This window comes from Desulforhopalus sp. (genome assembly GCA_030247675.1).
GTDB lineage: Bacteria > Desulfobacterota > Desulfobulbia > Desulfobulbales > Desulfocapsaceae > Desulforhopalus_A.
The window spans coordinates 1-57,671 of the sequence record JAOTRX010000012.1 but is presented as its reverse complement, the minus strand read 5'-3'; the positions used below and the strand labels follow the sequence as shown (position 1 = coordinate 57,671).

41 protein-coding genes (1 of these 41 running past the window's edge) are annotated in these 57,671 nt (G+C 53.1%); 19 read left to right on the top strand and 22 right to left on the bottom strand.

Going from position 1 to position 57,671, the window contains the following annotated elements; all coding sequences use genetic code 11:
- The 7 genes from OEL83_20290 to OEL83_20260 all read left to right on the top strand — a co-directional run.
- Positions 1-1,116 carry the 3' portion of a Na(+)/H(+) antiporter subunit D gene (locus OEL83_20290; protein MDK9709385.1) on the top strand. 702 nt of this gene lie to the left of the window's left edge, so the window shows 1,116 of its 1,818 coding nt (coding positions 703-1,818); its start codon lies off the left edge, out of view; the stop codon is at positions 1,114-1,116.
- Positions 1,117-1,144: 28 nt separating this feature from the next.
- Positions 1,145-2,689 carry an NADH-quinone oxidoreductase subunit M gene (locus tag OEL83_20285; protein ID MDK9709384.1) on the top strand — a complete coding sequence of 515 codons (1,545 nt, stop codon included), beginning with the start codon at positions 1,145-1,147 and terminating at the stop codon, positions 2,687-2,689.
- A gap of 36 nt (positions 2,690-2,725) precedes the next feature.
- On the top strand, positions 2,726-4,138 hold the full coding sequence (locus tag OEL83_20280; protein MDK9709383.1) for an NADH-quinone oxidoreductase subunit N: 1,413 nt from the start codon (positions 2,726-2,728) through the stop codon (positions 4,136-4,138).
- Positions 4,139-4,322: 184 nt separating this feature from the next.
- Positions 4,323-4,913 (top strand): TetR/AcrR family transcriptional regulator, encoded by a 591-nt coding sequence (locus OEL83_20275; GenBank protein ID MDK9709382.1) that lies wholly within the window; start codon positions 4,323-4,325, stop codon positions 4,911-4,913.
- A gap of 85 nt (positions 4,914-4,998) precedes the next feature.
- Complete coding sequence (locus OEL83_20270) at positions 4,999-6,174, top strand: efflux RND transporter periplasmic adaptor subunit (GenBank protein MDK9709381.1); 1,176 nt, start codon at positions 4,999-5,001, stop codon at positions 6,172-6,174.
- Between the two features lie 3 nt (positions 6,175-6,177).
- Positions 6,178-9,315, top strand: coding sequence for an efflux RND transporter permease subunit (locus OEL83_20265; protein ID MDK9709380.1), 3,138 nt, complete (start codon positions 6,178-6,180; stop codon positions 9,313-9,315).
- Positions 9,316-9,417: 102 nt separating this feature from the next.
- Positions 9,418-10,047, top strand: a complete 630-nt coding sequence (locus OEL83_20260) for a YrbL family protein (GenBank protein ID MDK9709379.1) — start codon at positions 9,418-9,420, stop codon at positions 10,045-10,047.
- Here the strand turns inward: OEL83_20260 and OEL83_20255 are convergent.
- From OEL83_20255 to OEL83_20220, 8 genes are all read right to left on the bottom strand, one after another.
- The gene (locus OEL83_20255) at positions 10,044-11,732 is read right to left on the bottom strand and encodes a methyl-accepting chemotaxis protein (GenBank protein MDK9709378.1); all 1,689 of its coding nucleotides are present in this window, start codon (positions 11,730-11,732) and stop codon (positions 10,044-10,046) included. The two genes, OEL83_20260 and OEL83_20255, sit on opposite strands and share 4 nt — an antisense overlap.
- 184 nt (positions 11,733-11,916) lie before the next feature.
- Positions 11,917-12,819, bottom strand: coding sequence for a metallophosphoesterase (locus OEL83_20250; protein ID MDK9709377.1), 903 nt, complete (start codon positions 12,817-12,819; stop codon positions 11,917-11,919).
- Between the two features lie 111 nt (positions 12,820-12,930).
- Positions 12,931-13,497: an HDIG domain-containing protein gene (locus tag OEL83_20245; protein ID MDK9709376.1), complete on the bottom strand. Its 567-nt coding sequence runs from the start codon at positions 13,495-13,497 to the stop codon at positions 12,931-12,933.
- A 14-nt stretch (positions 13,498-13,511) separates the two neighbouring features.
- On the bottom strand, positions 13,512-14,477 hold the full coding sequence (gene trpS / locus OEL83_20240) for a tryptophan--tRNA ligase (protein ID MDK9709375.1): 966 nt from the start codon (positions 14,475-14,477) through the stop codon (positions 13,512-13,514).
- Positions 14,478-14,625: 148 nt separating this feature from the next.
- Positions 14,626-16,536 carry a molecular chaperone DnaK gene (dnaK, locus tag OEL83_20235; protein ID MDK9709374.1) on the bottom strand — a complete coding sequence of 637 codons (1,911 nt, stop codon included), beginning with the start codon at positions 16,534-16,536 and terminating at the stop codon, positions 14,626-14,628.
- A gap of 169 nt (positions 16,537-16,705) precedes the next feature.
- Positions 16,706-17,296 carry a nucleotide exchange factor GrpE gene (locus OEL83_20230; GenBank protein MDK9709373.1) on the bottom strand — a complete coding sequence of 197 codons (591 nt, stop codon included), beginning with the start codon at positions 17,294-17,296 and terminating at the stop codon, positions 16,706-16,708.
- Positions 17,297-17,521: 225 nt separating this feature from the next.
- Positions 17,522-18,892 carry a sigma-54 dependent transcriptional regulator gene (locus OEL83_20225; protein ID MDK9709372.1) on the bottom strand — a complete coding sequence of 457 codons (1,371 nt, stop codon included), beginning with the start codon at positions 18,890-18,892 and terminating at the stop codon, positions 17,522-17,524.
- 162 nt (positions 18,893-19,054) lie between these two features.
- A complete protein-coding gene (locus tag OEL83_20220; protein MDK9709371.1) occupies positions 19,055-19,630 on the bottom strand; it encodes a flavodoxin family protein in 576 nt (191 codons plus the stop codon).
- Between the two features lie 270 nt (positions 19,631-19,900).
- Here OEL83_20220 and OEL83_20215 point away from each other — a divergent pair, with 270 nt between their 5' ends.
- On the top strand, positions 19,901-20,392 hold the full coding sequence (locus tag OEL83_20215) for an asparaginase domain-containing protein (protein ID MDK9709370.1): 492 nt from the start codon (positions 19,901-19,903) through the stop codon (positions 20,390-20,392).
- 14 nt (positions 20,393-20,406) lie between these two features.
- Here OEL83_20215 and OEL83_20210 read toward each other — a convergent pair whose 3' ends face one another.
- The 3 genes from OEL83_20210 to OEL83_20200 form a co-directional block, all read right to left on the bottom strand.
- A complete protein-coding gene (locus tag OEL83_20210) occupies positions 20,407-20,775 on the bottom strand; it encodes a PilZ domain-containing protein (protein MDK9709369.1) in 369 nt (122 codons plus the stop codon).
- Positions 20,776-21,012: 237 nt separating this feature from the next.
- Positions 21,013-24,807 carry a translocation/assembly module TamB domain-containing protein gene (locus OEL83_20205; GenBank protein MDK9709368.1) on the bottom strand — a complete coding sequence of 1,265 codons (3,795 nt, stop codon included), beginning with the start codon at positions 24,805-24,807 and terminating at the stop codon, positions 21,013-21,015.
- On the bottom strand, positions 24,807-26,498 hold the full coding sequence (locus tag OEL83_20200; GenBank protein MDK9709367.1) for an autotransporter assembly complex protein TamA: 1,692 nt from the start codon (positions 26,496-26,498) through the stop codon (positions 24,807-24,809). Before OEL83_20200 ends, OEL83_20205 begins: the two co-directional genes overlap by 1 nt.
- 315 nt (positions 26,499-26,813) lie before the next feature.
- Between OEL83_20200 and rlmD the strand changes: the two genes are divergently transcribed.
- Both rlmD and OEL83_20190 read left to right on the top strand, forming a co-directional pair.
- Positions 26,814-28,145, top strand: a complete 1,332-nt coding sequence (rlmD, locus tag OEL83_20195; GenBank protein ID MDK9709366.1) for a 23S rRNA (uracil(1939)-C(5))-methyltransferase RlmD — start codon at positions 26,814-26,816, stop codon at positions 28,143-28,145.
- A gap of 130 nt (positions 28,146-28,275) precedes the next feature.
- Positions 28,276-28,557: a hydrogenase maturation nickel metallochaperone HypA gene (locus tag OEL83_20190; protein MDK9709365.1), complete on the top strand. Its 282-nt coding sequence runs from the start codon at positions 28,276-28,278 to the stop codon at positions 28,555-28,557.
- 132 nt (positions 28,558-28,689) lie between these two features.
- On the opposite strand, the gene OEL83_20185 is transcribed toward OEL83_20190, so the two are convergent.
- The 8 genes from OEL83_20185 to OEL83_20150 all read right to left on the bottom strand — a co-directional run bounded on the left by OEL83_20185 (position 28,690) and on the right by OEL83_20150 (position 36,734).
- Positions 28,690-29,778 (bottom strand): Coenzyme F420 hydrogenase/dehydrogenase, beta subunit C-terminal domain, encoded by a 1,089-nt coding sequence (locus OEL83_20185; protein ID MDK9709364.1) that lies wholly within the window; start codon positions 29,776-29,778, stop codon positions 28,690-28,692.
- A gap of 12 nt (positions 29,779-29,790) precedes the next feature.
- Positions 29,791-30,267, bottom strand: coding sequence for a hydrogenase maturation protease (locus tag OEL83_20180; GenBank protein MDK9709363.1), 477 nt, complete (start codon positions 30,265-30,267; stop codon positions 29,791-29,793).
- Positions 30,268-30,324: 57 nt separating this feature from the next.
- Positions 30,325-31,788 carry a Ni/Fe hydrogenase subunit alpha gene (locus tag OEL83_20175; protein ID MDK9709362.1) on the bottom strand — a complete coding sequence of 488 codons (1,464 nt, stop codon included), beginning with the start codon at positions 31,786-31,788 and terminating at the stop codon, positions 30,325-30,327.
- A gap of 90 nt (positions 31,789-31,878) precedes the next feature.
- Entirely contained in the window at positions 31,879-32,853 is a 975-nt protein-coding gene (locus OEL83_20170; protein MDK9709361.1) for a F420-nonreducing hydrogenase, read from the bottom strand.
- On the bottom strand, positions 32,853-33,266 hold the full coding sequence (locus OEL83_20165) for a hydrogenase iron-sulfur subunit (GenBank protein ID MDK9709360.1): 414 nt from the start codon (positions 33,264-33,266) through the stop codon (positions 32,853-32,855). The genes OEL83_20170 and OEL83_20165 overlap by 1 nt, the downstream gene beginning before the upstream one ends.
- Before the next feature lie 11 nt (positions 33,267-33,277).
- A complete protein-coding gene (locus tag OEL83_20160; protein ID MDK9709359.1) occupies positions 33,278-34,186 on the bottom strand; it encodes a CoB--CoM heterodisulfide reductase iron-sulfur subunit B family protein in 909 nt (302 codons plus the stop codon).
- Between the two features lie 12 nt (positions 34,187-34,198).
- A complete protein-coding gene (locus OEL83_20155; GenBank protein ID MDK9709358.1) occupies positions 34,199-34,711 on the bottom strand; it encodes a 4Fe-4S dicluster domain-containing protein in 513 nt (170 codons plus the stop codon).
- 1 nt (position 34,712) lies between these two features.
- On the bottom strand, positions 34,713-36,734 hold the full coding sequence (locus OEL83_20150; protein ID MDK9709357.1) for a CoB--CoM heterodisulfide reductase iron-sulfur subunit A family protein: 2,022 nt from the start codon (positions 36,732-36,734) through the stop codon (positions 34,713-34,715).
- Positions 36,735-37,424: 690 nt separating this feature from the next.
- Between OEL83_20150 and OEL83_20145 the strand changes: the two genes are divergently transcribed.
- Positions 37,425-37,565 (top strand): hypothetical protein, encoded by a 141-nt coding sequence (locus OEL83_20145; GenBank protein ID MDK9709356.1) that lies wholly within the window; start codon positions 37,425-37,427, stop codon positions 37,563-37,565.
- A 27-nt stretch (positions 37,566-37,592) separates the two neighbouring features.
- Here the strand turns inward: OEL83_20145 and OEL83_20140 are convergent, their stop codons facing one another.
- Entirely contained in the window at positions 37,593-39,866 is a 2,274-nt protein-coding gene (locus OEL83_20140; GenBank protein MDK9709355.1) for a heavy metal translocating P-type ATPase, read from the bottom strand.
- A gap of 382 nt (positions 39,867-40,248) precedes the next feature.
- On the opposite strand from OEL83_20140, the gene OEL83_20135 reads away from it, so the two are divergent.
- A complete protein-coding gene (locus tag OEL83_20135; protein MDK9709354.1) occupies positions 40,249-40,899 on the top strand; it encodes a methyltransferase domain-containing protein in 651 nt (216 codons plus the stop codon).
- 261 nt (positions 40,900-41,160) lie between these two features.
- The gene (locus OEL83_20130) at positions 41,161-41,358 is read left to right on the top strand and encodes a heavy-metal-associated domain-containing protein (protein ID MDK9709353.1); all 198 of its coding nucleotides are present in this window, start codon (positions 41,161-41,163) and stop codon (positions 41,356-41,358) included.
- A 142-nt stretch (positions 41,359-41,500) separates the two neighbouring features.
- Here the strand turns inward: OEL83_20130 and OEL83_20125 are convergent, their stop codons facing one another.
- Positions 41,501-41,989: a sel1 repeat family protein gene (locus OEL83_20125; GenBank protein MDK9709352.1), complete on the bottom strand. Its 489-nt coding sequence runs from the start codon at positions 41,987-41,989 to the stop codon at positions 41,501-41,503.
- Positions 41,990-42,718: 729 nt separating this feature from the next.
- On the opposite strand from OEL83_20125, the gene OEL83_20120 reads away from it, so the two are divergent.
- From OEL83_20120 to OEL83_20095, 6 genes are all read left to right on the top strand, one after another.
- A complete protein-coding gene (locus OEL83_20120) occupies positions 42,719-44,119 on the top strand; it encodes a TolC family outer membrane protein (GenBank protein ID MDK9709351.1) in 1,401 nt (466 codons plus the stop codon).
- Between the two features lie 82 nt (positions 44,120-44,201).
- A complete protein-coding gene (locus tag OEL83_20115; GenBank protein MDK9709350.1) occupies positions 44,202-45,056 on the top strand; it encodes a transglutaminase-like cysteine peptidase in 855 nt (284 codons plus the stop codon).
- Positions 45,057-45,071: 15 nt separating this feature from the next.
- Positions 45,072-47,036 (top strand): EAL domain-containing protein, encoded by a 1,965-nt coding sequence (locus tag OEL83_20110; protein ID MDK9709349.1) that lies wholly within the window; start codon positions 45,072-45,074, stop codon positions 47,034-47,036.
- A gap of 185 nt (positions 47,037-47,221) precedes the next feature.
- Positions 47,222-49,399, top strand: coding sequence for a type I secretion system permease/ATPase (locus OEL83_20105; GenBank protein ID MDK9709348.1), 2,178 nt, complete (start codon positions 47,222-47,224; stop codon positions 49,397-49,399).
- A 45-nt stretch (positions 49,400-49,444) separates the two neighbouring features.
- Positions 49,445-50,908, top strand: coding sequence for an HlyD family type I secretion periplasmic adaptor subunit (locus tag OEL83_20100; protein MDK9709347.1), 1,464 nt, complete (start codon positions 49,445-49,447; stop codon positions 50,906-50,908).
- A 5-nt stretch (positions 50,909-50,913) separates the two neighbouring features.
- Positions 50,914-51,549 (top strand): response regulator transcription factor, encoded by a 636-nt coding sequence (locus OEL83_20095; GenBank protein MDK9709346.1) that lies wholly within the window; start codon positions 50,914-50,916, stop codon positions 51,547-51,549.
- Between the two features lie 150 nt (positions 51,550-51,699).
- Here the strand turns inward: OEL83_20095 and OEL83_20090 are convergent, their stop codons facing one another.
- The gene (locus OEL83_20090; GenBank protein ID MDK9709345.1) at positions 51,700-57,645 is read right to left on the bottom strand and encodes a DUF5801 domain-containing protein; all 5,946 of its coding nucleotides are present in this window, start codon (positions 57,643-57,645) and stop codon (positions 51,700-51,702) included.
- Between the last annotated feature and the right edge of the window lie 26 nt (positions 57,646-57,671).

Sequence of the window (57,671 nt, the reverse complement as noted above, 5' to 3'; positions counted from 1 at the left end):
TGTGCTTTCACTACCAAAACCGCAGTCTACACCCTTGCCCGGGCATTTGCCGGTTTTGATGTACTTATTGTTCTTGGCGTTGTCATGGCAATATACGGGATTATTTATGCAATGCTGGAAAATGATATCCGCAAATTGCTTGGCTGGGAAATTGTTAGTCAAGTTGGCTACATGGTTGCTGGTGTCGGAATTGGAACAGCACTGGCTATCAATGGTACCTGTGCGCACGCTTTCGCCCATATCCTTTACAAGGGGCTCCTTTTCATGGCCGCTGGCGCGATTATTCACAGTACCGGAAAAAGCAAATTTACTGAACTAGGCGGACTTTATAGAAGAATGCCCAACACCTTATTTTTTATGGTGATTGGGGGGATTTCAGTCTCCGCCTTCCCATTCTTTTCGGGCTTTGTTTCGAAGTCGATGATTATTTCGGCAAGTTTTGAGTCCCACCTTTATGTTGCTGGTTTCTTACTGACCCTCGTCTCAATCGGTACCTTCCTCGTTGCCGGACTCCGACTGCCCTATTTGATATTCTTTGGCGAAGATCGTTGCTCCGTCGAGACACGAGAAAAGGCTTCGGATCCACCTTGGAATATGCACATGGCCATGGCCATGGCTGCCTTTTTGTGTTTGCTTGTCGGATCCTACCTGCCGTTCCTTTATAACATGCTCCCCAACACCGAGGTAGCCTACCACCCCTACGGATCATATCATCTCAGCGAAACTTTGCAGATCCTCGCGTTTACCGCGATTGCTTTCATTTTTCTTAAAGATAAACTTGGTGCCAAGGCGACCATCAGTTTGGATCTGGATTGGTTCTATCGTTTTGCCGGCCGGGGCTTTCTCTGGCTCGCTCAGAACCCCATCCAATGGGTGGACAATGCATGGGGATGCGCATACCGAGTTGTCGGTCTTTATTCGTTAATGGTTACCGCAAAATTCTGGTCATGGTTTGACTGGCATGGAATCGATGGTGTCGTTGACGGCACTGCCCACTGTGTACAGGCTTTTGGGCGCAGAATTTCCGGTGTTTTGCAGAAAGGGCATATCCAGCAGACAATCTTTTATTCGATAACCTTTGCTGCTATTCTACTCGTTTCCTATGTCTGCCTCTAAACCCTATTGAACTCAAGGATTACTGGTAATGGATCAACTATTGATTAACTCCGGCTTCCCTATTCTAAGTGTGCTGATATTTCTGCCACTGGCAGGAACCCTGCTGCTTCTGTTTATTAAACAGGAAGAAGTGTGCCGCTATTATACGCTTGCTATCACCAGTTTTGTCGCTCTGCTGTCATTACGATTAGTTTTTGATTTTGACAAAACTACCAGCAAATTCCAATTTGCGGAGAAACATGCTTGGATCGACTCATTTAACATTAACTATATCGTTGGTGTTGATGGCATTTCCATCCTCCTGATTCTTCTGACTACTCTTATCATGCCATTTTGTGTCCTGGCATCCTGGTCCTATATCAAGACCCGCGTACAAACCTTTATGGCCTGTCTTCTGATTATGGAAACGGCGATGATCGGCGTCTTTGTGGCCCTTGATTTTGTTCTCTTTTACATACTCTGGGAAGCGATGCTGATCCCCATGTATATGCTTATTGGGATTTGGGGCGGTCCAAGGAAGATTTATGCCTCCATAAAATTTTTCCTATATACCCTTGCCGGATCAATTCTCCTTCTGGTTGGAATTATCTGGCTCTATTCAGCCAATAATTTCAGCTTCTTTATCCCGGACATGATGTGGAAGGATTATCCCATTACAGCCCAACTCTATCTGTTCCTTGCCTTCTTTCTTGCTTTTGCCATCAAGGTACCGATGTTTCCCTTCCATACCTGGTTACCCGCTGCCCATGTCGAGGCACCGACCGCCGGCTCAGTAATTCTTGCAAGCATTTTGCTGAAGATGGGTACCTACGGTTTTCTCCGGTTTGCCTTGCCCATAACCCCGGAGGCAACCATAATTCTCATGCCCTACGTCCTCTGGCTGTCAATCGCCGGAATCATTTACGGTGGTTTCACGGCACTCGCCCAAAGTGACATGAAAAAGCTGATCGCCTACTCTTCGGTCGGTCACATGGGTTTTGTTACATTGGGTATTTTTGTTTTAAATGTTCAGGGAATAGAGGGCGCTATCCTGCAGATGGTCAACCATGGTATAACCACCGGTGCGCTGTTTCTCTGTGTTGGCATGATCTATGAGAGAACCCACAGTAGAGAGCTTCGTTCAGCGACCGGTGTCGGCAAATACATGCCGATATATATCACCTTTCTGGCCTTTTTCTCACTGTCGTCATTTGGTTTTCCAGGAACGAATAGCTTCGTTGGCGAGTTCATGATAATCGCCGGTGCCTTCTCATTTGACACCGCTCTGCAGCAATTTCCCTATTTAGCCCTCGCCTCGATCCCCGGAGCGGTTCTGGCTGCTGCGTATATGCTGCGCATGCTCCAGAAAATTATTTGGGGCGGCACAAATAACCCTGATCAATCCTGGATTACTGATCTGAATAGCCGTGAAATAGTAGTACTTGCACCGTTTCTCTTCTTTGTTTTCTGGATCGGCCTTGGACCGCAGCCCTTCATCGACTTGATCCATACAAGCGTAACCCAGCTTCTTCAACAGTTTGATGCACATCAAGCACAATCAGCAGTTGCAGCCGCCGGATCGATTTTTCAATAAGAGTATAACCAACAACGACCGCGTAAGGGTAATACAATGCTATTTCTCCCCGAATTGACATTATTAGGAGTCAGCCTGGTTTTTTTCTGTCTTAGTTTGAGTAAACCAAACAGTACTAAGATTAAAAACGTGGCTATTACTTTATCCGCCCTTGTTGTACTCGTCACCCTGGCTTGTCTGCAAAGTGAAGGAGAACTCTTTTACCAGGCTTATAGAGTCGATTTCTTTTCTCAACTCTTTAAATTTATTATCGCACTTACAACCCTAATAGTTCTTGTTTTTAGCGATCGGCTCGCTGGTGTTGCCGAGAAAGTACAGTCTGAATATTATCTTTTTATGTTTGTGGCGGTATTAGGACTGATGATGCTTGTGTCCAGTGTTGAGCTTCTCGCAATCTTCGTGTCATTGGAGCTTTCTTCTTTTTCAGTCTATATCATGGTACCGATGCGTAAAAATGCATCCGCTTCGGGTGCCCAGGCGGAAGCAGGTATTAAATATTTGCTCTTTGGGGTTATGGCCACCGGATTTATGCTCTTTGGTATGAGCTATCTCTTTGGTATTACCGGATCAACACATCTTTCCGTAATAATTGAAAAGCTCAGCCTTGCTTACACCCAGCCTGCTGCCTTGGTCGCCATTGCTCTTGTTCTTTCGGGTTTTTTCTACAAGCTGGCACTCTTTCCCTTTCACTTTTGGGTTCCGGATGTCTATGAAGGCGCGGCCAATGAAACAACCTCCTTTATTGCAGCTGTCCCGAAGTTGGCTGCTGTGGCCCTCTTAGTCCGCACCATGACCCTCATCAGCGCCGAACGGGAAGTGATTGTTAATATCCTGGTTCTTTGCGCCCTACTCTCCATGTTTTACGGTAACCTCTCCGCCCTCGTGCAAAAGGATGCCAAGCGCCTTCTTGGATTCTCAGGTATTGCCCACGCCGGCTTCGTACTGGTTGGTTTGCTCACCCTTGATGACACCGGATATGCCACTGCGATTTATTACATTATTGGATACGCCTTTATGAATCTTGCCTGTTTTCTGGTGATTTGTAGCGTTTCTAAACAGGGAGGTAATGTCGCAATAGAGGATCTTACAGGCTTACACAAACGTAACCCTCTGCTTGCCATCACCCTGACTATTGGGCTTTTTGCCTTGGCCGGCATCCCACCATTCGTTGGTTTTTCTGGTAAATTTCTCCTACTTCTGGGTGCATTCAAACAAGGCCATCTCCTCTTGGTTGTTCTTGCCGCTTTGAACACCGCAATCGCTATCTATTATTACTTATCCATAGTAAGGGTCACTTTTTGTACGGACAGTGAGGACAGAGGGCAGGTTGCCTCTAGCCGGGTGAATACTCTGCTATCTGTTTTCCTTATCGTGGTAATTATTGCCATGGGTGTTATGCCAAATAAATTTCTTGAAATTACTACGATAGCAGTTCAAGCGGTTATGTGATTGTCCACCGGTTTTTCACATAATTCCCCGGCAATACTGATGCAACCGTAAATATTTGTCGGACTCCTCGCTATTTAGTACCGCAAGCCTTCATGAATAGCTCTTGACATGGTTTTTTTTCTGCGGTATAGGCATGGACTGAACATTCACTCCCCTTCCTCTGGTCATCAAATCGGTAGTACTTATGAGTAACTCGAATATTGACAAGCGTACAGCTATTCTCAAAGCCGCCATGGATCTAATCGCTGAGAATGGCTTTCATGGCTCTCCGACAGCAATGATCGCCACGAAAGCAGGTGTCGGTACTGGGACTATTTACCGGTATTTCGCTGATAAAGACCAGCTGATCAAGGAGGTCTTCCATGATATCGAAACACGGTTAAATAAGGTCCTAATGGAGGACTACCCGACCGATCAATCGATTCGCCAGCGTCTCGACCATTATTACACGAGCCTCATCAGTTTTTTTATTTCTAATCCCTTGGAATTTAAATTTCTTGGCCAATTTTATGATTCACCTTACGGCGTTGCTCTCCGTCGCGACAAAATCTTTGCGCGAACCGATCACGATAATGGCAACGAAACGATTAAAGACCTTTTTGAACAAGGTATTGCCGCAGGAGTAATCAAAGACCTGCCTATTGTCCTTTTGTTTGCCTTTTTTATCGGCAGCCTCATTTCAGTTACTCGCGACCATATATTCGGATTTATAGAACTTGACGAACCTATGATGCAGCGGATGTCTGATGCCTGTTGGGATGCGATAAAACAATAACCTTTCATCCATTTTGGCCGTCTTGGTCTTGTACTTTTAAGGATGTGTACCTATGGAAACTCATACAAATAAATTCTTGTCATCGGTGCTTGCCGTTACAGTGGGGCTTTTCCTCTTTTCTTGCAAGGACTCCAAACAAACCCCTCCCCCCAGTCAATCAGGCGCGGCGGTATTTGAAGTCAATACCATCACAGTTACTTCAAACCCAACTTCTCTTACTGTTGAACTACCAGGGCGAACAGCAGCCTACCGGATCGCTGAGGTTCGGCCACAAGTGAGCGGCATCGTTCAGAAACGTTTGTTCACCGAAGGCAGTGTTGTAAAAGCCGGAGAGTTATTATATCAGATTGATGCGGCGACCTACCAGGCAACACTGGCCAGCGCCGAAGCCGCATTGGCGAAGTCTGAAGCGGTGGAATATTCAGCCAGGTTGCGATCTACCCGGTACATGACCCTTGCTCGCAACAAAGCGGTAAGTGAGCAGGAACAAATAGACACCGAAGCCAGCTGGAAACAGACTTTAGCAGAGGTGGCAGCAGCGAAGGCTGCCGTGCAAAATGCCAAAATCAATCTCGAGTATACCCGTGTGGTGGCACCGATTGCCGGTCGCATTGGCAAATCTCTCGTTTCCGAAGGAGCCCTCGTCACAGCACAGCAGGCAACCGCCCTTGCAACCATTCAGCAAGTCGATCGTCTCTATGTCGATGTCAGCCAATCTTCCAACGAACTCATGGAACTGAAAAGAAAGCTTTTATCAAAAACCATCGAAAGGGCTGAAATTGCCAAAACCGAGGTCAGAGTCGTCCTTGACGATAATTCGGTTTACAGTGAACCCGGTGTCCTTGAGTTTTCTGATGTTTCAGTTGATCAATCAACGGGTACCGTGACCATACGTGCAATCATCGATAACCCGAAACATGAACTGCTGCCAGGCATGTTCGTCCGCGCCAGGCTGACATCTGATCAACCCCTCAAAACTATCCTGGTTCCACAATCCAGTATTGTCCGCAATAACCGGGGACAGGCCATGGTTATGCTGGTGAACAGCCAGTCGATTGTCGAAGCTCGTCTGGTTGAAACCGGACAAAATGTCGAAGATCAGATCGTGATAACAAAGGGTCTGGTGGATGGCGAGCAACTCATCACCGCTGGTCTACAAAAAATCAAAGCAGGAGCACCGGTGAAGGTTGTCACGGCCGTATCTGATTCCCAGGCGCAATCATCACCGGCTGGACAGTCCCCTGCAAAGAAGGTGGAATAAGCTATGGCTAGATTTTTCATCGATCGCCCTATTTTTGCGTGGGTTATCGCCATTGTTATAATGCTCGCTGGAGCCCTTTCGGTTACCAAGCTGCCGGTATCCCAATATCCGGAAATCGCCCCGCCATCGGTTCGAATAACCACCAAATATCCCGGCGCTTCCGCTCAAACCATTGAGAACAGTGTTACCCAGATCATCGAACAGAGCATGTCCGGTCTGGACCATTTTCTCTATATGAAATCGGAAAGCTCCTCCTCGGGCAATGTCACGATCACCTTATCTTTTGAGGCCGGAACCAATCCCGATATCGCTCAGGTACAGGTACAGAACAAGCTGCAACAGGCCATGGCACTCCTGCCGCAAGAGGTGCAGCAGGAAGGCATTCAGGTCAACAAGTCAAATTCAACCTTTTTGATGATCGTTGGTTTGATTTCCACTGACGGCAGTATGGTCAATTTTGACCTGGGCGATTATATGGTCACCACCCTGCGTGACCCACTCAGCAGGACACCCGGAGTCGGCAGTATACAGGTCTTCGGCAGCCAGTATGCCATGCGTATATGGCTTGATCCCAACAAACTGCAGAGTTACCAGTTGACACCAAGTGATATTGCCAGTGCTATTAAAGCCCAGAACCATCAAGTTGCTGTCGGCAATCTTGGCGGCGCTCCCTCTGTCGCCGGTCAGCAGGTCAGTGCCACAATGATGGCCAAGACCATGATGAGCTCCCCGGAGGAATTTTCCGAGATCCTTCTCAAGGTCAAACCTGATGGCGCCCAGATTCGCTTAAAGGACGTCGCTCGGGTCGAGATTGGTGCCGAAAATTACTCTGCAATCAGCACGTTTAATAATCAACCTGCTGCCGGTATGGCGATTATGCTTGCCACCGGAGCCAATGCCTTGGCCACTGCCGAAGCGGTGAAGGCGAAAATCGCCCAGCTCGAACCCTACTTCCCAGCAGGGGTAAAAGTAGTGTATCCATATGATACCACAACATTTATCAAAATATCGATCCAGGAGGTAGTGAAAACCCTTATTGAGGCAATCATCCTGGTTTTTCTGGTCATGTACCTTTTCCTCCAGAATTTCCGGGCAACCCTCATCCCCACCATCGCAGTGCCCGTTGTCCTGCTCGGCACATTTGGTGTTATGGCAGTGTTTGGTTACTCGATCAACACCATGACCATGTTCGGCCTGGTGCTTGCCATCGGCCTTCTCGTCGACGATGCCATTGTCGTTGTTGAAAATGTCGAACGAATCATGGCCGAAGAAGGCCTTTCGCCCCTGGAAGCGACTCGCAAGTCCATGGACCAGATCACCGGTGCCCTTGTCGGGATTGCCCTGGTTCTCTCCGCTGTCTTTGTACCGATGGCCTTCATAGGTGGTTCCACCGGGGCTATTTATCGGCAGTTCTCGCTGACTATCGTTTCCGCCATGATTCTTTCTGTACTTGTGGCTTTAATCCTTACCCCTGCCCTCTGCGCTACCCTTCTAAAACCGGTTCATAAAGGGGAACACCTGCAAAAGCGCGGCTTCTTCGGCTGGTTCAACCGTTTTTTTGAGCGAAATGCCGACAGGTATCGAGGTGGTGTTACCTATGTCCTTAAGAGAACTGGTAGATTTACTATTGTCTATCTCCTGTTGATCGGTGGTATGACCTTCTTTTTCACCAAACTGCCGACCTCCTTTATCCCTGAGGAAGACCAAGGTGTCTTCCTCACCATGGTACAGCTCCCCGCCGGCGCCACCTTGGAACGCACCCAAAAGGTTTTGAATACGGTTCGAGACCACTACCTCACCAAGGAAGCCGCCAATGTAAAATCCGCCTTTGCCGTTGCCGGTTTTAGTTTTGCCGGACAGAGTCAAAACATTGGTATGGTCTTTGCTCAATTGCGGGATTGGAAAGAACGACCTGAGCCCCAACAATCGGTAAAGGCAATTATCGGCCGGGCTATGGGCAGCTTTTCGCAGATTAAGGAGGCAATGGTTTTCGCCTTTAATATCCCGGCTATCCCAGCCCTCGGATCCTCTACCGGCTTCAACTTTTTCCTTCAGGATCGTGGAGGCTTGGGGCACGAAAAACTCCTCGAGGCGCGAAATCAACTGCTGGGCATGGCCGCCAAAAACCCAGAACTCACCCGGGTCAGACCCAACGGCATGGAGGATACCCCCCAGTACAACGTCGATATCGATTATGAAAAGGCCATGGCCCAGGGTGTTGGCATTGCTGATCTCAACGCCACTCTTTCCATCGCCTGGGGCTCAAGTTATGTAAATGACTTCCTGCATCAGGGTCGGGTAAAGAAGGTGTACCTGCAGGCTGATGCCCCCTTCCGCATGCAGCCAGAGGATCTTGGTCTGTGGTATGTCCGTAACACCAAAGGAGCAATGGTTCCCTTTTCAACCTTCACTAAAGGCAAGTGGACCTACGGTTCGCCGCGGCTTGAGCGCTATAACGGTAATCCAGCCTTTGAGATCGTCGGCGAGGCCGCACCTGGCAAATCCAGTGGTTATGCCATGCAGTTGATCGATCAAATGGTCGCGAAGTTGCCAGTCGGTATCGGCTACGAATGGACTGGGGCATCTTTCCAGGAAGTCCAGGCCGGTACCCAGGCTCCAGGCCTGTACGCCATTTCATTGCTGGTGGTTTTTCTGTCGCTTGCCGCCCTTTATGAAAGCTGGTCTGTCCCCTTCTCGGTCATGCTGGCGGTACCCATTGGTGTCCTCGGCGCCCTGCTCGCCACCTATACCCGGGGGCTTGAGAATGACGTGTATTTTCAGGTCGGTCTATTGACCACTATCGGACTTTCAGCGAAAAACGCCATCCTCATCGTAGAGTTCGCCAAAAGGCGTTATGATAAGGGCAAAGATCTGGTTGAGGCCACCGTCAAGGCCTGCAGGCAACGTCTTCGTCCCATTTTGATGACCTCCCTTGCCTTCATGCTTGGCGTTCTCCCTCTCGCCATCAGCACCGGCGCCGGTGTCAACAGCCGACACGCCATTGGCACCGGTGTTTTAGGCGGCATGCTGTCTGCGACCGCTCTCGCCATCTTTTTTATTCCGCTGTTTTTTGTTGTGGTGATCCGGCTGTTTACCAGGCGTCGCGGTAAGATTCCTGCTACGACAATTGCTGCAGAGTGATGATGAGACCTCCTCAAGGAGAATGCAGTCACTAAACTGCATTCTCCTGAGCCAGGCCTTTACGAGGTACTAGGGCTAAATTCCTTAACCAGTTGTCATGATGTGAAAGAAAGAAACATTCTCTATCTCGACCACAGTCTCCTGATCGGCAGCGGTGGGGTCCGCCATGTTTACCGCCATCCACACAGTGACGACCGGTGCATCAAGATCATCCATAACCCGAGGAGACAACGTTCCGTCAAACGGGAAATCAGGTATCTGCGCCGATACGAGCGTCAGGGCAAACCCTTTGAGCACCTCACCCGTTTCCATGGCTGGTGCTCAACCAATCTTGGACGCGGCGCCATCTTCGATCTGATTTGTGACCATACCGGATCTTGCTCGCAACCCCTCTCCATGCATGCTACCGGCCAGGCGTCGCCATGCCTTGCACCTGAAGAAATCTTTCATCTCCTGCAAGCACTGCTGCAACACCTTCTTTCTCACCAGATCATTATCTGCGACCCGGCCCCGCACAACCTGGTTGTCCAGTATCCTTTTCCGGGAAAGCCGAAACTGGTGATCATTGACGGCATCGGCAACCCCCATTTCATTAAACTGGCCGACCATCTGCGCTCCTTCGCCCATCAGTTGATCAAGAAAAAGTGGCGATACTATGTCGAAACCAACCCCTTATTGGCACAGGCCTTTGCAAGCCAAAAACAACGCAACGCCACTGAGAATACGCCTTAATATTTGAACCGGCCAATTATGGCGTTGAGTTTTCCCGCCAACTGCCGAAGTTCGTCGGCACTTTTCTCAATATTCCGGCTGTTGTTCGAGATTTCACCGGCCGAGCTGTTCACGTCGGCAATCTCCCGGCTAATCTGTTCAATGACTGCCGTACCCTGGGCAATATTGACATTAACCTCTCCGATACCGTCCGAGGCCTGGGTAACGCTGTTGGATATCTCATTTGTGGCCACCGATTGTTCTTCGATAGCAGTTGCGATAGTAACAATTATTTCATTAATATTATTGATAATTGACGCGATTGATTCAATCTCGGCAATGGTTTCCACGGTCGTTCCCTGCACACCTTCAATCTTGCCCTTAATTTCGGCAGTGGCGGCAGCTGTCTGACGAGCCAATTCCTTGATTTCGTTGGCAACTACAGCAAAACCCTTGCCTGCCTCGCCAGCTCTTGCCGCCTCAATGGTGGCATTGAGGGCCAATAGATTGGTCTGTTCGGAAATTTCGGTAATCGTCTCGGTTACGGCGCTGATGGCATTGGCTGCCTTGCCCAAATCAGCCATCTTGCCCGAAGCGGCGGATGCCTGCTGTACGGCTGCTGACGATATAGCCCGCGCCTTCTCGGAGTTCTGAGCGATTTCGTTGATAGTTGCCGCCATCTCCTCCACGGCCGCGGCCATCATCGTGGTATTGCTCGTCGTCTCTTCCATGGTCGTCGCGACCGTCTGCATATTCGCCGTCATCTCTTCAGACGCCGAGGCCACACTGCTGGCTTTGCCGGAGGTAGCACCGGCATTCTCGGCCAAATTTGAAGCAATACCCAAAAGTTTTCCGGATGACTCGTTAACTACCTTGGCGTTGATGGCAATCTCACTGACCATCCCCTGAAGCTTACCTAGGAAAATGTTAAACCACCGTGACAACTCACCCACCTCATCCTTGCTCTGGGCCGGCAGGCTCTTGGTAAGATCGCCTTCCCCTTCTGCAATGTCTTTGAGGCTTGCCATGGCAGCATTGATCGGATGGGAAATTGAAAAGCCGATAATCCCTGCCAGGACCACCCCAAGTACAATACCAACACCGATGGTGACCAAGAGCACAGTCATTGCCAGGCGGTAGGTATCGGTGGCCTCTTTACTGGCTTTTTCAGCATTGGTAAGACTCAGTTCCGTCAGGACATTGAGCTGCTCGCGCATCTGTTCGAATTTGCTGCTTGCCTCACCGAGGGTCAGGTCAATGGCCTTCTTTCGGGCTTCGTCGGTATTTTTTTGCAGCTCGTCTAGGACCTTGCGGGAGGTGGCTGTCCAATCGGTCCTTGCCTGGTCATAAATCGATATGACTTTTTTCTCTTCTTCGGTAGAGGCGAGTGCCTTAAATTTATTCCAGCGTTCATCGGACTGTTGATAATTTTTAGTATACTCGCCGACAAAGCCTTTATACTTCTCCGATGCCGGATCGATAAAGACCATCGATCTCTCCGCCACCAGTAATTGCTGGAGATCACGGTCAGCTTCAATGAGAAAGTCAATGCTGGGCAGACGAACCAGAAAGATATTGTCGAGCCTCTCCTTGATCTGCTTCATCCCACGATAGGAGGAAAAGCCGATAACGACCATAATGACAACGAGGGTTGCAAAGCCGCAGAGTATCTTGGTCCTGATCCTGAGATTTCGAAGAAATTGCATACATTCACCTTCAGATTAGCGTTGTCAGATCATATTCAGCCGCAAAGGAGGTTGCGACAACTCCCACTTTGTCTCGGCTGAAACCCTCACCAAGCCAATCTTCTGACAAAAACAAGTCTTTGTCAAATTTTTGCCCCCAGGGATTGCTCTTCCTGGTTTTTAAAAGATGAATTTTCTGTAAGCCTTAAAACTCCGGCGGCACAAATGTCCGTTCAAGATGCGGAACATACTGCTTTTCTTCATGATTATAAGTTTTCACCACAACCTTATCATGATAGAGATAGAGAGAGTTGGTCCAGATGGTGCCGCGGTTCATATCCTTATTATGGATATTGGTAACCCGACCGGCATAGAGATTGATAGGCGAGGCAAAACTTTCTTCAAGGGGTGAGGTATGGACATGGCCGGAAACCCAAAGAAACACCTGGTGGTTGTCTTCGAGAATTGCGTGCAGGGTTTCTGCCGGTTGGGCTACAAAACTCGGGGTATTGACCCAATGACGATAACGCCTCAGGGTGTTCTGCAAAGGGCCGTGAAACATGATGATGGTCGGTGTTTGTTTGTTGTTGGCGAGTTCCTGCTGCAGCCAGTCAATTTGCTGGTCGGACAATCCGGAGAGGAACTCGGCATGATCAGCAGATAAGAATATGAGCAGATAGTCCCCTACATGCCGACTGTAATAATAGCTCGACAGCCCAAAGGTATTCTTAAACTTTTCCAGCCGTTCCTCTTGCCAGGCCCTTGTCCCCGCGACCAGCTGACCACCGGAATCGGCTGGATGGGCATAGAAATAATCGTGATTGCCGGCTATGGGAAAAAGAGGGGCGTGGAGCTTATCAAAATACTCTCTTGCCGCCTGATACTCATCATCCGTGCCAAAAAAGGAGCAGATATCACCTACCGCAATAACCATCTCGACATCTTCCCAGGAGTTGATGGTTTCCCGCACCTTCTCCTTCTTTTCTATATCCCGTCCGGGAAGATGCGGGTCTCCTAGGACCACAAGGTGGTGATAGGGTTCGGCAGAGGACTGACCTGAGTATCCGGCACAGCCGGAAAGAGCCAGAAAAAGAGCTGCCGAAATCAATAAGGATCTGAGTACGTTCCGTATTTCTGTAGGGTTCATGAGCAATGTTTGAGAAGGGTTATGGGGAATTTGGCCAAAAAACCAATGCCCATCCCGGAAGTGCCAGGGTTCTTATAGCCCGATATCCCTGGCAATTCCCTGCATCGCCAGGAGACTCAACTGGCAGAACTCGGCCAAAGGAACCCCCAGCAATTCGCATTCGGCGATTATTTCACGATCGGCGCCACGGGCAAAGGCCTTTTCCTTGTAGCGCTTCTGTACCGATTTAGCCTTTACCGCCGCCAGTTTTCTCTCCGGAACAACCATAGCGGCAGCAACGATCAAGCCAGTAATCGTCTCGCCGGCGGCCAGGGCAAATTGCAGTGGAGTTGTCCGCCGCTCGCCTGGCCAGGCGGTGAGATTGTGGAGACGGATCGCCTCGACAATCTCCGCATCGACACCTTTCTCCCTGAGAATTGCCGCCGTTTCTCTGGTGTGGGTGGCAAGATCAGGCTGACTTTCCGAGTCGAGATCGTGCAACAACCCGGCCAGCCCCCATTTTTCTTCATCGAAACCGAGCCGGCAGGCAACCGCCCGCAGAACCGCCTCAGAGGCGAGCGAATGGTTTACCAAATGAATGTTCTGCAAGGTGCCGCGCACCAGTTCCAGGGCCTCGCCCCGGGTAATGCCGTAGGTCACGAGCGCCTCCCTCATTAATATTTCAGTCCGACTCGGTCACGCACCAAATCCAGGGTCACCACCGCCTTCTCCCGGGCTTTATCCCGACCTTTTTCAAGGATTGCCCGAAGCATCGTCTTGTCGCCGAGCAACTCGGCCTTTTTCTGTCTGGCTACGCCAAAGGTATCATTCAGCAGGTCGAGTAATTCAAGCTTGAGATAGCCGTAAGCAGCCCCACCATTGACGTAGAGACCATGAATCTCCTCCATGCGGCTGGGAGAAGCGAAGAGTTTCATGATATTATAGAGGTTGCAGGTTGCTGGATTTTTTGGCGCCTCGACAGGGGTGGCATCGGTTTCAATGGCCATGACCCTTTTCTTCAGCTCCTTGCCCTCCATGAAGATGGGGATGGTATTACCGTAGGATTTGGACATTTTCTGGCCATCCAGACCGGGAACGATGGCCGTCGATTCGTTGATTGCCGGTTCTGGGACAACGAAGGTCTGGCCATATTCGTTGTTAAATTTGATGGCCAGATCACGGGCCACCTCCAGATGTTGCTTCTGGTCCTTGCCGACCGGTACCTGCTCCGCCTGGTACAGCAGGATATCGGCAGCCATCAATACCGGGTAGGAGAACAGCCCGTGACTGGCGGAAATACCCTTGGCCACCTTATCCTTGTAGGAATGGCAGCGTTCAATCAGACCCATCGGTGCAATTGTCGACAGAACCCAAGTAAGTTCACATACCTCTGGAACATCCGATTGCACCCAGAAGATACATTTGTCAGGATCGAGGCCGAGTGCCAGAAAATCAGCGGCGGCTTCGAGGGTCCCCGTCGCCAGCCGGTCCCGCTCGCGGACCGAGGTGAGGGCGTGAAGATCGACGATAAAGACATACAGCTCATCGCTTTCCATATGAGCGATCATTGTCTGCATCATACCGAAGTAGTTGCCGATGTGCAGTTGGCCAGAGGGTTGGATACCTGATAATATTTTCATGCGTTTCCTGCCGTTGTTGGATAAAGAAAGTTCGAAAGTGACCGGTAATTTTCAGTCCGATACCATACTGTAAAAACAAAAAAAAGGGGAGTAGGGAAACGACGCCCCCTACTCCCCCATTTCAATAACGATTCAGTCGCCGCTGAGTTTATTTCACCTCTTCAAAGTCGGCATCAACCACGTCGTCATCGTTTTTCTTCTTGCCTTTCGCCCCGGCATCGGGCCCGCCGGCAGCAGCGTCGGGATTCTCTTTGGCAGCCTGCTGATACATGAGCTCGGCCAGCTTGTGCGAGGCCTGGGTCAATGCCTCGACCGCCGTCTTGATGGCCGCGACATCGTCGCCATCCTTGACCTGCTTGACATTGGCGATCTCTTTCTCGACATTGCTCTTGGTTGCCGCATCGACCTTATCGCCGAGATCCTTCAAGCTTTTTTCTGTTGCATGAATCATCGCATCCGCCGAATTCCTTGTCTCGACCAGCTCCTTGCGGCGCTTGTCTTCCTCGGCATGCAGCTCGGCATCCTTGGTCATCCGCTCAATCTCGTCCTTGGTAAGACCTGACGAGGCGGTAATGCGAATCGACTGCTCTTTGCCCGTTCCAAGATCCTTGGCGGAAACGCTGAGGATACCGTTGGCATCGAGATCAAAGGTCACCTCGATCTGCGGCACACCGCGCGGCGCCATGGGGATATCGGACAGTTCGAAACGGCCGATGGTCTTATTGTCGGCGGCCATCTCCCGTTCGCCCTGGAGGACGTGGATGGAAACAGCCGGCTGATTGTCGGCAGCCGTTGAGAACACCTGGCTTTTCTTGGTCGGAACGGTGGTGTTCTTCTCGATCAGTTTGGTGGTTACACCACCGAGGGTCTCAATGCCGAGGGAAAGTGGGGTAACATCAAGGAGCAGTACGTCTTTGACGTCGCCCTGCAAAACGCCGCCCTGGATGGCCGCGCCAATGGCTACGACCTCGTCGGGATTGACACCCTTATGCGGTTCCTTACCAAAGATATCCTTAACCTTTGCCTGTACCATCGGCATCCGGGTCATGCCACCAACGAGAATGACCTCGTCGATGTCAGAGGCGGAAAGACCGGCATCCTTCAAGGCAGTACGGCAGGGGCCGACGGTCCGTTCGACCAGGTCCTCAACCAAGCTCTCCAGTTTAGCACGGCTCAATTTCAGGTTGAGATGTTTTGGGCCGGAGGCATCGGCGGTGATGAACGGCAGATTAATGTCGGTTTCCTTGGTGGTGGAAAGCTCCATTTTGGCCTTTTCCGCCTCTTCTTTCAGGCGCTGCAGGGCCATCTTATCTTTTCTCAGATCGATCCCTTGCTCGCGTTTGAACTCATCAGCCAGCCAGTTGACGATGCGCATATCGAAATCCTCACCGCCGAGGAAGGTATCGCCGTTGGTCGACTTGACCTCGAAGACACCGTCACCGATCTCCAGGATGGAGACGTCGAAGGTACCGCCGCCAAGATCGTATACGGCGATTTTCTCTTCCGCCTTCTTGTCAAGACCGTAGGCAAGCGAGGCGGCAGTCGGCTCGTTGATGATGCGCAGCACGTTGAGACCGGCAATTTTTCCGGCGTCTTTTGTCGCCTGACGCTGGGAATCATTAAAATAGGCAGGCACGGTGACCACGGCATCGGTAACCTCTTCGCCCAGGTATTCCTCGGCGGTCTGCTTCATTTTGGCAAGAACCATCGCCGAGATTTCCGCCGGCCGGTATACCTTGCCATTGACATCAACAGAGACGCTGCCATGGGTTCCCTCGACGATCTTAAACGGGCTGATGTCAATGGACCTTTTGACCTCCTGATCGGTGAACTTCCGGCCGATAAGGCGCTTGATGGCATACAGTGTCCGCGTCGGGTTGGTTACCGCCTGACGTTTAGCAATCTGTCCAACCAAACGCTCGTCACTATCCGTAAAGGCCACGACCGACGGGGTGGTTCTGTTCCCTTCGGCATTGGCAATTACCTTAGGTTCTCCTCCATCCATAATGGCCACACATGAGTTGGTGGTTCCCAAGTCAATTCCGATAATTTTGCCCATCTTCTCTCTCCTTAAATCGTTCTCAGCGGATTATTATCCGTCCAGCATTATTCAATTATTCGTCAGTTGCCCTGCCCTTGGCAGTAGCAACCTCCTGTAAAGTTGTCACTTTCCCCTGTTTGTCAAGGGATTTGCGGATCTTTTAGACGGTCGAAACCAGACGCATAAATCATTTTGGCCCGGCGGAGACCACCACCTTGGCTGCCCTCAGCAGTCGATCCTTGTAAAAATAGCCCTTTTCATATTCAAGAACGACGTGATTGGCCGGAACCGTGTCGCTGGCCTCCATCGTCAGGGCCTCCTGATGCTGCGGGTCGAAGGGCTTACCAACACTGTCAACCGCTTTGACCTCAAATTTTTCCAGGGTGGTGACCAGACTTTTCAATGTCAATTGGACACCGGTCAACAATGCGGAAAAATTCTTCTCCACATCGCTACCCCCGGCCGCACCCGGTCCGATAGCTCGTTCCAGGTTATCCACCACCGGTAATATTTCTCGAAAGATCGTCTCTCCGGCATATTTTAAGCCGGCCAGGCGCTCCCTTTCTACCCGTTTTTTAAAGTTTTCGTTATCGGCAGCCATCCTCAGCACCCTGTCACGAAGACCGGCGAGTTCTTCCCTGGCGTCGAGAAGTTCCTTCTCAGGGTCGGCCTGTGGTGCTTGGGCAGCAATTTCTTCGGGGGCCTCGGAGTCCTTATCACCCTCAACAACATCGGGATTTTCTTGAAGCTCTTCGATTATTTTCTCCTTGCTCACCATTCTCCCTCTCTCTTTGCTTTTCCGTATTTCTTGCTCCGGGACGCGCCCGGCGCGGCAAAACTCAAACCTTCGCCAACAATAAGTAGCCGATTTTTTATTGTCAAGTAGCCATCGGCCAATAATCATTGGCCAAGAATCATCAAAAAATATAATAAATTCAAAGTAAACGACGGGAGGAGGGAACAACTGCTGGGCATTGGGGAGAGAATGCAGCGACAATGGACTTTAGCCGGTCTCGTACCTGTTCAGCTTATTGAATAAGGTCTTGCGGGTAATGCCAAGTCGTCTGGCCGCCTCGCTTTTATTGCCGCCGGATTCTTCGAGGGTCTTGAGGATAAGCTGCCGTTCCACCGCAAACAGCGAGCCAGCTTCGCCATCTTCCGTTGAAACCGGCTTATCCTGATGTTGTGCCGCATATTTTTGAACAGAGAGCGGCAAACTGTTTTCGGTCAGCTCGGTGCCGCGCATGAGAATGATGCCGCGCTCGATGGCATTTTCCAACTCCCGGACATTTCCCGGCCAGGGATAGCTGATCAACAAATCCATGCAATCAGTGGTGATCCGGTCAAGAACGCGGCGGTTTTTCTCAGCAAATTTCCGGGCAAAGTGTTCGACCAAAAGAGGGATATCGGCACCACGATCGCGAAGCGGCGGCACGGTAATCATAACCACGTTCAGCCTGTAGTAGAGATCCTCGCGAAAGGCATTGCGACTGACCTCCTCCTCAAGATTGCGGTTGGTGGCGGCGATGATCCGCACGTCGACCTTGATGGTTTCCTCGCCGCCCACCCGCTGCAGCTCATGTTCCTGAAGAACCCGCAGCAGTTTGACCTGCATTGCCTGAGAGGTCTCGCCGATCTCGTCAAGAAAGAGGGTGCCGCCATCGGCCTGGACGAACTTGCCGTCCCGCCGCCTTTCGGCACCGGTGAAGGCGCCTTTTTCATGGCCAAAAAGTTCCGATTCGAGCAGGCCTTCGGCGAGTGCTGCGCAATTGACCTTGATAAAGGGCTTACTCCGCCGTTCGCTGTTGCGGTACAGCGCTTCCGCCACCAGCTCCTTGCCGGTGCCCGATTCGCCGGAGATGAGAACAGTCGCCTCGGTCGGTGCCACATAGCCGACCATCTCCAGCAACTCCTGCATCGGCGGGGAGGTACCGATAATCGCCGTCTCCAGCGTCTTCCGTTCGGCAGCCGGCAACTGCTTCCTGCTCACCACCTGCTGATGGTCCACCGCCCGCATCAAAGCGAGGCGCAAGCGATCGAAATCGAGGGGCTTGGTGAGATAATCGTGGGCTCCCTGCTGAATTGCCTCCACCGCATCGTCGACAGAGGAATAGGCGGTCATAATAATCACCGGCAGGGACGGTTGCAGTGCCTGAATCCGGGTAAAGGCCTCGCGGCCGTCCATCTTCGCCATTCGCACATCCATGAGCACGGCGTCGTATGGATGTTTGCTGACGGCTGCCACCGCCGTCACCCCGTCATCGGCCTCAACGCAACGCCAGCCCCACTCCTTGATAAGAGAGCATAGGGTGAAGCGGTGCACCTGATCGTCGTCGACCACCAGAATGGTTATTTGCTCCTTTTTCTGTGCCACCGGATGCCTTTTCCTGTCGTTAAAGCTGCGTTGAGCAGCTCGTCTGCTCAAACGAAACGTATGCCCTTGTGGTATAAAGCTGAGTTGAGCGGCTTATAGGCGCAAACGAAACCAATATCCTAGCGGCAAAAACCGCACTCACAAAAATATTCTAACACACTGTTATAAGTGAATCTTCTTGGCCAGCCAGGCGATATTATCGCCCAGAGTCTGCATGGTGGCTATACCTTCCTCGTCACCGGCAACCTCCCCTTTTTCCCGGCCTTTGCCGATATTCCAGTAGGACGATCCGACCACAATCATCTGGCCGATAAGAAAGAAGTGGTTGATCGAATCAAAGACATGGATGGCCCCCGCCCTCCGAACCGCCACCACCGCCGCGCCCAACTTGCGTTTATAGAGATCGGTATTGGCCCTGCCGACCATACCGGAACGGTCAATCAACGCCTTCATTTCCGAGCTGAGATCGGCAAAGTAGGTGGGCGAGCCGAGAAGGATGATATCTGCCTCGACCATCTTGGCGATGCAATCGTTGACGCAGTCCTTGTCGATAATACAGCGCTGATCCTTGTTTTTAAAACAGCTATAACATGCTTTGCACCCGGAAATTTCATGGCCGGCGAGTTCGACAAGCTCGGTGTCGATTCCCTGAGCTGCAAGTTTTTCAAGAACGGTATTGAGAAGGTAGGCAGTATTGCCATTCTTTCGGGCACTTCCGCAAAAGGCGACAGCTTTCATATTCTGGTTGCTCCTTGTCTGATTTCAATCTCCCCCAACAAAGTGAATCGGCACCTGCAAGAAATTCATTCCATAGCAAGGATTGAAACTCTCGAATACTTCGTGAAAAATCCCTGGGAGTTCTCTTCGGTACCATTATATGGTACCATCTTACTGCAAAAGCAAGGCAAAAACTTGGGACTCATGTGAAGCGGTGCGATTCAACCCGGCAGGAAACTGGGTTTTACCACTCCGGTGCACCCGCTTGCCTTTGCACTTACGGAGGTTTCCATGCACCATATATCGATCATCAGCGTCGGCGGCACCATCGATAAGATCTATTTTGATGCCAAAAGCGAATACGAGGTTGGACCGCCGAATATCGAAAGGGTCCTGGCGGAGCTCAATCTGGCAATCACCTACCGGGTCAACTCGCTCATGCGCAAGGATAGTCTCGACCTCACCGATGACGACCGGGCACTGATCGCCCAAACCGTGGCTGTCGATCCCTGCCCGCGCATTCTCATTACCCATGGCACCGATACCATGGTAGAAACCGCCAGGGCACTGCGACATGTTTCCGGCAAGACCATAGTCCTCACCGGGGCCTTGGAACCGGCCTTGTTCAAGACCAGCGATGCTGTTTTTAATATCGGTTGCGCCATCGGCGCGGTCCAGGTTCTCCCGGCAGGGATATATATAGCGATGAACGGCAGGATCTTTTCAGCGGGTAAGGTCAGGAAAAACGTGGCGCTGAAACGGTTTGAGGATGTGGAGGTGTAATTCTGGCATACTTCTTATTGAGTAACGGCGCCATCCTCCAGATAGGAAAAGAGCCTGGTCAGGAGACTGCGATTCTGTTCATTCACATCAAGAAACTCGACCGACACCTTCTTGGTCGGCACGGTCAGGAAATTAATGACCTCATCCTGTTGCTCACAAACCAAACGAACATATAAGCCGGTAATATACAGGGTTGTTCCGGCGCAAACAATCTCCACCGGCCAATTTTCAGGAAAGAACTCTTCCTGGGAACAATGAAAGCACAAGCCACCGCAGCTGATGTCCCCTATGAAAGCGATCCCGTTCGGATGAACGAGGAACATCTCTTTCTGGCCTTTCAAACGTGTACTTCTCCGGCGATCAATATTCGGCATTCTACTCATATGACTTTTCTCCTGATTAAAGTAAGGAACAGCATATACCGCATTCACGACCTTTTTGAAATGATTTTCTTGCCAGGCTTTACTGCATTTGAAAACGCCCAAAACGACCATACCGGAGTATTTCTTCCCCACTACCACAGGGTGTTATCTGACATAACCAGTGGGGTTGCGGGTCCGTCTTTCTTCCTGCTGGAGGAGTATAATCGCCCGAGGTTGATACCAAATGAAAGTGTCAGGCTATTTCTCAAAGGTATAGAGAAGGTCGGCGCCGGTTGACTGGGAGGAGCTGCGGGTTTCAACGGCAAAGCCGCGGGCGAGATCATAGCGAACCCGAAACTGGCCGAGCTGGCTGAACATGTTCATATCGTACCCGACATACAGATCCTTTGTCAGTTTCTTGCCGACGACCAGGGAGACATTCTCCTTTCTACTGCTGCCCTCAATATGCATATCGTCGAGCTGCAAAATATCGCCCAGCCCCTGAAAGAGATCAGCGCCGCCTTTCAGGCCAAGGGTATTTGCCGCCGCCTGAAGGAGGCTGCCCTCCTCCTTATTGGAAAAAGCCAGCGAGTGGCCAACAATCATCTGCGACAGGATTTCTGTGTCGTCCATATATGGATCGGAAAACAGGTTATAACTGAGATCCTGCATCAGGCCGCTGATATCGACACCGACTGTATAACCGCGGTTCAGTGCCTCTTTATCGCTGAATTTCTTCTGTGCCCGCACATCGATGCCGGGGTTGTCAATGGGGCCGCCGGTGAACAGTATCCGGCCCCGTTCAATGTCGAGGGTCCGGCTATAGATGGTGAAGACCCCTTCGGAAAGGTCCAGTTCGCCCTTGGCCGTCGGAAATTCCCCCGTGGCCGTTTTCACCCGTAGCTGGCCGCCTAATTTACCGGTCAGTCCATAGCCATCGATATGCACATCCCTGCCCAAGAGGACTTCGAGATCAAGAGAGAACGGCCAGCCGAGTTCCTTCGACTCCTGACGGCCGTTGACCAGGACCACATCCTTGGACACCGATACCGAGTCCTTCATTTCCTCGGGTGTTATCAAGGCATAGGGGACCAGCACCGTACCCCTGATCGCCCCGCGGTTTTTCGCCAGACGCATCTGCACGTCGGAGTTGACCCGGATCGCATATTCCGGCAGATTGACCAGGAGGAAATCGTAGCTGCTGACATGCAGGTCACCCTCCAGGCCGGTATCACCATAGTAGAGCCGGCCATCAGCACTGATGCTTCCCGGCCCCGAGGTCGCCTGTCCAACTACCCTTGCCCCGTCTTCGGTGGCCTTTATCGCCACCTTGACATTTTCCAGGGTAATCCCTTGGTATGGCAAGGTGATACCGCCTCCTTCAATCTCACCCTCACCAGCCAGTTCCGGCCTGCCAATTGTCCCGCCAAGGACAAAGGAACTGTTCACCCGGCCGGTCGGCTCGACCCCGAAGCCGGTAAAACTTGAGAGTATTGCCAGATCAAAATTTTGTAGATCGAGGTTTCCGGAAAGCGGCAAGGAACGCAGCGGTGCAATAAATATCTCGGTACCCTGGGTGTCTGCCATCAAGCTCAGTCGGCTGCCGTTATTCATTTGCGTAACCAGATTGGCATGCAGCAGCGAGTCGCTGAGGTTCAGCTTGAGGATTGTATCTTGGCAATGGATAAAATTTGCATCCTGGTCATTGTCGCCGAGTTGCAGGTCGGTTTCCGGCAACCTCACCTCTACCTGGGTAGAAAGCAACCGGCGATTCACCCCGGAGGCGGTGATTTGACCATCAAGCCGGCCGTTAACTGGTGCGTTCAACAGATTGATATTATTTATGATTTCCAATGGGATCGAAGTGAATTGACTGGTAAATTGCCACCCAAGATCCTCCTCCACCAAAAGATCGCCGCCGGCGCAGAATGACGAGGCACCCTGAGCTATGCAAAATTTCTCCAGGAACATCTTGTTACCGGCGATGAGCAGAGCTGCATTGTCCTTTTGCTGCCAGGTGCCGATGGGCGAAGAACTGAGGATGAAATCCTTGACTGCACCTCGCCATTCATCCTCGCCTCCGGCCTGTGCCCGAAACTGCACCTTGCCGAATGTCCCTGCCGCTTGTCCTGTCACCTCCTGCTCTTTGAGGCTCCCGGAAAAATCAAGCCTCCCGTGCTCAAGCTGCAAGCCGGCTAGCGAAAGAGCATCGGCCGCGAAACTGCCCTGCAACCTACTGTTATCACTTAATTGGGAGGAAAGATTGGCCTGCAGACGACCGTAACTCACCTCACCAAAGACAAGCTTTTCCCCATGCAATTTTGCTTCAACCCGCGGTTCCTGCAGACTCCCCCGCAGGGTGGCGAGGAGTTCGACTGAACCACCCGCCTCCGGCAAAAGGGTCCCGATATCAGGGGAAGAAAAGGTCAAATCTAGGGCAAAGGCGTTTCCGGCCTGGCCTTGCACGAGAAGCTGCGATGCCCCGCTGCGCAGGAAAAGACCGGTCGTCTGAATGGTGTCCTTGGTCAAACTGATTTCGCCGTTGCCGACGAGGGAGTTGCCGCGCAATTGCCCGGAGATATCGCTAATCCTCAAGAATCCTTCAGCACCGGAAGTCCCGAGAAAGCCCTCGCCGGCCAGGACACCGTTGACCTGACCGGGAAAATCCGGATGTAGTCCGGACGGGTCAAAATTATTGAGATGGATATCCCACGACCAGCTGACTCTATCGGCCCAGGAGATCATCCCTTTTTCAATCCGGGCACTCCCCTCCATCTCGCCGCTGCGAACGATCATGCCCTCGGTGCGTATATCATTTTCGTTGAGAGTGACGGTCCCAGCGGCCGATATCGGTCGGTCGTGCAACGTCCCCTCCAGCCGTGCCACCTCGAAGGTGACATCCACCCCCAGATCGTCGCGCACCGTACCAACGGAGGTAAGATCGGCATCGATTTTACCCGGCAGGAAATCGAAGAAATGCGAAGGATCGAAATTCTTGAAATGAAACAGTCCTTGCCAGTCAAAAAGACGTTTCCAATCGATTTTGGCGTTGTCGGCCACCGCCCAAGCGTCGCCGCGATCGATACGCAGGGTGTCGAAATCGATACCCATCAGGCCGGCGGAAATGGTGGTCTGCACCTGCATATTATCAAGTGTGCCCCAGGTCCCTAGTGCCTGCACCTGGCCCCAGTACCCCTCGGTATTGCCGTGCACCTGGCCGTGCACCGTGGCCAGATCAATCTTCGGACAATGTTTGATAAAGGCCTCCAGGTCGACATTGCGTCCTTCAAGGGTCGCCGTCCATTCCGGTTTCTCAAGCAGATTGACCACGTCCCCTTCAACTCGAATGTCCACTGGGCGGTGAATGCCAACGGCCGCATGCGGCGAGTTAAGTGGTCCGGTGGCGGAAAGAGTCCCCTCTACCTGGTGGAAGCCGTAGTTGATCACCCGCCAGTTACCGAGCAGATCAACACGCCAGTTACGGTCAAAATCGACGGTGCCGTGGATGGCCATGCCGAGTTCCGGTCCCTGCAGAGAAATATTGTCGATGGTCAGGCTGTTGCCCTTGCCGCGCATGGCAAGATCAAAGGTATCGAAGACTAATAGTTCCCTGCCATGAGAATTCTGCAGCTGCAAAGAGGACACCGCTAGCCGCTTCAAAGAAATTTTCAGGGGCAGCAGCAAGCGGGGCAATACCACCGGCCCTCCCTTGGCAGCTTGCACTTCCGGCCCATTGTCGCGCAGACCGACCACCACGCCCGCTACGTCAATGCCGGCAATATCGAGTTCGCCGGCGAGAAGCCTTAAAGGAGACCAGTCCCATTCGAATGTATCGATCTTATACACAGCACCGGCGGTATCGATGCGTATATCCTCCAGGATGAAGTGCCCGAGAAGCACGCCCTCCGCTTTGCCGATAACCATCCTACCGCCACTGAGCAGCCGGGCCCCGCCTTTGACAAGATGCAATCCGATCCCGCTGCCGAACAGGACGCCGCATAGCAGGAAAAGTGCCACAATTAAAGTTATTGACCGCCGGCCATGTATGGTCATTACAGATCGGCCCCCACCATCAGATGAATGCGCAGGGGATTGCCGTCCTCGGTGATCGCCGAGGCGACATCGAGGCGGATCTGTCCAAAGGGCAGACGAAATCGCACTCCACCGCCAACTCCCTGATAAAAATTCAAAGAGAGATCATCGGTGGCCGTGCCGCCATCCCAGAAAGCGGCAAGGCTCCACTTATTATAGATGATTCGCTCTATCTCAATGCCACCGACGATCATGTATTTGCCGCCGATGGTTTCCCCGGAGGAGTCTTTAGTGCCGATGGATTTGTATTTATAGCCCCGGATGGTATTGTCGCCGCCGGTGTAGAAGCGGAGTGACGGCGGCAGGGAATCGATACTGTCGACGGCGGTTATCCCCGCGGCACCTCTGCCGATGATCCGCCAGTCTTGCATGGGCGAAAGGATTGCCTTGCCGCTGAGTGTCGCCTGGAGAAAGCTGGCATCGGAAATCACCCCTTCAACTCCGCCGATCAAACCAATCGAAGCCTGCAGGCCGTTCTTGGTATTGAGAAGGTCATCAGCAAAGATCAAGCCGCCGTTCAGTGAGGGCAGGAGCAGGGTTGACTCACCACTGGTATCGCCGATATCATAGATTTCATCGCGCAGCTCAATCCCGGTACTGAGCTTGTACCGGGGCTCAACATAGGCGCGGGTCAAGGCGGCGGTGAATAGCTGGGTCGTAGTGTTTTCCCAGTTTTTATCCTGATAAGCCAGACTGCCAGTCAGAGAGTGATAACGGGGATCTTCATTCATCGGCATCTTATAGTGGAAGGCGATGGTATTTTCTCGCTCGGCCAGCTGCAGGGAGGCATTGACCTGATGGCCATGGGTGTTGAACAGCCTATTGTCCCAATCGATCTTTCCCCGTACCCCGGTGTCAGTGGCATAGCCCACACCGAAGCTGTATTTATTGAGGTGTTCGGGGGCGGTCAGATCAATATCGACGGGGATGGCGAAATCCCGGGCATTGTCCAATTGCCCGCGCACAGCGACCCGGCTGAAATAATCGGTCTGATAGAGAATCGACTGCAATTCAAAGAGTTTCGCCGGATTATATGGATCCCCGGCCTTATAAGGCTGGTAGCGTTTCAACAGGTCTTGCCGCAAAATCTTCTGGCTGCTGCTGGTCTCACCGAACCGGTACTGGCGGCCGGTACCGAGCACCAGACGGATCGAGGCACTGTTGTCACCGGGGCTTATGCGTAAGGTTCGCTCACTGAAGGCGGCATCGATAAACCCTTCGCTAAAGGCCTGATTAACGAGTTTTTTCTTGCCCTGCTCATACAGCTCCTGGTTGAGGATATCGCCATCCTTCACGGGAAAGTCCGCAAGAGCGGCAAGAAGCGGGGCATTATCGGCACCGTCACCGGCGAGCTGCAGAGAAACATCCCTGACAATAACCGGTGGTCCCTTGTCTATGGTGTACTGGGCGTGCCACACCCCATCCTTTTTGCTGAGGCTGCTTACAACACGGGGATTATAATAGCCGAAGGGGGCGAGGGCCGAGCTGATATCCTCATTTGCCTGGCGGTGCATGCGCCGAACGGCACCTGCCTGCAGCCGTTCATTGTCCTTATGAAGAAGGATCGTCAGACGGGCCAGGACATTTTTCAGAAGCGGATCACTGACCCCGCTAACCGTCACCTCTATCTGAACGGAAGCGGATGCCGTCACAGGTTGTTGGACAAGGAGAAAGACCAGAAAGAGGAATAAGAATCGACAAGACACGGATGTTATATTATGAAAAGGCTCATCTTCAGATTGCCGGTGGAGCACCGCCGAGACCAAGGATTATGGAAGTGGCGCCTCGCACTTTGCCGGAGGAGAAACCATCCTACCATGAATCCGCCCCACGCGGCAACGAAGCATACTCAACGCGGCAAAAATCAACGTTTTTTTCATCGACCTAAAAAACATAGGCAGTCTTCCGGTTGTAGTGCACTGACATATCTTCAAAGAGATATTACTCCTATGGCTTAACACTGAACGATGCAGCTGGAACCACTCGTCATAACCAAGATTATCAACGGCGGCTTCGGCCTCGGATCTCTGTCGTCCGGCCAGGTGGTGCTGGTACGTCATGTCCTGCCCGGTGAAACCGTTATTGTGCGTATTGAAGAACAGAAAAAAAACTACCTGATAGGGCAGGTCGAGAAAATTATTGAGGCCCACCCGGCAAGACGCATCCCGCCCTGCCCGTACGCTGGAAGCTGCGGCGGCTGCGACCTGCAGCATACCGATTATACCACCCAGCTGCTCATCAAAAAGGCGGTGATCACTGACCTGCTGGAGCGCAGTATCCCTGAGGCCCTGCCACTGCTGGCTGAGCCAATCGCCGCACCGGAAGAGTTTGGCTACCGGCAACGTCTCCGCCTCCAGGTGTACCACGGCGAGCTGGGCTTTCACCGCTTTCAATCCCATGACCTCCTGCCGGTCAAGTCCTGTATGCTCGCCGGGGTGAACCTCAACCACTGTCTTGCCGCCCTCAGATCCATGGCGGATGGCCGGAAACTGACTGCCCTGGCCACTGAGGTTGAGCTGCAGGAGAACCCGCAATCCGGCAAGGCTGTGGTCATCTTCCACTTGTCGCGCAAACCGCGGCCTGCCGATATCCAGGCCGCCCGGCGTTTCGGCCAAGACGTCGACAATGTCGAACGGATCTTCTTCGCCGGCCAGCAGTTCTCCTTGATGGGTCCCTATGGCAGGGTGGAAAATGAGGGGTCGGGCAGTATTCTCGGTGTTCATTACCAAAATATTCCAGGTCTTGCAAAGGACCTGCATCTGTGCTGGGAGGCTGGGGGCTTCTGCCAGGTCAACCTCCAGCAGAACAGCCGACTTATCGCAGAGGTCTTGGACTTTTGCCAGGTGGAGAACGGCCACAAACTGCTCGATCTCTACTGCGGCATGGGCAACTTTGCTATCCCTCTGGCACAGGGAGGGGCGGAGGTCCTGGGTATTGAAGGCCAGGGCTCGGCCATCCGCAGCGCCAAAAAGAATGAAGCCATGGCCGGTCTTACCCATGTACAGTTTCGCCAGAGTCCGATCGAGGCCGCCTGCACCGATCTGGCCGCAGGGGGGGCATTTTTTGACTGCGTGGTCATTGACCCGCCGCGCCAGGGCGCTCCAGGGTTGGCGTCCTTGCTCGCGACCCTTACCAAAAAGCGGCTGGTCGCCATCTCCTGCGACCCGGCAACCCTGTGCCGCGACCTCGCCCAGCTCATAGAACATGGCTTTGTTGTCCGAAAAATCCAGCCCATCGATATGTTCCCCCAGACCCACCACCTTGAAACCGTGGTACTCCTGGAAAAAAGCGGTTGTTAACCAATTATTCGAGGATTTGACCTAGATCAATGCAGGCAAAGTCTTTTCATCGTAGGGTCAAGGCAGCACAAGAAAAATGCCGAGAGGCACTCGAACCTAAAGGTTAAAACAAATTATCTAGGTGAAAAAAATGTCAGGATGTGGATGCGGATGCGGTAGTGGCGGCGGACCTTTTTCTAAAGGCAGGGATCTGGTGGAATTTGTATTTCAAGCCCATGGCGGGGCAATCCGTGATCAAAAGATCATGCAGGGGCCCTTACAAACAAACTGCCAGGGCTGCGGCGCCCCTTTCACTTTGGAAACCTATCTGGGTCGATGCCCGGAATGCGGGGGAATTCACGCCGTCGCTCCAATGTCACCAACTGCGGCTAATATTCAATTTGCCGGGAAGGACTATCGCCTGCCTAGTTAGTGGCGGATGCGGTACTGCCGGCTTGCGGGTAATGGGACAATGCAGGAACTGCCATTCCCGTGCGGCTGTTTACTTCCGCACGGGAATGGCAGGTTTGGGGAAGGTAGAAAAAAGTACCTGCTGGTCTTGCCTTTACTCCAGGGCAGCCAGCTTCTTTTCAGCAGCAGCCCTTTTCTCTGCCGACCGTTCCTGCAGTTTACCAAGGATCTTGGCATCAAGATTGAGGTTGTCGTCGATCTTCTTGTAGTTGAGAACCGCATCCCGGGCATCGACAAAGGCGGCGCGGCCAAGCGGCGTACGGCTGATCACGGTCGTCCAGCCAACATCGGCACCGATCCCGCCGAAAGAGATGTCCGAGTATTCCGCCGTGAAATCATCGCAGTACAGACAGGTCTGGCGCTTTGCAAAATCCAGATCGTGGATGGGGATGGTCTGGATTGAGCCGTCCTGATGATGCAGCAGCAGGTCTTCCTTGAAGTTCATCTTCTTGATATCGGACATCTTGCAACCGGCCAGTTTCTCCAGTTCGACCGCCTTGCCGGCGCTGAAGTCGTAGTTGGCGTTGCAGAACCGCCCAAAGTAGAACTTGATGGCGTCGGAGGGAACGATCTTCAGGGCTTGCATCTTGCGTATCGACTTGATCTGGCACGGAGTGCCGACGAAGGCGATACGCTTCAGGCCCTGGCGCATCAGTGAACCAAGCGCCTTAGCGATCGGGGTGTAGGACGAATACGACTCGCCGAGGGTATTGGTACCTTTCTCGACGTTAAAGTAAAATCCGGCAGATTCAAGAAGATCCTGACGAGTGGTGGCAAGGATCGGCTTTCTGCCCTGTGGGGTATTTTTGATGACGATGGCGCCGTCGATGCGGCCGGTGTCGAACATGTGCAGCAGCAGGCCGGTGACCACGCCGCCGTCTGCCGCCCGGTCACGGATCGACTCATCCTTAATCTGGGCGACGGTGACATCAAGCACCCGGCCCATGGGCGCGCTCCATTCGACCAGCTTCTTCACCGGCTCGTTCATCTCGGTGATCACCGGGCAGATCTTATAGCACAATCCGCAGTCGATGCACTTTTCAACGCTCTTGTAGCGGGGCACGTTGTCCACCATGTGCAGCGCGCCGTAATTGACGGCGGTGCAGAAGGTGACGCAACCGCCACAGCCGTGACAACGGCCAGTTGCCCGAACTTCCTGTTTCAGATCAAAAAACGTTTTCATAAACACCTCATTTCAATAGGTTTGGTGCAGTCCCTGTCGAGAAAAGTGATCGACTATCATCTCCACGGTTCTACTGATCGCCTCGGTAACCTTTGGCGAACATTCCTTCGTGAATTCAAAATAATCCTCGGCCTCAATCAGGAAAATACGGAGCTTTTTCGGCATTTCGTCGGGGAAGAGTTCATACCCCACCTTCAGGGTTGAACCGAGGGTGACCGCGTGGGAGATTGCCAGATTGTGATCGGTGAAGATCTGATCGATGGTCACCTCGGTAATCGTCCCCGGCGGGTAGCCAATCTTGGCGGCATCGATTATGACCACATCATCGTAACCCATGAGTTTGTCATTGACCTCAAAGCCGACGCCGTAGATGATCTCGGTGTCCACGGCCAGCCCAGACCTTTCGATCCGCTCCGCGACTTCAATTCCGGCACGATCGTCCTTGAGCATCGGATTGCCGATTCCACAGACAAGAGATTTAGTTTTCATCTGGTCCAAAAAGGTAGACCGGGCATACACCCGGTCCACACCTGGTTAAAGTAGCAATTAAAAGTTGCGCAGGGTCTGCAGCAGCTCTTTGCTCTGGTTGTACACCTTCACCTCGACCGGCGAAGAACCTGGGCGAATCGCATGGGTCGCGCAGCCAAGGCAGAGGTCGTAGGGACGGTATGCCATCTCGACGTGATTGAGAATGGCCTCGTCGACATTGCCGTTTTTGATGAAGTGCTTAGCCGCCTTGCGAACGGCGAGGTTGATCGGTCCCTTGTTGTGGGTGGTGGCCACGACAATGTTGGCGTCGGTGACGATGCCCTTGTCATCGGTGTTGTAATGATGAATGAGGGTACCACGCGGCGCCTCGATGATGCCGACACCCTCGCCGGTGACCGGGCCAAGGGGTGCGCGGGCGTCGTCGCCGGTGATCTCCGGATCCTGCGCCAGCTCGAGACACCTCTCGGCGCAGTGCAGCAGCTCTATGGCCCGCGCCCAGTGATAGCCCATGATGTTGTGCACCGGACGGCCGCCGAAGGTGGCAAAGAACTTCTGGTACTCCTCGTTGGCCAGCGGGGTGCTCATGCCTTTCGAGACGTTCATGCGGGCAAGCGGACCAACGCTGTACAAGCTGGTGCCCTCGCCGTCGACGATGCCCTTCCAGCCGATCTTTTTCTGATACGGCATCTTCAGGTAGGTCCACGGCAGTACCCGCTCGGCGATGTGATCGATATAGCCCATACCGGTGAAGGAGGCGATTTCGTTGCCATTGACATCGACCACCTTCTGCACGCCGTCGTAGAGCGCGACGTTGCCGTTTTGGTCGGTTGTGCCCATATAGTTGACCGACACCCGGTACATGTCTCCGGTGACCAGCTCCATATAGCCGGGATTACTGAGAACCACATCGCTGAAGATCTTCAAAGTCAGCTTGCTGAGATCGATGAGCTCGTGCGACCAGGCCTCGATCTGCTCGCGCTCAACCTCGTTGAGGGTCTTCGACCAGCCGCCGGGGATAGCGGCGACCGGATGGTTCGGCTTGCCACCGAGCATCTCGAAGATCTTCACCGCGTAGCTACGCTTCTTCAGAACCTCACGGCCAAGATCGGCGCCAACGGCGTTGATCAGGCCGATGACGTTACGCTGCGCCGCAGGTGCTCCTGGCCCGACGACGAAATCGGGAAAACCGAGGGCGTAGAGGATGACCGCATGGTCCTCAACATAGTGGGCGTTGAAGAACAGCTCGCGCAGCTTGCGGGCGGTGGATGTAGGCTGTACACCGTAAACACCGTCGGAGGCCTTCATTGCCGCGGTGAAATGCACGCCGCGGCAGACGCCGCAGATGGTGGAGACGGTGCGGGGCACCTCTTCGATCGGCAGCCCGACGAGAAACTTCTCAAAGCCGCGAAACTCGACAACCTGGAAGAACGCCTCGTCGACGTTGCCGTTATCATCGAGAAAAATTGCTATTTTACCGTGACCTTCCAGTCTGGTCATCGGATTGATTTCTATCTTCTTCACTGTATCACTCCTTATTATCCCACAAGGGGATAAGTTTCGTACGAGCAGGCAAGCTGCTCAACTCAGCTTTATCTCTGTCCGGAAACCGGCCTACATTCTCTTGGGAAGGGTACCGGAGGGAAGAGCGTACCGGTAAAAGAACTTGGCCAGGTTGGGGTATTTTTCCATCAGTTGGGCGGACACCGTGTCGTCCTTGAGTATCGAGGCGATGGAGCTGAGGGCCTGGGCGCCGTAGTCCTCGATGCCGGGAATCGGTCCACCGCAACCTCGGCAGGGAATATTGACGTTGAGGCAGGATCCGCCGCAGTCGCCCTGGGTGATCGGTCCGAAGCAGATATAGCCCTGCTGCAGCAAGCAGATGTCGGTGTCCGGGGTGCCATCGACGGTGCGCAGCACCTTGGTGACCATCGCCCTGGACAGGTTGTCACCCTTTTTTGCCGGATTGCGGTCACAGACATCGCAGACTGCCTTGCCGTTGGTGATCCACGAGCCCTTCGGTGGCATCTGGCCGCTGAGGAGCGCGCCGATGGCCGCGCCGACATGGCTGTGATGCGGCGGACAGCCGCCGATGTAGTAGTCGACATCGACGATCTGGTTGAGGGTGCGTACCTTATCTTCGTAGACCGGCAGGGTCAGGTCGTACTTGCCGTCCACCAGGCAGCTCGGCTGCGGGTAGACGCCGTCCGGATTGTCGGTAGTCGGGGTGTTCTTGAAGGCCTTGGCGAAGAGATCTTCCTTGCTGTGCAGGCTGCTCATGCCGGCGGTGCCGCCGAGGGCAGCGCAGACACCGAAGGCGATGAGGGTCTTGGCCTTCTTGCGCATCACCTTGGCCATGTGAATATGCTCGTCGAGACGCACCATGCCGTCAACGAAGGCGACATCGATGAAGCCGTCTTCCATGGCCTCAAGATCATTATACTTGACATCGGCGGCGGTGGGCGCCCAGAAGACCACCTCGAGGTGGGCAAGGGCGTCGACCAGTTTCTCCGACAGATCAACTACAGACATTTCGCAGCCGGCGCAACCACCAAGCAGCAGAAAGCCGACTTTCACTTTATCAGCCATTATTTTCCTCCTTTCAGCGGGTTGGGACCCAGTTCGATGAGTTCCGCGGTGAAATCGGTAATGACCTCGGCGAACTTCTTGCCTTCGGCGCCTGAGATCCATTCACGCCGGAACCGTCGTGGGTCAAACCCGAGGTCTCCAAGCATTACCTTCAACATATCCATGCGATTTTTGGTTTTATGGTTACCATCCTTGTAATGGCAGTCACCAAAGTGACAACCGCCGACGAGAACGCCGTCCGCTCCGTTGGCTAAAGCTTCCATAACGTACTCCGGCTTCACCCGGCCGGAACAGGGAACCTTGATCAGTTTGACGGTGGGTGGATATTTACAGCGGAGATTGCCGGCGAGGTCAGCACCTGCGTAGGTGCACCATTGGCAAGCGAATCCTATGATGTTTGGTACAAATTCCATGTAGTAACCTCTTAGTTAGAAAGCCGTGCTTCGCTTTGAATTTTTTCTATGATCGCGTCCCGCGGGGTCTCGCTGATCGCCGCTACGTTTTTCGGATCAAAACCCATGCACAGGGCAAGCAGCTGGGTGTAGTAGAACACCGGAATCTCGAAATCGATCTCGCCTTTCTCCCGCAGCAGCTTCTGGGCAGCGTCAAACTGCATATAGCAGGAAGAACAGGTGGTAACGATCATGTCGGGATCCGTCTCTTCCTTGATATTGATCAGCTTTTCCTTGACGAGGCCGATCGAACGAGCCGCATCGGTGCTGCGCATCGCGCCCATGCCGCAGCAGGCGTTGAGCTTGGTGTAGTGCGGCACCTCGGCGCCAAGGACCTCGCACAGCTCCTTGAGGATGGTCGGGAAAAAGGTATTCTTCTCTTTCACCGCCATGACATCGGAGGGCCAGAGGATGTGACAGCCGGGCTGCACGGCGATCTTCAGTTGCTTGAGGGTGTACTTCAGCTTCTCCCGGATCCGTTCCATGCCAACCTTCTCATAGAGGACGTGGGAGACATGATATACCTCGGAATTGCCGGTATATTTCCGGTCGATCAGGGCGAGGTTCTTCTCGAAGGTCTTCTTCCGCTCGGCATCGTGGTCGATCATGTGCTTGGCCTCGCTCATGACGCCGAAACAGCTGTTGCAGCCGGTCATGATATCGACGTCTTTCGCCTCGGCAATGGTGATGTTCCGTCCGGAGACGGCCAGCCAGGTGTCGACATCGAACGACGGCGCGGTACCCCAGGCCGGGCAGCAGGTGGCGCCTTCCATGTCAACGATCTCTACGCCAAGGGCCGGAAACACCTTGTAGAACGATTGCTCGATATCCGGGGCCTTGAATGGGATATTGCATCCCAGGTAAATTCCGCATTTTTCCATGAGTTGTTCTCCTTAAAATATACCGAGCTCGGCCATCGGACTGTTATCCAGCAGGGTCCGGATCTCTTCCTGGGCTTTTTCATTGGCAATAGAGGTTACCGGCACTTCCGGGAGCCCCACCTTCTTTCGCAACTCCTTTGATGCCTCCGAGTACACCGCATGACCGGTGGCGTGCAGATTCATCAGCGGGGTAAAGGCGGAGGTGGAGATAGCCAGTTCATTGGCCTGAATCCGCCGGAAGGCAAAAACCATCTCGAAGGGTTTCGCGTCTCGTGGACAGATCTCCGTACAGCGGTTACAGGCTTGACAGGCCCAGCTGGAGGAATCTTCGATGATCTCTTCAAAGTGTCCGGTCTGGATTTTTCTAAAAAGTAGCCGGCCATACAGCGGAAACCCGGCCTTAGCCACAGGACAGACCGAGGCACAGGCATTACACTGGATGCACTTGGTGATACCTTTGCCACCATGGTCGATGATTTTCTGGACAATTTCCTGGTCCATCTTGGTGAGATTGATAGCTGCCATGTTATGCCTCCACTGCGGTTAATGCGGAAATTTGCGCCATGATCTGTTCCTCTGTATATCCGTGCAGCATGATGGCACTGGACGGACAGGCGGTGGTACAAACACCGCAGCCCTTGCACTGGGTCATCTCAATTCGGGCCCGAGGATGGGTAGGATCCGTGGTAACCATGTTGATCGCGCCGTATGGACAGAGCGGAGCGCAGATACCACAGCCGCTGCATTTTTCCATGTCGATCTCGGAAATGGTTGGGTTGATTCTTACCCTTCCTTGCGCAAGCGGTACCGCGGCGGCGGCAGCGGCGCCCTTGGCCTGGGCGACGGTATCCGGAATATCCTTTGGTCCCTGACAGCAGCCGGCAAGAAATACCCCTTCCACAGGGGTCTCGACCGGTTTCAGTTTCGGATGCAGCTCCTTGAAGAAGCCGGAACCGTCAAGGGTCAGGCTGAGTTTCTGGGCAAACGGTTTGACATCATCCTGCAGCTCGATGGCGGTGGCGAGCACCACCAGGTCGGCCTCGACCTCGATATTTGCCGCCAGATCGGCGTCATAGCCCATGACACGCAGTTTGTCGCCGGGCATCATATCGATGCCGCCGACGCGGCCGCGTATAATGTGGATACCCATATCGATGGCGCCGGTATAATACTCGTCGAAGTCCTTGCCCGGGGTCCTGACATCCATGAAATGCATGTAGATCTCAAGACTCGGATATTTCTCCTTGAGAAGTTTTGCCTGTTTGATCATGTACATGCAGCACACCCGCGAACAGTGGGTATGATGGCGCTCGTCGCGTGAGCCGACACAGGACAGGAAGGAGATGGTGTGCGGCTTCTTCATGTCGCTGGGGCGGAGGAACTGGCCGCCGGTCGGGCCGGTGGCGGAGATCAGCCGCTCAAGCTGCAGGGCGGTGAGAACGTTTGGTGAATCCGGGGCGAGGTTCTTGAAGTTGCTCTTGTCCATGACCTTGTAGCCGGTGGCGACAACGATGGCGCCGACCTTGACGTCGAGGATCTGGCCATTCGGATCCGCCGGCTTGGAGCGATCGATGGCCGCTGCAGGGCAGGCGCGTTCGCAGGGAGCGAGGATTGGCTTGCCGGTCTTTTTGCTGATCTTCGGCTCGCAGCCGATGGTCCGGCCACCGCAGTTGACGCAGTTGGCCATATCGATGACCGCTTTTTTCGGCACTGCCTGGGGAAAATGGATATAGGCGGCACTGCGGTTGTCGAGTCCAGCGTTGAATTCGTTCGGGGTGCGGACCGGGCAGGCCTCGGCGCAGTCGCCGCAACCAGTGCACTTCTCCCAATCTACATAGGCCTGCTTCCTTCTGATCTTCACATCGAAGTTGCCGATATAGCCCTCGACCGCCTCGATCTCTGAGTAGGTCAGCAGCTCGATGTTGGGATGGGTACCGGCGTCAACCATGACCGGGGTGAGAATACAGGCGGAACAGTCGTTGGTCGGGAAAGTCTTGTCGAGCTGGGCCATGACCCCGCCGATCGACGGCTCTTTTTCCACCAGATAGACCTTATTGCCCATATTGGCGAGATCAAGAGCCGCAAAAATGCCCGCGACACCGCCACCGATAACGAGAGCGGCCTTGGTGACATCGACATATTTATCCTCGAGGGGCTGGAGGTTTCTCGCCTTGGCGACGGCTGAGGCGACGATCTGCTTGGCCTTGGCGGTGGCTCCGTCCTTATCGTTGGCATGCACCCAGCTGTCCTGGTCGCGAATGTTGGCCATCTCAAAGAGATACTTGTTCAAACCCTCGCCTTCCAAGACCTTCCGGAAAATCGGCTCGTGGGTTCGTGGTGTGCAAGCGGCAACAACTACCTTATCGATAACACCGTTATTGATGTCTTGACGAATTATTTCCTGACCTGGGTCTGAGCACATAAACAGGTTCTGCCGGGAAACGACGACATCCGGCAGGGACTCCGCATGCTGGCGAACCGCCTCAACATCGACAACGCCGCCGATATTGGAACCGCAGTGACAGACATACACTCCAACTTTTGCCATTCTTACCTCCGTTGACTTTAATTAACAATAATCTCGCAAGCGACTGCAAATGAACATGCAGTGTTGTTCAAACTAGTCACAATGTGCATGAATTATATTTTTCACCTTTTGTCAAATGGCTTTTTATCGACTAAATCTAAACAATCATCAAATTTTCACCCTTTGCCAGCCATGCCTTATTCTTTCTTTCAGTAACACCAATAGACTATATAAGTCTGTTATAATTAGTTTTATTAAAATAATCGCATGTCCGGATTTTATCCACTGACCAAAGTCTTGCCTAAACTGAAAAAAATTGGCTTGCACATTATGCACATTTCACACAATGTGATACCACAGCCCTCAGGCCCTACTACTTTGTGATACTTGAGGATTTTCAATCAAGGGATATGACAGAAGGAGTGATCTTTACCAGCCGGTTACACTACTCCGGCCTTGCATCGGCAGGTTACAATGAGAGGGAAAGTGAAAGAGGTTTGCCACGGGCCTGATCCCATCAGCTGATGTTGGCCCTAGCAAAGGTTTACTCACCCTGGGCCACGACCTCCGGATTGTGTCAAGCAAATACTTTTACCGCTTTTCAAAACCAGCTGCTTCTGATAGATAAAATGAAGATACCGCTATTTTTTGGTACATTATCCAAAACATCGAAGCGAAGAAGAAAAATACTGCTCCCAAAAGGACATCTCTATGAAAAATGAAGACAAACAGCAAAGCCAGCCTCACAAAGCCGAACAGTCAGACCGTGTCTGGGGACAATGGATCATCGATGTCTTGAAGATATGCCTCGAATTCAACATGATGAAATGGGGCATCAAAAAGAACTTCTGATACCCGCACCAGAGGCGGAGGGTTTTTTCATACCTCCGGCTTATACCATCTGAGCCGCAGGGCATTAGAGACAACCGACACGGAACTGAGGGCCATCGCCGCTCCGCCGATCATCGGGCTGAGGGATGGCCCGCCAAATACGGTTAAGACCCCTGCTGCCACCGGAATTCCCACGACATTATAGGCAAAGGCCCAGAAAAGATTCTGGCGAATATTGGCAAGCGTCGCCCGGCTGAGTCCAATGGCCCGGCAAACGCCCAGAAGGTTGCCGGTCATGAGGACGATGTCCGCAGATTCGACAGCAACATCTATACCGGTACCCATGGCCATACCAACATCCGCCCGGGCCAGGGCGGGAGCATCATTTATGCCGTCGCCAACCATGGCAACAAGTTTTCCCTCTTGCTGCAACCTGATGACTTCCTGCTCTTTCATGTCAGGCATAACTCCAGCCACAATCCGGCTGATCCCCGCCTGTCCAGCTACCGCCCGGGCAGTTTTCTCATTATCGCCGGTCAGCATCACCACTTCAATGCCCATCCCCTGGAGGCGCTGGATGGTATCAGCTGCCTCTGGTTTCAGAGGATCGGCAATGGTGAGAAGCGCCGCAATCTGGTTATCAACAGCAAGAAAAAGGACGGTCTTACCCTGCGCCGACCGCACATCGACCTCCCTGTCAATGCTCTCTGTCAGCCCTTCGATTTCTTTCTCCAGGAAAAGCTCCCGGTTGCCGAGCAGCACCTCATAACGGGTACCGCCCGCGACAACCACCGCCTCAATACCCCGGCCGGGAATGGCCGTAAAAGATTCCGGCTGCGGCACAGGACAGTCCTTGGTGGCCGCGGCGCGGAGAATTGCCTCGGAGAGAATGTGCTCCGATCGGCTCTCCGCGGCGGCGGCGAGACTGACAAGGAGTTTCTCCTCATATCCGCCAAGAGTGATACACTCGGTCAACTCCGGCCTGCCGGCGGTCAAGGTGCCAGTCTTGTCAAAAACCACACAGTCTATCTTCTCGGCAAGCTCAAGAACTTCACCGGTCTTCACCAGGACGCCCAGCTGGGCCCCGCGGCCGGTGCCGACCATGATCGACGTGGGAGTGGCCAGCCCCATGGCGCACGGGCAGGCAATAACCAGGACAGCGATGAAAATACGCAGGGAGAAACTAAAATCCGCCCCGCCGGCCGAATACCAGGCTATCCCTGCAAGCATTGCGATAAAGATGACGACAGGGACAAAATAGAGACTGATCCTATCGGCCAGGTTGGCAATCGGCGCCTTGGTTCCTTGGGCATCCTGGACCATCCGGACAATTTTCGCCAGCATGGTGTCGCGGCCGACCTTGCCGGCTGTCATGGTCAACGACCCATTTTTATTAAGCGTTCCACCATACACAATATCGCCCGGGCCTTTCCTGACCGGCATGCTTTCGCCGGTAAGCATCGACTCATCAACCGCCGACTCCCCAGAAATCACGGCGCCGTCAACCGCAATCCGCTCACCCGGCCGAATGATAATTCGATCGGCCACACGAATGTCAGCGACCGCAACCTGCCGTTGCCCTTTCTCATCAATCAGGGTGACAGTGTCGGGCGCAAGCTGCAGGAGTTTTCTGATGGCATCGGTGGTCTTTGCCTTCGAGCCGGCCTCAAGATATTTGCCGAGCGACACCAGGGCGATGAGCATGGCCGCCGACTCAAAATAAAGGTCATGGACGCGCCCTCCGGAATCACTGCCAAGACCGATCTCGACGAGATTCCAGGTCGAATAAATAAAGGCTGCACCGGTACCGATGGCAATCAGGGAGTCCATATTCGGTGCCGCCCGTAATAAAGCGGGAATACCACTCATATAAAAATTCCTGCCAAGATACAGGACGGGCAAAACAAGCAGGAATTGGGTAAGGGTATGGATAAAAGGGGCCTGTTGTGAATCGATAAAATGCGGCAGGTGAATGCCAAGCATATGGGCCATTGATAGCCCCATAATTCCAAGGGCCAGGACAAAGGCGGGCAGTAAACTCCGGCGCATCGCAGCAAGCCTTGCCGCGGTTTCCTCCTGTCCTTGCTGGTAGTCGGGCTCGACAGCGGCAGCTATCGCCGTGAAGCCGAGATCACCAATTGTCTCATCTATCTCGGCAATACCTATTGCGGTTGGATCGTAGTCGATTTTGGCCCTTTCGGTCGCCAGATTGACTGAACAGCCTGTTACCCCTGCCAAACCGCCAACGACCTTCTCGACACGTGTGGAACAGGCGGCACAATGCATGCCTTGAATTCTCGCCACATAGGTTTGTGCTGCCATAATGTATGCTGCCTTTAATGTTCAACTATCTTGCAAAATGCTTTCATATTGTGCAAACAAAGGGCATTTTTTCCTGCCTCTGGGGCAAAAGCACTCACGTCTTCTCTCCGCAGGGTAAGCACGCCGGCCTTAAAAAGCAAATCAGCCAGGTATTCACCTCGATAGGGATGGATACCTGGCTCTAAACATTCCTTTACAAAAAACGAAACCAGATATTTTCCCGACACTATTGGCATTGAGTCGATAGACTCACTATAATATGCCCATACTACTTAGAAGCACCCATTCAACTACTTCCAGGAGTCAGTTCATGTTGCAGCCAGATGCATGCAGTCTCAAAACCGGTGGCTGACCACCAAAAGATGATACTGGCGGACGCCAGTTGCAGACAACCCTCTCCACGACTAGGAAAATAGATCAACTTCAACCCGGGGCCTTTACCATCTCTGAACTCCAGGAGATACGAGAGGCCATTCAACGAAAATACGCTGCTGTATCAACTTCCGCCGCCGGATATTTTAAATATGCGGTTGGCAAGGAAGGCGCTGCCCAGCTTGGCTATCCAAAGGAGCTCCTGGAAACAATTCCCGAGCCGATACTCAACGCCTTCTGTGGGGTTGGCAATCCTCTGGCCATTGAGCCGATTAGCCAAGGAAACCATGTCCTTGATTTTGGTTGCGGAGCCGGTTTCGATGTATTCCTGGCATCTCATTTGGCCGGCGCAAATGGTCGTGTCGTAGGACTTGAATTGTCCAGAGAAATGGCCGAACGGGCAAGGGCCAACCTCGTAACACTTCAGGCAGTTAGCTGCGATGTCATGGAGCTTGAATCGGAAGAGCTGCCCTTTCCGGACAACTTCTTCGATGTTGTGGTGTCGAATGCGGTCATCAATCTCGTCCCCAACAAACCAAGGCTCTTCGTAGAGATTTTCCGGATACTAAAGCCGGGAGGACGACTGCAATTCGCCGATATCATCCTCGAAAAGGAACTGCCTCCGCATTTGGCAGCCGGGGCTGCCTCTTGGTCCCAGTGAATAGGCGGTGCGATCCCCGTCGGGGATCTGGTTTCTTTGATGCAGCAGGCAGGTTTTGCAGAAATTGCCGAGCTGGGGAAGACTCCGGTTCGGACCTCGGAGTACACCATAGGAGCTCATTTTAAAGCAAAGAAACCTTAAAACTAAGCGTCCTCTTTATTCCTGAGGATACATTGATTACCTTGGCGCAATCAACAATTCACTTTTAAAACAACTCGCACCGGAGGACTTATCCGGCTTTGCCGTGAAAGGAAAAACTGTATGGAAACCCTGAAAATTAAAGGCATGAGCTGCCAGCATTGCGTTGGTGCGGTACAAAAAGCATTGGAAAAGATTCCCGGCCTTTCACAGGTCGTGGTAAACCTTGAGGCAGGACAGGCGACTTTTATCAATAACGGCGCAGATCGTCAGCAGCTTCGTGCCGCAATCAGCAAAATCGGTTTTGAACCGGGGGAGTAGCACGCTGGTGGGTAGTTTACAGGCCGGTTGAACTTGCGGCGGACAGATTAATCACCAATGAACCAACAAGGATCATTGGCACAATCTTAAAGAAATTAAAAGGTTGGACCAAACAGATTAGCTAACGGCAAGATCGAAAATATCAACCGGCCAATGCCAGCTTCTTTTTCAATTCAAATACGTATTTAGCGGCTGAGGGATGACCTTTTTCTTCAGCCAGCTGCCACCAATACAGGGCCTTCCGTAAATCCTTTGGGACACCAAGACCCTTCGCATATATAAGACCGATGTTTATATGAGCGTCGGTATATCCTTGTTCCGCGGCATTTTCAAAACATTGCAGAGCAGTTCGAGAGCACTGTTTGCCACCCTTCCCGGAATTGTACAACACCCCTAACACCAGGTTTGCATGGGCGACAATCTTGGCATCCGCACCTTGCTGATCCCTGACCCTTTCATACCAAAATCTGGCTTTCTCAAAGTCTTGTTCCAATCCTTTACCGCTGAGATACATATGACCGATGAAGCATTGGGCATTAAAATCCCCAGCCTCGGCACGGGCAAAAAGATCTTCCGGATTATTGGCGAAAACAGAAGAAACAGGCAGAACAGCCAAAAAAAGAAAAAACAATAAAAATATCGTACAAAACCGCGGAGATACTCGACATAAAGCCTTCATCCGTCAAAACCCTGTAAATATTTTTCGAAAGAAACCGGTGCTGCGATATCCGCTAACATTCGGATATCGCGAAGAACCATTGCAAATAACGCTCGTATATAGCGCATCGGTCAAAACATTCAAGACTTTAATTGAAAAATAGGGATATTATCCTGTTTTTAGTCGACCGATCCTTTTCCCGACTTTCCACCCTGCCGGTCATTATAAACGAACATGTGACATCGGACTGAAATGAATACATAATTTTTTCCGTTTTCAGATCTTTGAGAAATACAGCCACTGGTTGATTTGCTAATACTCAGATAACTTGCCGTTAAGATTAGGTTTTAATTTCATATCATTCGCCAGCGACACTCCGTCATTAACGCCAGGCTTTTTCAACATTTTTTTGACATTCGATAAGTTCGGTGACAAAATTCCTTAATGCAACCGTCGGAAACCACTTCCACTGGTTGCTATGCAGCTCTTGCCAACAAAAGTATGGTGTTTATTAGTAAAAACAGATGAACTGAAAGATCCGCCAATAGCCTGGTTCAGTACATCTGCTTTGGATTGTATCCCACCTAAAGGCAATGATCCGGGCGTCGACTCCATACACCACCAGGCAAGATTGAAGACCGAAATAAATTCATCTTCACGAAATTGTGTAAAGTATTTCAACTCAACTGGTAGGAGAAAAATATGCATATACGCAAACTACTCAGTACAACACTCATTGGGGGAACACTTCTTTTTACAGGAACGAGTATTCAGGCAGAGACACTCCAAGAGGCGATCAACGGCATGCTTCAGTCCAATCCCGAGGTACGAAGCGTGGCATACAACAGACTCGGCCGGGATCAAGAGGTACGCCAGGCCAAATCAGGGTATTTCCCGACACTTGAAGCCTCAGCCGGAATTGGCTACCAGGATGTTCAGGAACCCCTCGACGACACCTTGTATCCACAACAATACACCCTCAGCCTTCGGCAAAATGTATTTGCCGGTTTATCCACTTTAAACGAGGTTGATCGCCAGAAATCTCGTGTTCGTTCAGCAGCTTATCGCCTTCAAGGAACTTCTGAAAATTCCGCTTTGAGGACATCGGAGGTCTATCTCAATGTCTTGAGGCGGCAGGAGCTGCTTCGCCTCTCCGAAGAAAACCTTGATACCCATATGCGTATTGCTGATCAGATTAAAATGCGCAGCGACTCCGGAGTCGCCAGCAAGGCCGACAGCGATCAGGTTGCCGGCCGTGTTTCCCTGGCGCAAGCCAACGTCATTGCCACCAGGACCAACCTGATTGACGCACACAGTAACTATCTCTCAATAGTTGGTCATTTACCCACTGACCTGCAAAAGCCGGGGCCCGTGGACAAATTCCTCCCCGCCTCGCTGAAAGACGCGGAAGAGGCCGCCGTCAAGCAGCACCCAACACTTAAATCAGCAACTGCAGATCTGGTAGCCAGGCAGCAGCAATACGATGTCGCCAAAGCCCCATATTTCCCGATTGTTGATATCGAAGTTGATCAAAACTGGACAGAAGATCTGGATACCGATGGTAAAGACGCCTCCCTGATAGCGATGGTTCGGCTGCGCTACAACCTCTTCCATGGATTCAGGGATGAGGCCCGCAGAGCGGAAACCGCCCATCTCATTAGTGAAGCACGGGAGATTCGTAACAATACCAACAGGCAAGTGGTTGAGTCCATGCGACTTTCCTGGATGGCCTACCAGGCAGCTCAAGAGCGGATCAAGTTCCTCGAACAGCGTGTTGCCTCTACAGCCGAAACAGCTGCCTCCTACACCAAACAATTCAACCTTGGCAAGCGCACACTCCTTGATGTTCTTGATACCGAAGCCGAGGTTATCGATGCCAAGCAATCGCTCGTTGAAGCAAGCTACACTGGATTGTACGCCAGTTATCGCATCCTCAACGGCCTAGGTATGCTGGTCAAGTCCTTCGATCTCCAATGGCCGAAAGAGAGCCAGGTTGAAGATGAAGAAAAAGATCAAGACAAGGAACAAAAAGACTCGAAGGTAAAGGTCAGTTCAGAGATTCGCACCTTTGAAAATCGTGACAGCTATCTTTCAGCAAGCTGATAGCAAACTGACAAGGGCGTTGATACCCTTCACCGCCCTTGTCATTAGGTAGATTTTCCGGAAAACAATGAGGAACCGATTAATGTGGCGAAAAGGTCTTTCATTGTATTCCGGCTTTTTTATGGGCGATAACCGGCCGCTGGCATTTCTCAATCATCTCAGAAGAACACATCCTGACACCTTCAACACTCTTTTTTTCTCATATGCCAACCCGGGAGTCCCCCAGCATCTTGCGCTGCGAGTTCGGTCGGCTATTAACGTGACGGCACCTGGCCGGCTCGTCCGAACCTTGCTGTTTCTTGTATTTTTTTTCCTTACCGCCCTCATTATTTTTGCCAAGGGACCTTTTACCCTTGATCAATCAGTCATTGCCGCGGCAGAGAAAAAGTATGGGGTTGAGGCCCGCCAGCGACTTCTCGCCTGGCAGCAGTTTGTCCGTGACAACAGCGGCGGCACCGATTTGCAAAAGCTCGAAAAAGTAAACAAATTTTTCAATACCATCAATTTTGTCAGTGATGTCATCCACTGGCAACAAGTTGATTACTGGGCAACACCCATTGAATTTCTGGCAAGCGACGGCGGCGATTGTGAAGATTTTGCCGTGGCCAAATACTTCACCTTGAAGATGCTCGGCGTCGCTGAAGGCAAAATGAATATTACCTATGTCAAGGCCTGGAAACTCAACCAGGCCCACATGGTCATCACCTATTACGAAACCCCCAATGCCGTCCCCCTGGTGCTTGATAATATCGTCGGCACCATTCTGCCGGCAACGAAAAGAACCGACCTCCTGCCGGTATACAGCTTTAATGGTTCGGGGCTCTGGCTGGCGAAAGAAAGGGGCCGCGGCAATCTGGTTGGCAAAAGCGACAGGCTGAAATTATGGAACGACCTGTTGGCCCGGATGCCGGCTGGGATTGGAGACGTTACTCAATAACGTGAGGTTGAATGTATGACACTTTACCGACAAATGCTCATATTCACATCCGCACTCTTTTGCATATTGTTTGCCTCTTCGCTGTTTATCAAACTGCAGAGCACGCGGACCTTTCTCCAGGATCAGCTCGAATCGCACGCTCAGGACACAGCGACATCCCTCGGTTTATCGATCCTACCCCACATCAGCGACAATGATATGGCTACCGTCGACACCATGTTGAATGCCGTCTTTGATCGGGGCTATTACCGGAAGATCTTCCTCAGAGACCTTGAGGGAAAGACCCTCGTCGAGCGGAAACAGGAAGTTGTCATCAGTGAGGTCCCCGCCTGGTTTATCAAGGCCATCCCCCTGGCGACACCCGAGGCCGAAACCCTCATCACCTCCGGATGGCAGCAGTTTGGGCATCTTCATGTCGAAAGCCACCCCGGCTATGCCTATAAAACCCTTTGGCAAACCGCCGTCGATATGACCAAGGTCTTCGGTATCATCGCCGCCCTGGTGCTCGCCTCCGGCGCCCTCGGCCTCAGGCTCCTGCTGCGGCCTCTCCGGCAGGTCGAGCTCCAGGCCGAAGACCTCTGTAAAAGACAATACCGGTTTCAAACCAAATTACCGAGAACCCGCGAGTTGCGGCGAGTGGTTGTTGCCATGAACAGCATGACCAGGAAAATCAAGGAGATGTTCGACGAACAGGCCCAGATTGCCGACAATCTGCGGAAGAGCTCCTACAGCGATACCCTCACCGGCCTTGGCAATAGACGGTATCTGGAAGGACAGGTGACGGCCGGGATGGAACAGGCCGACGCGGCGACGGTACGCGGTGCCTTTCTTTTGCTACAGGTGAATAACCTCCTTGAACTCAACCAAAGCAAAGGCTACCAGTACAGCGACCTGCTCTTGCAGAGGATTGCCGCCTGCATCCGCACCGCCACCGGCCATCTGCCGAATGCCGCTCTCGCCCGTATTTCCGGCGGCAGCTTCGCAATCTTTCTGCCGAATACCACCGGGGAAGAGGCCGGCCACATTGCCGGAGAAATAACTAAAGGGGTTGGCGGTCTGGCGGTCGAGGATGTCGGCTATCCGAGTAATCTTTGCCATCTTGGTGGTGTGCATTATCAACAGGCAACGGGCCTTGGGGAACTGCTTTCAACGGCCGATCGGATAGTCAGTGCCGCCAAAGACCAGGGCCCCAACAGCTGGATAGTGGAGCCACTTGCCGCTGAAACCACGGGTATTCCGCGGGGTGAACAGGCGTGGCTGGCAATTCTCGACCGCATCCTTGCCGATAAAGATATCGCCGTCTTTGGCCAGACGACAGTCCAGGCCAGAGATCGACATCAACCACTGCACCTTGAACTTTTTGCCCGCATCACCCTGGAAGGAGGGCAGATCCTCAGTGCCGGTGTCTTCATTCCCTTGGCGGAACGCCTGCAGCGCATTGCGGCCATCGACAGGATAATCCTTGAGAAGGCCCTGCAGCTTCAGGCCAAAGATATTCGCGGCAATGAAGTGGCGGTAAATATCTCAACCTCCTCTCTGCGCGATACATCCTTTATAACCTGGATCTACGGCAGTTTGAAAAGCCGGCCTCCTGGAGCCCCGCAGATTATCTTTGAATTTGCTGAATTCAATGCCACCCAGGAACTAGCCCTGCTCCAGGATTTCACCAAGGAGGTAAAGGCCCTCGGCCACTTTATCGGACTTGATCATTTCGGCCAAAGTTTCGCCAATTTCGGCTATTTAAAGTCTCTGCAACCCAAATACGTAAAAATCGACCGCGCCTTCACCGATGAGCTGAAAACAGCGGACAGCAACAGTCAGTTCTTTATCGGCTCCCTCACCAGCGTCGCCCATAGCCTGGACATCCTGGTTATTGCCGAAGGCGTTGAAGAAGAAAAACAGTATCAAATACTAAAAGATTTAAATATTGATGGAATTCAAGGTTACTTCATCGACAAACCGAGTCAATTAGCCATATAATTCAATCAACACTTGAACAAGGAAAAAATGACACGGGGGGAAGGAAGGCCGCAGTTGCCTCAGTTCCATCGCATCTTGGGAAACTGCCAAGATGACCCGATATTGATACCGCAAATACTTATAAAATTCTCGACCTGACGATTCCGGCACCTCTCGCCCGAAGAGGATTTTTGAAATAACGACATATGAAAGCGATACTAAGCCCAACGACACCTCCCCCGGCAAACTGGCGCCTCAGCTCCGACAGTGATGTCATTGACGATCCCTTGACCGATTGCCTGGCAATCATGGCAAAACTGCATGGCCGGTCGGTTTCAAGGACGACCCTGCGGGCAGGTCTGCCGCTTGTTGATAATCGTCTGACGGTAAAACTCACAGCGAGAGCGGCACAGCGCGCCGGCCTCTCATGCAGAACCCTTCAGCGGCCGCTTACAAAAATCACCAATCTCGAACTGCCGTGCATCCTCCTCCTCAAAGAAAATAAGGCGGCAGTGTTGCTGCGCATTGATGCCAAAGCCAAAACCGCCACCGTTCTCCTGCCGGAGACAGGTGGCGGGGAAAGCACCGTGCCGCTGGAAGAACTGGAGTCGCAGTATGTCAGATATGCCATCTTTGTTTCTCCGGAATTTCAGCCCGAAAAACAAAGCGTCTCGGATATGGCGGGCTCTCGCCGCCACTGGTTCTGGAGCACCCTTTTCTCCTCCTGGCGAATCTATCGTGATGTGCTGCTGGCCTCTTTTCTGATCAATGTCTTCGGACTGACCACCCCTTTCTTCATCCTCAATGTCTATGACCGGGTCATTCCCAATAATGCCTTCGAAACCCTCTGGGTACTTGCCATAGGTATCGGGGTTATCTACCTTTTCTCGACCATCATGCGCGGTTTACGGGGATATTTTATCGATGAGGCGGGGAAAAAAGCCAGTCTTGAAGTCTCATCGATAATCTTCGAGAAGGTCCTCGGTCTGAAAATGGCCTCCCGCCCTGACTCAATCGGGTCTTTTGCCAATAAGATCCAGCAATTCGATAATATACGCGATTTCATCACCTCGCTGTCGATTACCGGTATTGTCGATCTACCCTTCCTGATCCTCGGCCTGGTGGCGATCTGGTATCTGTCGGGAGCAACGGTCGTTATCCATATTTCAGCGGTAGTCATCATCCTTGTCTATTCCCTCTTCATCCAGATACCGCTGCGCAAATCTGTTGAAGAAACCTACCACGCCTCGGCGAGAAAAAATGCCGTTCTCGTAGAGGGCTTGAATGGTCTTGAAACCCTGAAAATGCTCGGAGCAGAGAGCAAGGTACAAACGACCTGGGAGGAGGCGGTTGGCCACATCTCCACCTGGGGCGCCCGGTCGCGCTTCCTGTCCTCTTCGGCCAGCCATCTCGCCAGTTTTGTACAGAGTATCACCGTGGTAGCTGTGGTAATTGCCGGAGTCTACATAATTGCCAACGGCGGAATGTCCCAGGGCGGCTTGATCGCCGTTGTCATGCTGACCCGGCAGGTCATTGCCCCCATGGCTCAGGTTGTCGGTTTGGCGACACGATACCACCAGGCGAGAACGTCGATGGACACCCTGAACGAGGTCATGGCCATGCCCATCGAACGGCCCCTCAATAAAACCTTTCTCCACCGGGCCGGACTGAAAGGAGAGATTGAATTCAAGGATATGTGCTTTTCCTATCCGGGACAAAATTTCAACGCCCTGAAGGATATTTCCCTGAAAATCGGCCAGGCCGAGAAGGTGGGAATCATCGGGTCGATCGGTTCCGGCAAGACCACCCTTGGCAAGCTCCTCCTTGGACTGTATGAACCAAACAGCGGCATGGTCGGCATCGATGGCACCGATATCCATCAGATAGATCCCTCCGAGCTCCGCCGCTTTATCGGTTGCGTTCCACAGGATGTCACCCTGTTTCGCGGTACCGTCCGCGACAACATCGTCCTCGGCTGCGATTTCGCACGAGATGGCGATATCCTCCGCGCCGCCGAATTATCCGGCTTGATGGAGATCGTTAAAAACCATCCCCTCGGCTTCGACATGCCGGTCGGTGAACAAGGCCGTCTGCTTTCCGGCGGCCAGAGGCAGATCGTCGCCATGGCCAGGGCCCTGCTCCTCGACCCGCAAATTCTCATCCTCGATGAGCCGAGCAGCTCGATGGATGCCAAAACCGAATCCTTTTTAAGAACGAGACTTACCCAGATCATGGCTGGTAAGACACTGGTGCTCATCACCCACCGCGCCTCCCTCCTGTCAATGGTCAACCGGATTATTTTACTCGACAAGGGTGTTGTCCGTGCCGATGGACCGAAGAAGGACATCCTTGAGGCCCTGAAAAACGGACAAATTAGTGTGTAAGCAAAGAAATAACGTGAACTAATCACGAAACATATAGGTGTACGTGTGTTTACAAAAGGAAAGAATCTACCAATACCAAACAGCAAAGAGCAACGGGATACCTCCTCGCAAATCCACAACTCTCGGCAAAAAGCCGAGCTGGACATGGTCAAGGATATCCGAACGACGATACTCGTGCAGTCGCCGCGGGGCGGCCAGCTCATCGTTTGGATGACCCTGGTGCTCATGGCCCTGCTGGTTTACTGGATGTATATTTCTGAGATAGATGAGATTACCCGGGGTAACGGCAAGGTCATTCCCTCCAGCCAACTGCAGATGGTGCAAAACCTGGAAGGGGGAATTCTCGAAGAAACCTTTGTCCATGAGGGGGACATCGTCAAGAAGGGCCAGCTGCTGATGCGCCTTGATCAAACCCGTTTTTCCGCACCCTACCAGGAATCCAAATCGAAATATCTGTCGCTTCTCGCCAGGGCGGCGCGCCTCAGGGCAGAAACCGAAGGCAAAGAGATGGTCATGCCGGACGAGATGGTGAACAACGTCAAGGTCCTCGAAAGGCGATTCAGTATCTGGAAAAACGCCGAGGCAATGCCGGAAGCGGTTGCGAAAGAACGCTCGGAGGTAGCCCACCGCGAGCAGCAGCTCTTTGTCGCCAGACAGAAAAAGCTTGCGACAACCATTGCCATTCTTGAGGAACAGTCGATTCAGCGCAAGCAGGAACTGGCGGAACTGGAAGAAAAATCACGGGAGCTGGAGCGAACCTATCAACTCCTGAAGAGAGAAATCGACCTAACCAAGCCGCTGGTTGCCCAGGGCGCCGTCTCGCAGGTTGAGATACTCCGGCTGGAACGGGAGGCATCCACCAAACAAGGTGAAATTTCCGGAATACGACTTTCGATTCCACGGGTGAAATCAAAAATCAGCGAAGCACAGAAGGTCATCACCGAAGAAAAATTAAATTTTGCCAACACCGCCAAAAAGGAACTAAATGACGTAGAAATGGAACTTGAAGGCCTTACTGCTTCAGCCACCGCCTTGGCGGACCGCCTCGACAGGACGTCGGTACGTTCTCCTGTGCACGGCACCATCAAACAGATTCTGGTGAATACTGTTGGTGGGGTGGTCCAGCCCGGCATGAACCTCGTAGCCATCGTGCCGCTTGAGGATTCTTTGTTAGTGGAAACACAGATAAAACCTTCGGATATTGCTTTTCTCAGCCCGAAGCAAAGGGCCATTGTCAAGTTTACCGCCTATGATTTCACCATTTACGGCGGCCTTGAGGCAGAACTGGAAATGATCAGTGCCGATTCAATGACCGATGAAAAGGGCAACAGCTACTACCTGGTACGGGTTCGTACCAAGAAAAATTTTCTTGAGAGCAAACAGGGGCGACTTCCCATTATCCCAGGGATGCAGGCCTCTGTAGACATAATAACCGGTAAAAAAACTATCCTGTCCTATTTGCTTAAACCGATTCTTCGAGCAAGGGAAATGGCGCTACGTGAGAGGTAAAACATATGGCGATTCTTATCTATAGTGAAAACAGCAGTGTCCGGGAGAAATGGTTTTCGGCCCTGAAGGATCAATGGCAGGTTTACCAGGCATCGACCGCAAAAGAGCTTTTTGTTCTTATGAAACGTTTACCAATAGAAACCCTCCTGGTGCATCTGGGGGCAATTTCTACCGGCGGACTGCAAGAGCTTTGTGCCCAAAAAGGTGGCTGCAAGATCTTTGCCCTTTCCGACCGGCCGGACGACGGCGAGGGGCTGTCATGCTTACAGCTTGGCTGCGTCGGCTATGCCAATACCTACATTGCACCGGCGCGTCTCAATAGCGCAATCGAGGCGGTTGAGTCGGGCTTGGTCTGGGTTGGGAATTCGCTCATGCAATATTTGATCAAAGGGCTTGCAGCAGGTGCAGGTGGACATGATGTCAAGGAGCCGGATGTCCAGCAGGCCCCTGCCGCTCTTGCCAACCTGTCAAACCGCGAATATGAGATTGCCGGTCTGGTGACCGAAGGCCTGCAGAACAGCGAGATCGCCCAGCGAATGGACATCAGCGAGCGGACCGTTAAGGCGCATCTCAGCTCCATCTATACCAAAACCCAGACAAAAGGCCGGCTCAGCCTGGCACTGCTGATGCGTAAAGGATAGTAATCAAGGAACGTATCCATAAACAAAAAAACAGCCGGTCAGGTTTTCCTGACCGGCTTTCTTTTTTAAGGTTCAGCTGAGGATCTCTGCAGAAAACCTCCGCAAAGATCCTCAGCCTTCAATACAGGCCATTACCTGAGCAACACACTATCAGACGGTATCCTCCGGTGGTGGAACCAGGGTGTCGATATCCAGTACTATTGACTCCGTTGTCGTTATGGTGTCAGTATTAGCCGGAGTACCGGACTGATTGCCCGCCACATCCGACCCACTGCCGCCGCTGATGACATCGGGGGCAGCGTCCTCGACGACAACCGGGTCGCCCGGTGTGCTGAAGTTGACATTGTCGCCTACCAGCGTGTCGTCGTTCGCACCACCACTCAGATTGTCGGTACCCGTACCGCCGATGAGCTGATCGTTGCCGTCGCCGCCGGAGAGTATGTCGTTACCGGCATCACCGTAGAGATTGTCATCGCCGATATTGCCAACGAGGATGTCGCTGCCTGCTCCGCCTTCGATATTGTCATCTCCGGCTCCACCAGTGATATTGTCGTTGCCGCCCTTGCCATCGATGGTGTCGTCATAGTCGGTGCCGATGATGGTATTGTCGCCGCTGCTGCCGACAATCACCATGCCGTTCACCGAATCATCGCCGTCGGCCGCATCGGCAACAGTTGCATCGAGGTTGCCCTGTCCGTCGAAGGTGACACTGAAGCTGTCGGTGACCACATCACCATCGGCGTCCTCGACCAGGACTGGAATATTGATGGTTTCATCAACCCCGGGCTGGAAGATGGTCACTTCGGCCGACTGCACCCGATAGGCATTGGATCCGCCGGTGCCAGATTCGAGACGGACCTCATCGAAAACGGTCTCCCCTGCGTTGAGCTGGCTATTGGTGATCGTCAACAGATCGTCCTTATTGTCCGCCGATGAGCCAGTTCCATTATCCAGACCGGTGATAGAATAGGTCTGACTGACCTGGACACCGTCATTCCACAGGGTGTAGTATGCCGTTTCATCGTGACCAAGATGGTCAAGTACCAGCTTGACACCGGTCAGGTTGAGGACCTGCGAGTTCCCCTCGTTGACTCTGACATCCTCTTGGTTCGAGCCGCCGTAATCGACCTCAAGCTCGGAGAAGAATTTCAGCGACAGGATTTCCGAATTGCGTGATCCGGCAAACGTCGTACCGTCGATCATCGCCCCGTCACCGACTCCGATACCGGAGGACGAGTAGTTGACGGTGGTAGTGTCGTCAACCCAGGTATCCGTCACCCCATTCCAACCAAAGGGGCTTACCAGGTCGGTGGAGGCCTTCGCCCAGATAAATACCGAATTGCTGTAGGTAGTTATATCGCCATTCTCGACTTCTGTGCCACCCGCGCCGAATACAGCCTCATAGGTATTGCCGCCTCCCATCGCCCCATTGGCGTCGAAGGTGATGATCTTGGTGGAACTGGCACCATCAAGAATACCGCTCTGCTCCACCGTATAAGTCCCGGAGGCTTCATCGACACTGACGGTAAACGAGGTAGCGAGAGGCGCCCCGCCACTGGTGTGGGTGACCGCCGACCAGCTGGTGCCTTCGGCATCATTTGCATGCCAGAACAAGGTCTTGCCGCCGCTGGTCATAGTCGCGCCACCGATGGTTTGCACCAAAGCCCCTTCGGTCAGACCAAGGGAGATGCTGTGCGGATCATCGGCACCCGAACCTTCGATATCGAGACTTGCCGTCAGGCTGTTACCCTGTTGAATGGCCAGCAGACTATCTTGTGGCGTACCGATATCCGGCACGTCATCTTGGACACTCATTACGAAGGAGCCGGCATTGGCCTGCACCTCGTCACCGTCGGCATCGACGGCAACAATGACCGTGCTGAGATCGATCCCTTCGACCTTGTCCGTGCCATTACCGGAGAGCAGGTCAAAATTCTCCCCATCGCCGGCAACATGATCGAGCTGGCCGTCAAGATCAAAGCTCCATGAGCCGTCGGCATTGACTGTGAAAGTGAAGATGGTGTTACCACCAGCCGAGCCAGTCAAGGTATTGCCGACAACGTTGTAGGCCAGGGCCACGCCATTGGAGTACAGGTTAGGCAGTCCGGAGACGTTCGTCGACATACCGTAGCTGAGTTCCTCGTCCGCCCCGGAGACAAAGAGGTTGGCGAGGTTGGTGGCATCGGTCGAGACTGTAGAACCAGCAGTTTCATCGGCGTTAGTCGATCCATCCTCGTTGATACCGGTGCTGTTGTCGGGATCAGTCAGGGCATCGCCGTCGACTGTGAGATCATCCTCCTCAACCGTTGCCGAGATGATCGGCAGAGGCACTTTAATCAGCTCGGGGAGAATCGCCAAGAGTTGATCCCCGGAGGTGATATTGAAGGCATCCGAAGTCAGGTCGAGAGTATCGAGACGATCATCCTGATCACCACTTACATTGATACCGATGGCCCTGACATTGTCCGCCCAGGCGCCTATCGCCGTGATCTCATTGGAGCCGTCGGAACCGGTGACCTGTTCGAGGGCGAAATCGCTGGAACCACCGCCCGAGCCATCAGCATCCGGTCCGCCCGGCTGTCCCATATCCGGATCGTTCCAGCGGTTTGGATCACCATCGGAGATAAACACCACCTCATTGACCAGGGAACCGGTAACATCGGCCTCGGTCAGCGCGCCACCACTGTTAATCCACTGCAATGCCTGCTGATAGCCCGCCTCGTAGTTGGTGTACACATCGTCGCCGCCTGGCTGAGCCATGCCTTGGATTGCAGCAATCGCCGCATTCGCCGAGGCGAGGTTGCCGCCGGTGATGGTATAGGTGCCAAGCGAGGCCGAATCGGTGTTGTATTCAACAAGATGCACCCGGTATGTCGAACCGTCGGCGCTGCCTGCCAGACTGGTAAGGAGGGCAACCACCGAGGCCTCCAGGGCGGCGGCACGGGTTACAGTGCCGCCACCAAAGGAAACACTCTCACTATACATGCTGCCCGAGTTGTCGAGGATCAGTACCAGGTTCATATTGCCGGGGATCTGGGTAGTACTCGCCGCCTCGGGAATATCATCCTCGACCTCAACCTTGAAGGACCCGGGTGCCGCACCGACTGTCGTATCGCCGTCGGCGTCGGTTGCCGTGATAACCGCAGAGAAGTCGATGGCACTGGCACTGCTCGTTGGATTGCCAAGGCCGTCGTCACCTGTGCGAAGTTCCTTGTTCTCATCGTTGAGGTCGTTATCGACGTGATCCAGCTGGTCATCGAGATCGAAGGCCCAGGATCCGTCGTGGTTTACGGTCAGGGTAAATACCGTGCCGCTCGTGCTGGTCCCCGTCAAGGTATCGGCAGAGACGCCCTGAGAAACCGAATAGCTGATCTTTTCGCCGTGTGAATACAGGGCGTCAAGCGTCGCCAGGGCGCTTGGATCGGTGGTGATACCATAAGAGGTAATTGGCTCATCCGCTCCACTGACGAAGAGATTTGACAGGTTGGAGGCATCCAGCGGATCCGACGAACCGGAATCCTCATCGGAGGTCAACGACTCACCGCTTTCACGGATGCCCTCGGACATATCGCCGGCATCGCCACTGGCATCGCTGAGGCCATCCTCAAGGACCGAGCCGATGATCGCTGCAGGTTGGAGAACCGCTACAGGTACGTCGTTCTCGACCGTGATGCCAATCTTGCCATCAAAGGACACGCTGTCGGTATCGCCATCGGTGTCGGTGATCGTTGCCTCAACATAGCTGCCCAGATCGCCGATCGACAGCGTCTCTTCGTCGCCCAAACCATCATGATCCAATTGATCGTCGAGGTTGAAGGTCGCAATACCGCTGGCACTGTTCACCCCAAAGGTGAAGACCACCGTCCCGGCATCATCGCCGCCGTTGCCGGCACGGGCCACCAGTTTGCCGTCCTGTTTGAAGTACCAGACCTCAGCACCGTTCGAGGTGTAATCGGACTTGACGCCATCAACGCCGATTCCGGTAATATCATAGGTCACATCGGCAGGCTCGTCCGCACCGTCCAACGGGCTGTCCAGCAGGTTGGCAAGGTTCATGGTCGCCGTATCGGTATCCCCGGCATTCTCGAAGTTGCCAAGCGAACTGTCGGTATCGTCAGTAGCACCATCAACCAGCTCGTTACCAAGGGCGTCTTCCTGCACCGCACCAGTCGCCCGGCCTTCGCCAAGACTGATGATCGGTACGTCGTTCTCGACCGTGATGCCGATCTTGCCATCAAAGGTCACGCTGTCGGTATCGCCGTCGGTGTCGGTGATCGTTGCCTCAACATAGCTGCCCAGATCGCCGATCGACAGCGTCTCCTCGTCGCCCAAACCATCATGATCCAGCTGATCGTCGAGGTTGAAGGTCGCAATACCGCTGGCACTGTTCACCCCAAAGGTGAAGACCACCGTCCCGGCATCATCGCCGCCGTTGCCGGCACGGGCCACCAGTTTGCCGTCCTGTTTGAAGTACCAGACCTCAGCACCGTTCGAGGTGTAATCGGACTTGACGCCATCAACGCCGATTCCGGTAATATCATAGGTCACATCGGCAGGCTCGTCCGCACCGTCCAACGGGCTGTCCAGCAGGTTGGCAAGGTTCATGGTCGCCGTATCGGTATCCCCGGCATTCTCGAAGTTGCCAAGCGAACTGTCGGTATCGTCAGTAGCACCATCAACCAGCTCGTTACCAAGGGCGTCTTCCTGCACCGCACCAGTCGCCCGGCCTTCGCCAAGACTGATGATCGGTACGTCGTTCTCGACCGTGATGCCGATCTTGCCATCAAAGGTCACGCTGTCGGTATCGCCGTCGGTGTCGGTGATCGTTGCCTCGACATAGCTGCCCAGATCGCCGATCGACAGCGTCTCCTCGTCGCCCAAACCATCATGATCCAATTGATCGTCGAGGTTGAAGGTCGCAATACCGCTGGCACTGTTCACCCCAAAGGTGAAGACCACCGTCCCGGCATCATCGCCGCCGTTGCCGGCACGGGCCACCAGTTTGCCGTCCTGTTTGAAGTACCAGACCTCAGCACCGTTCGAGGTGTAATCGGACTTGACGCCATCAACGCCGATTCCGGTAATATCATAGGTCACATCGGCAGGCTCGTCCGCACCGTCCAGCGGGCTGTCCAGCAGGTTGGCAAGGTTCATGGTCGCCGTATCAGTATCCCCGGCATTCTCGAAGTTGCCAAGCGAACTGTCGGTATCGTCAGTAGCACCATCAACCAGCTCGTTGCCAAGCGCGTCTTCCTGTACCGCACCGGTCGCCCGGCCTTCGCCAAGACTGATGATCGGTACGTCGTTCTCGACCGTGATGCCGATCTTGCCATCAAAGGTCACGCTGTCGGTATCGCCGTCGGTGTCGGTGATCGTTGCCTCAACATAGCTGCCCAGATCGCCGATCGACAGCGTCTCCTCGTCGCCCAAACCATCATGATCCAGCTGATCGTCGAGGTTGAAGGTCGCAATACCGCTGGCACTGTTCACCCCAAAGGTGAAGACCACCGTCCCGGCATCATCGCCGCCGTTGCCGGCACGGGCCACCAGTTTGCCGTCCTGTTTGAAGTACCAGACCTCAGCACCGTTCGAGGTGTAATCGGACTTGACGCCATCAACGCCGATTCCGGTAATATCATAGGTCACATCGGCAGGCTCGTCCGCACCGTCCAACGGGCTGTCCAGCAGGTTGGCAAGGTTCATGGTCGCCGTATCGGTATCCCCGGCATTCTCGAAGTTGCCAAGCGAACTGTCGGTATCGTCAGTAGCACCATCAACCAGCTCGTTACCAAGGGCGTCTTCCTGCACCGCACCAGTCGCCCGGCCTTCGCCAAGACTGATGATCGGTACGTCGTTCTCGACCGTGATGCCGATCTTGCCATCAAAGGTCACGCTGTCGGTATCGCCGTCGGTGTCGGTGATCGTTGCCTCGACATAGCTGCCCAGATCGCCGATCGACAGCGTCTCCTCGTCGCCCAAACCATCATGATCCAATTGATCGTCGAGGTTGAAGGTCGCAATACCGCTGGCACTGTTCACCCCAAAGGTGAAGACCACCGTCCCGGCATCATCGCCGCCGTTGCCGGCACGGGCCACCAGTTTGCCGTCCTGTTTGAAGTACC

Bases quoted from the DNA above. Each gene is read 5' to 3' on its own strand.
- OEL83_20165 (MDK9709360.1), bottom strand. From the start codon at position 33,266: ATGGAATTTGTACCAAACATCATAGGATTCGCTTGCCAATGGTGCACC.
- OEL83_20275 (MDK9709382.1), top strand. From the start codon at position 4,323: ATGAGTAACTCGAATATTGACAAGCGTACAGCTATTCTCAAAGCCGCC.
- OEL83_20220 (MDK9709371.1), bottom strand. From the start codon at position 19,630: ATGAAAGCTGTCGCCTTTTGCGGAAGTGCCCGAAAGAATGGCAATACT.
- OEL83_20230 (MDK9709373.1), bottom strand. From the start codon at position 17,296: ATGGTGAGCAAGGAGAAAATAATCGAAGAGCTTCAAGAAAATCCCGAT.
- OEL83_20180 (MDK9709363.1), bottom strand. From the start codon at position 30,267: ATGAAAACTAAATCTCTTGTCTGTGGAATCGGCAATCCGATGCTCAAG.
- OEL83_20160 (MDK9709359.1), bottom strand. From the start codon at position 34,186: ATGGAAAAATGCGGAATTTACCTGGGATGCAATATCCCATTCAAGGCC.
- OEL83_20115 (MDK9709350.1), top strand. From the start codon at position 44,202: ATGTGGCGAAAAGGTCTTTCATTGTATTCCGGCTTTTTTATGGGCGAT.
- OEL83_20155 (MDK9709358.1), bottom strand. From the start codon at position 34,711: ATGGCAGCTATCAATCTCACCAAGATGGACCAGGAAATTGTCCAGAAA.
- rlmD (MDK9709366.1), top strand. From the start codon at position 26,814: ATGCAGCTGGAACCACTCGTCATAACCAAGATTATCAACGGCGGCTTC.
- dnaK (MDK9709374.1), bottom strand. From the start codon at position 16,536: ATGGGCAAAATTATCGGAATTGACTTGGGAACCACCAACTCATGTGTG.
- OEL83_20095 (MDK9709346.1), top strand. From the start codon at position 50,914: ATGGCGATTCTTATCTATAGTGAAAACAGCAGTGTCCGGGAGAAATGG.
- OEL83_20255 (MDK9709378.1), bottom strand. From the start codon at position 11,732: ATGCAATTTCTTCGAAATCTCAGGATCAGGACCAAGATACTCTGCGGC.
- OEL83_20210 (MDK9709369.1), bottom strand. From the start codon at position 20,775: ATGAGTAGAATGCCGAATATTGATCGCCGGAGAAGTACACGTTTGAAA.
- OEL83_20190 (MDK9709365.1), top strand. From the start codon at position 28,276: ATGTCAGGATGTGGATGCGGATGCGGTAGTGGCGGCGGACCTTTTTCT.
- OEL83_20265 (MDK9709380.1), top strand. From the start codon at position 6,178: ATGGCTAGATTTTTCATCGATCGCCCTATTTTTGCGTGGGTTATCGCC.
- trpS (MDK9709375.1), bottom strand. From the start codon at position 14,477: ATGAAAATATTATCAGGTATCCAACCCTCTGGCCAACTGCACATCGGC.
- OEL83_20185 (MDK9709364.1), bottom strand. From the start codon at position 29,778: ATGAAAACGTTTTTTGATCTGAAACAGGAAGTTCGGGCAACTGGCCGT.
- OEL83_20105 (MDK9709348.1), top strand. From the start codon at position 47,222: ATGAAAGCGATACTAAGCCCAACGACACCTCCCCCGGCAAACTGGCGC.
- OEL83_20170 (MDK9709361.1), bottom strand. From the start codon at position 32,853: ATGGCTGATAAAGTGAAAGTCGGCTTTCTGCTGCTTGGTGGTTGCGCC.
- OEL83_20215 (MDK9709370.1), top strand. From the start codon at position 19,901: ATGCACCATATATCGATCATCAGCGTCGGCGGCACCATCGATAAGATC.
- OEL83_20280 (MDK9709383.1), top strand. From the start codon at position 2,726: ATGCTATTTCTCCCCGAATTGACATTATTAGGAGTCAGCCTGGTTTTT.
- OEL83_20145 (MDK9709356.1), top strand. From the start codon at position 37,425: ATGAAAAATGAAGACAAACAGCAAAGCCAGCCTCACAAAGCCGAACAG.
- OEL83_20130 (MDK9709353.1), top strand. From the start codon at position 41,161: ATGGAAACCCTGAAAATTAAAGGCATGAGCTGCCAGCATTGCGTTGGT.
- OEL83_20110 (MDK9709349.1), top strand. From the start codon at position 45,072: ATGACACTTTACCGACAAATGCTCATATTCACATCCGCACTCTTTTGC.
- OEL83_20285 (MDK9709384.1), top strand. From the start codon at position 1,145: ATGGATCAACTATTGATTAACTCCGGCTTCCCTATTCTAAGTGTGCTG.
- OEL83_20140 (MDK9709355.1), bottom strand. From the start codon at position 39,866: ATGGCAGCACAAACCTATGTGGCGAGAATTCAAGGCATGCATTGTGCC.
- OEL83_20205 (MDK9709368.1), bottom strand. From the start codon at position 24,807: ATGACCATACATGGCCGGCGGTCAATAACTTTAATTGTGGCACTTTTC.
- OEL83_20120 (MDK9709351.1), top strand. From the start codon at position 42,719: ATGCATATACGCAAACTACTCAGTACAACACTCATTGGGGGAACACTT.
- OEL83_20150 (MDK9709357.1), bottom strand. From the start codon at position 36,734: ATGGCAAAAGTTGGAGTGTATGTCTGTCACTGCGGTTCCAATATCGGC.